Below are 57,671 nucleotides of genomic sequence, written 5' to 3'. Positions count from 1 at the left end.
CTCGCGAGTCCCTGTGTGGCCGGGCGGAAGGCGAGGATCTCGGAAACGGTCATGGGCGCCGACCCTGCTACCAGCTCGTTCACATTGCGTATCAGCTCAGCGAAGTCGATCTCGCTCTCACGGGCAATGGCCGCCAGCTTTTCGAAGTCGATGATGCCGGGTTCGTCGTCGGCGAGCCTCGCCCCGGTGTCGAATTCGGAGGGGTCGTCGGCGATCATTTCGCCCACGCTGAAGAGGCGCATGGCCGAGAGCTCAACCTCGATGCCGGTGTCGGCGTACGGGCGGATCCTCTTGCTCGCGGCGACCGCAGCGGCCAGCGCCTCCTGCAGCACCCCGCGGAGCGCGCGATCGCGCTGGAACTCCTGTGAGTGAACGTAGCGCCGCAGCCCGCGCGCGAACTCGGTGAGCACCCCGTGCACCTCGCGACTGCCGGCCTTCAGCTCGCGGACTAGCGTGCGCAATGCCCGCCTTGCCTCCGGGGCGAGCCGATCCGCGAAGTCGCGATCGAGGACAGCCGCAACATCCGTGTCGAACGCTGCAGAACGCTCAGGGTCACGAATGAGGGCGGAGAACGCAGTGAAGGTGCGGCCTTCGTTGGACGACTCAATCAGGTCAACACCTCGGAAGACATCGTCAAGCACGGTGCTCTGCGTGTCGTCGGTATTGACGATGCTGACCCTCAACTCATGGTTGAGCTGCTCGAATCGGGCGCGCACCCGGGCGAAATCGGCAGGAAGATCCTGCGCTTGCAGCAGGATATCGGTGACGCGTTCGAGCGCGCGCCGCTCATCGAGGACGGCGAACTCTCCGTCGCGGATGCGTGCAATTTCGGCGTCTATGCGCTCGCGCTCCTGGTGGAGCGCCTCGAGCCGCCGTGTGGCATCGGGGTCGGTGTCGACGGCGAGTTGTCGTAAGCCAGCCGCCAAGCTGACCAGCCGTGACTCTGTGACCGTTGATCGGGGAGTTTCGAGTTGGTCCAGGACGCGAATCGCGCTCAAGGCATCTGAGGAGAGCTCGTACGTCTCTCCGCGCGCTTCGGTCGCGGGACGCCGGATGAGAAAAGACGCATTCCGCCAGTCGTCACAGTACGCCTTGGCGGTCTTGGGCAGCTCGAAATGCGGGCGAAGCTCCTCGAGATCGGCATCGATCACCTCATACAGGTCCTCGGAAGTCAGACGGATGCCTGGGGACCCGAGATGCGCCGATAGGAGGGCAGCCGAGACCGCCACATGATCGGCGCGAAGCATTCTGAGCGTCGCGTTGTCATCGAGGAGGCGCTTGTAGGCAAGCGCGGAGGCGAGAGCTGACATACCGGTATTATCTCGGGCGGCACCGACATTCTTGCCGACAAGGCCGCGATGCGGTCCGGAAAACTCGGCAGCTACCATCCAAGTGGCGAGGTCTGTGCGATGAACACCGCGCACATGTTTGACGGAAAATCGGCCACCGCCCGCATGCTTTCTCACATACATAGTTAGATTCCCAGAAGGATGTAGCCGAAGGCCCCGATGACCACGGTGATGCCGAAAGCGAGCACCGCACGCGTTGTGCCGCGTAACGTCAAACCCGCGAACTCGCCGACGGCGGCCACGATCACGCCGACGAAGATCGCCCTGAAGGAGCCGAAAGTCGATCCGTAGAGGCCCGAGATGGCACCCAAGACGACGGCGACACCCAAACCGAAACGGCCAACACCGAGCTACTTTCGACGGTCATGACCGATCGAGCCCATCGCCCCACCATACGCGCCGACGGCCGGAGCTTCGCGACCAAGACTCCTCAAGGCCCTCCCGGCCTCCGCCCAAAGGCCGACAGGAGCTACACCCTCAAATCCGATGAGCCGCATTGATTCCCGGCGATCGTCGGACATGTGAGAATGCGTTTAGCACTAATGGCCTCGGCCCGGACAGCAGACGATAGATGGCTGACCGCCGAACAACGAGGAGGGCGATTGTTCAGTCAACCATCACCAGAAAATCCAGGCCAGCGGTCTCTGCATGATCTACGGCCAGATATTGACGAGCCGAGCGACTTCGAGTGGGACCAGCGCACCCGAGGAGCCTCCTCGTCTGGTCCGCGCGTGAATTCCCACTTCGGAGACGTGAAAGAACCTCTTGTCGATTTCATCCGCGGCTCCGAAGCCGTGGTCGGATGTGTTGCATGGCTAACCGATCTGGAGGTCCTGGACGAGCTCGCCAAGATCGACGGGGCCCTGGTCGTCCAGAAGGAAGACTTTCTCCGGCCCGACCTGGGCACCAAGGGTGACGACTGGAAAGACCGGTTGCACCAGCGGTATGACAACATTGACAACCCGTGGATGCGCTGGTGGTTCCCGGAACCCCTCAGGAGCATGTCGACGTTGAGGCTGAGCGGGATCGATGGCGTTCGTTGCGTCGGCAACCACAACTCGGAGCGGAAGGCGGCCAGCCCGCGCATGCACCACAAATTCTTGGTCCGTCTCCGCCCGACGGTAGTTCCGGGCGACGTCGTGCAGGGCTTGGAGATGGCTGACTCCATCGCTCTCGAGGCCGAGAGCGTCTGGACGGGTTCCTTCAACTTCACCAGGAACGCCGGCTTCTCGTTCGAGAATGCCGTGGTGATCCACGACGCAGCCATCGCCCATTCGTACTTCGAGGAGTTCAGCCGCGTCGCTTCTTTGAGCGAGCCCCTTGACTGGACTTCAAGGTGGGTCGAACCTGAGTGGCGTCTGGGCACGTAGCAGGTAACCCACGATATCCTGCAGAGCCTTGCACGGCGGGACCTCCTAAGCCATGGTTCAGGCGCTGGCTCCTTCGATCGACACCACACGCACCGAAACACTTCGCTCCTCGAGCGACGCCGCCTGCCTGACCAAGTTAACCTTTATGAAAGTGAAAAGGGTTTCCGCAGTCACCGGTTTCCCCTCACCCCGATGCATGGCTAGCACGACCCTCAAGGGCTTCGACGCCAGCCCATCAGCGTTACCGCCAAGCGCCTTGATTCTGCTTCGCAGCTTCTCCCTCGCCTGAGCATCGTTGCACAGAGCGTCCGCGGACACGAGCGCCTGCGCCAGGAGATGACTCGCGGCAGCAGACTTCTCGGTCTTCTTCACATGGATCAGCGTCGCGTCCGGAAGATATACGTCGCACGCTTCGATCCCTCGGCGGTGGAGGTCAGTGGTGATCAGCTTCCGATCGAGGCAGACCCCTCCCAGCGCGGCGGCCAGAGCCTTGTTGTACGCTTCCTCGTCATCGGCAACGTGCCATTCCGGGAAATCCAGATCGTCTACCGGGCGATCGAAGAGCTCTTTGGTCATCCGGTTGATGTTCTCGACGTAGTCGTGGTGGATCTGATACCAGGAGCCGTCGTAGAGCGCGTAGGTCCGGCCGTCGAGGTCGCCCTCGAACGCGACCCACCGCCTGAGAGGGATTGCCTGGCTGATCGGCTGTTCCCCTTCCGCGTCACGGCACAGCTGTATGGACGCGGAGTCCAGACGGGCCAGGCGCCTCCCGGCAGGAAGCTCATCCAGCGCTGCTCGTATCTCCGACCACTCTGGGTGCCCCGGACGAACACCGTTCCGCCCGCGTGGCCACAGTCCGGTAGGGACCCACGAGTCCGGAGTGCCGTTCTCGTCCACCCTTTCGTGAGGCCACGCCAGTCCGACGTTGCCGCCGACGCCGTCCAAGGCGCTCGAAAGGAGCTCGTCTAGCCGCTCTCTCGTTTCAGGGTTCTTCACCGCCGCCAGCTGCTCGAGGATCTTGAGGGACGGGAGGGGGTCAGCCGCGAGCAGGTCCTCCAGCACATCCAGATCCGCGAGCACCTCCTCAGCGGTGAGGCCCAGCGGGACGTTGAGTGCGTCCGATCCCCGGATCTGTAGGGGTTCGCCAGCAGATCGGGGGAGGTTCGGCAAATCCGCGATCGCAACGATCCGGCTGACGGCCTCCCCGACATCACCGACGCCGAAGCCCAACAGGCCATCGCCCTGCGGGATGGTCGCGCGCGACGTCCGCGAGCGCTCGTCCATCGTGGTGACTGTGAGGGAGCGCAGCTTACCCGGATCCGCTGCCCGGATCGCGATGCGCTGCCCAAACAGGTTGTCTATTCTGCTGGGCTCGAGCAGCTGGAAGCCCATCCCGTAGCTCAGTGCATAGGCGATGCCGCCTTCTGCCACTTGGTCCCCGCTCGGCCTCACCAACAGCACGCCCGCTGGCGTGACGCCGCTAATCTCGACGGTGTCTCCGGTGAGAGCCGTCACCGTCGAGCACCAATCCGCCGTGTCCTTGGACATGGCACCTGCCACCAAGTAGGCAGGTCGCTTCCCCACCTCGACGCTCCGGTGATCGAAGCCCTCCCGATCGAGGTACTTGCGGCGGATCGCATCCTCGAAGTCCGAGATCCCTGTCAAGCGGTAAATCGTAGTGCGTCTTCCCGACTGCTTTTTCTCGACCATCTTCACTCCCCTGTTGAATATGACGCCTTAGACGATACGTAGAACCGGGCGCTGATCTGCCATTCCGAGCAGATCCCGCACCTGCGAGGTGCTGAGCTTCAAGACGTCAGCAAGCGCGGGTATTCCGGCCCCGTTGTCGCCGGCCAACTCGGCGGCCTTCCTCAGTAGTGTTGGAACCTCTCCTGCGTAGGAGCTGGTCGGGTCGGCATCGGGATCGTCGAGCACGGCCAGGCGCTGGTAGGCCCGGCGTGCTGAAGACTCTGTCGTGCGGCCACGTTCGACCATCCGGCGGATCAGCGAGTGCGGCGAGACACCCCAAGTCCTGCCGAGCCGGTCCAGGGCTGCCAGGTCGAGACGCTGCGGGAGCGCTGCATCCATCGAGGACGAGGGGGTCAGGAATGCTGCAGCAAACTCGTCGGCCTCTTTCTCGATCGCCGCGCTGTGCTCACCGCAATCGGTGTGCAGCAGCAGGTGCCCGATCTCGTGCGCGATCGAAAAGCGGTGCCGGAAGACGTTTTCGCTCCTGCGAGGCGTCGTGATGATGAGGGGGCGATCCAGAATCACTACCGAGAACGCATCCACCGCATCGATCTCACCGAGTGGTCGAACGGTCACCAGGATGCCATGGGACTCAGCCGTGGCCACGAGGTGCTTGACGGGTCCGCCGGGCAGTTCCCAATGCCTGCGCAACAAGGCGGCAGCATCTGCAGGCGATGTCCCTGCTGCCACCGCAGGAAGATCAGCCTCGGGAAGTTTCACATAGCGCTCAAGGGCAAACATCAGTTCCCACACCATCGCCGCCGTGACCAGCGCCCTTTGCCGATCGCCTACGCGAGCGGACCTCAAGCTCCGAAAGTGGGCGTTCACAGTATCGATACGTGCCAGAGGACGACCGATGCCAAAGAAACCGGGACGAACGTTCAGGGCCCGGGCCAACCGGTCGAGTACATCTGCGCGGGGTGAGTTGACCCCAGCCTCGTATTGTCCGATCGCCGCGGCCGATACCCCAACCTCAGCGGCAATATCTGCCTTAGTTACACCTGCACGAACCCGGGCCTGGGTCAGGCGTGCCGGCTCAAACCGTCCATGCGTCTGCCCAAAGCCGGGCAAGTCGAACAGGCTCGTGGTGTCCTCACGCATCCGGCTGCGTCGCCTCCTGCTTCTGCAGCTCCACGGCAGGCGCGACCGGAATGCCACTGTCGAACGACTCGACGAAGGACGCCGCGTCCGCGGTGGCAAGTTCCGGCTCCCAGATGGTTTCATGCCCGCGAAGCTCGACCTCGCCGGTTGTATGGTTGAGTTCGGCGATCGCCCACTCGATCGACTGCAGCTGATGCGGCGACGACTGGATCATGACAAGCACCAGCGGCATCGTGTCGCCGACCTCCCGCACGACACGTTCGAGCTCAGTCTCCTCGCCTGCAGCTTCGACCGGCACAGGACCAGCCAACAAGGCCGGGTCGAACAACATCGGATCCAGGGGCTGAGCGCTGAACCCGCTCCTCTTCGTCGGACTCGACGCGAACGAGGCAACTGCGTCAACGGTTTCCGGAACCCTCCACAGATACACGAGGCAGTCGTTGACCACGGGGAGCTTGTAGCCGGCCGGATCCAGCTTGTACGACCGGAAACCTCGCCCGGTCAGTGCTTCATGTGCGTCATCGAGCAGGTCCCGCCATTGGCTGCCAAACCCCATCCCGTACCGGGACCCCGAAATCTGGTGCGCCTCCGCGAAACGGCCATGCCGGGATCGCACGGCCTCAATGAGCAGGCCACGAACGGTGGGGGCATGGAGTCCGAGTGCATCGGCGGTAGAGTTTGGAACCACGGCGGGGCCTCCTGAACAGACATCGGGTGCCGCGGGCGCGGCCAGTTCGAAACTTCAGTATGACACGCGATTCGCGCATGAGTGCTTCAGGGAAAACGCGCGGCGTGTCGGAGCCTGTCTCCGTGGGATACGGGGCAGTTGGTCGGGCAGTACCTCACTGCAGTCCAGTGGCAGACGAGTTACGCCGACTCGACCAAAGTCGCGCATCTGAAGATACGGAGCCTTCTTGGCGGCGAGTCCTGCCTGCTTCATCTACGAGTGACACCGCTGTTCTTGTCGGACCTCCTGGTTAGCGTTAAGCCCGACGACACAATTAGGGGGACACATGTTTGACCGAGACACCGACTACCCAACGGCCGTAGCGAGCTACGACGACGAGGGCGTCAGCGCGGCGATCGACTGGTGCGTCGAACACATGCAGACGGATGACACGCTCTCTGTCTGGACGGCACTACAGTCGAACCTCAGCAACTGCGACGCCTTGGAGCGCCTCGTGCAGCGACACAGCAATGTGTCGCATATCACCGGTCGTGGTGGCGGGACGCCACAAGGTACCGGTCCGGTGCTGATGGCTTGGCCGGACATGGACGACATCGGGAAGCTGGTGCGCTACGGCCACGGGATCCGCGCCATCTGCGTCATCACCTGGAACGCCGACCGAATCCGCTCGTGGGTCACGGCGATGAAACCGGACATTCTTGGCGACGGCTCGGACTGGAAGACTCCCTCCGCCGAACTCGACCCGATCGTCATGGAGGCTCTGAGAAGCCTGACGCTTACGGTGAAGCACAACAACACGATATCGGCCGGCTTTGAGAAGGATCAGGTCGTCGGCGTACTCCTGGCGCTGCGCGACGCCAGAATCCCGATGGACGCCGACGCCATGCAGGGCTGGGCCCTTGCTCACGGGTGGGCCGGCAAGAATCCGGAGCGGCTGGCGCAGTACGTCCGGGACATCAACGGCGGGAAGCGCCCGCGAGCCCGGCACGTGCTCCGTACGGACTATATCGACCACCTGCGGCAGAAGCTGGCATCGGGTGACGATCCTGACGCTGAGGATTAGGAATCGCAGTCGGGTAGTTTCACTACCCCATCTTGTGGCTCCTCTGCGAGTGCGAAGAGCACGGCGATGTCGCTGAGTCGTCATCCCAGCTTTGAGGTCGCACGTCGTGCATGACGAGCCCCGGGCAGGAGCTCGGAAAGCGCTCTGTCTACCCGAAGAGCACTGCTCCGCATGGTGAGAAATGCCCGTCATTACAGGGAACACATCACATGATTACTTAGGGGCATACTCTCGGGGGTGCGCGCATGTTGGGAAGACAATGCGCGCGAATCGTGCCGGTGCCGTGTAAATGCAGGACCCCAGTACTCAGTCGCCGCCCCGCCACTCGCCAACGGTCCGGCCGCGAAGAACCCCGCCGAGCAGGCCACCCGCTCACATCACGGGCACTCCCCCGGAAAGCGTCCAAATGCGGTCTGCGAAGTGCCGACACGAACGCCCAGCAGTCATGGCCCGAGCCGAAAGACCGAAAGCCATTTCTCGACGACGGGCTCTCACGCCCGTCTGGCGACCGCTAACTCTCGCTGCCACCCCAGCGTCGCGAATTCCAGGACATTGGCGGGAAGACCTCGCGGAGGCTCACTCCATGGGCTACGAGCGCCTTGACGGACCCGAAGCCCTTGAGATCCGCGCGCCCCGGGATGAGGACTACAGAACCTGCTCCGTCTGCGGTAGCGACTGCGAGCCCGAGCCGGGCGCGATGGACGACATCGGGGGGCGGATCATGTTCGCCTGCCCGAAGCACGGTGCGCAGAACGTGCTGGACCCCTTCAGCGACCTGCGCTGACACCCATCGAGAAAGACTGTCGCCCCGGGAGTCCGCGCCATGAGGCTCGAATGGTCGCCGGGGCGTTCTAATGAAAGTTTATACGTGCGGAAACCCGGCTTCCTCGCTGCGGCACACATGAACCTCTAGAACGAGGACCATGTCCGCACCGCGGCCGAAAATCGGAAGGGCCAGCGGCCGCGGTCCCCCATACCGATGTCATCGGTCGAGTGCATTCGGACGGCGTCCGGGGCGGGCACTGGCGACGATCATGCGGGTTGGACACTTCAAGTTTTCCGCGAAGTATTTTCTTCGACGCGCCGTTACAACATTGATGTTCCAGTGGTGTCTAAGAGAGTCGAGTCGGCTAACTGTCGATCCAGTCAGATCCGGCCTATGGGCACCCCTATCGATATCAACGAGAACGCTGGCATTTTGGGCAAAAATGAGAAGACCTGTTCATGAAGGCCATGCGTCTGATCGGGGTTCCGCAGCGGCGACACGGCATACCCTCACGCCCATAAACTTCAAGGTCTCTGGCGAAGTATCCGGAATCCCCGTTGACGTTGACGTAGAGCGAATCGAAGCTCGTCCCGCCAGCCGCCAGGGCATCTCTCATGACTTCCCTCGCAGCATCCACAATCCGCACGGCGTCGGCCCGCCGAAGGGTGTCCGTCGGCTTGGCATAGTGGAGTTTGGCGCGCCAGAGGGCTTCGTCGGCATAGATGTTGCCTATCCCGGAAATGACGCCCTGATCCAAAAGCGCACGTTTGAGCCCGGTTTTGCGGGCTTTGACCTTGCGGTAGAAGTCATCAAAGGAGAAATGCGGATCCAGCGGATCGCGGGCAATGTGTGAAGCCTCTTCGGCAATTTCCGGAAGGGGCGTTTCGCCCTGGCCGCCGGGACCGCCGTCGGGCGTTGGTACAAGGGAGGTGACAAACAGTCCGCCGAAGATCCGCTGGTCCACGAACCGCAATTGCTCGGGCATGGCGTCGGACTTGCTCAGGCTGATCCGGACTTTGAGGTGCTTCTCGTCCGGAACGTCGGGATCCTGCATGAGCAACTGGCCGCTCATCCCGAGGTGCGCCATCAGCGCGACGCCGGGCGTGGCGTCGCCGGTGCCGCCCGCGCTGTGGGTTTCGTTGGCTCGCAGCGGCATCCAAAGGAACTTGCCCCGGCGGACGACGTCCATAACGGTGGCGTGCTCCAGGTTGCCAATGAAGTCTTCCGTGCCCAAGGCGTGGCGGCGTATGGAGCGCGGGTCCAAGACGTCCACGGCCGTGATGGTCCGGCCCCGTACCCAACGTGCCAAACCGCGGCGGACCACTTCGACTTCGGGGAGTTCCGGCATGGGACTCAGGCGCCGTGCGCGGAGTCAGCCGGGGTTTCGGCGCTGCCGTTCGTGACGCCCCTACCGCTCAGGTTCGCCCTGCTGTTCAGGGCGCGCCATGCGTCGGCGGCGGCCTCCTGCTCAGCTTCCTTCTTGGAGTGGCCCGAGCCCTTGCCGTAGGCGGTGCCGCCGATCTGCAGCTCTGCCGAAAAAGTGCGCGCGTGATCCGGGCCGGAGCCCTCCACGGCATAGTAGATGGATCCAAGCTGGCGGCTGGCGGCGAGCTCCTGCATGCTGGTCTTCCAGTCGGTACCGGCCCCGAGGGCCGCGGCATCCTTCAGCAACGGGCCAACGAGCCGCATGACCAGCCGGCGGGCGGTCTCGATGTCATTGGACAGATAGGTCGCGCCAATCAGGGCCTCCATGGTGTCGGCCAGAATCGAGGACTTGTTCTTACCGTCGGTGAGTCTTTCGCCCTGCCCGAGGTAGATGAATTCGCCGATGCCGAGATCCCGGCCGATTCCTGCCAGAGCGCGGGTGCTGACGACGGCGGAGCGGCGCTTGGCGAGTTCGCCTTCCGGCAGTGCCGGGTTGTCCCTGTACAGGGAATCGGTCACGGAAAAGCCCAGAATGGAGTCGCCAAGGAATTCGAGGCGCTCGTTGGTGGGAATCCCGCCGTTTTCATACGCGTATGAACGATGTGTGAGAGCAAGACGAAGCGTCTCGGCGTCAATAGAGACACCGAGACGCTTCAGAAGCTCTTCAGTTGAAGACATCCTTTGTCAGCCTATGTGGCGGATTTAGGCGTCTGCGACCTTGCGGCCCTTGTATTCAAGGAACAGCGCAGTGCCGGCAGAGTCGGTAACGACCTTTGCCTGGTGCGGCAGGCTGTAAACAACCTGGCCGTTTTCGATGGTCTTGACCAGGTTGGGGGCAGTTGCCTTCCACTGGGCACGGCGGGCGCGTGTATTTGCGCGAGACATTTTCCGCTTGGGAACAGCCACGGCTATCTCATTTCTCTCTTAGTCAACACTTACTAATCAGTTTGCCGGTCAGACTTAGCCAGTTCAGCTAGGGCAGCCCAGCGAGGATCCAGGACCTCGTGGTGGTGCCCCGGCTCGTCTTCCAGACGCACTCCGCATTCGGAGCAGAGGCCCTGGCAGTCTTCCCGGCACACCGGCTGGAACGGCAGCATAGTTACAACTGCGTCCCGCAACACCGGCTCAAGATCGATTAGATCGTGCTCGACTCGACGTTGCTCTTCATCGTCTTCTTCGTCCGAAAGCTCGACGCCTTCATAGAAGAAAAGTTCTTGCACATTGACCTCAAGGTCATACGCAAGGGGATCCAGGCATCGTCCGCATTCGCCCTTGACTTCAGCGAATACGGTTCCAGATACCAGAATTCCTTCGTGTACGGCCTCAAGCCTCAGATCGAGCTCGATATCCGAGCCTTCCTGAACGCCAATGAGTGCCACACCAAGGTCACTTGGCGCGGGTACATGTTCAGTGAGCGTCCGCATGCTTCCTGGACTACGTCCGAGGTCCTTGACGTCCAGCGTCAAAGGCGAACTTACATCTCGCTTAATGAGAACTCCTGTAGAACATATGACCGACGCACCATCTTAGCCTGAACGCATGAACGGACTCAAACCGGGCCAATTGCAGCGCGTTCTGCCCCGAGGTACCGATCCAGCTTACCCGCTGCGGGGCTACTCTGCCGCCGACTCGCCAGCCAGGAGCCTCTTGAGCACGGACTTGGGCACGAAGTCGGAGACATCGCCGCCCAGGACGGCTATCTCTTTGATCAGCGTGGAGGACAAATGCAGGTAGTGGGCCTCCGCCGGAAGGAAAACAGTCTCGACGCCGGATAGCTGGCGGTTCATGGTGGCCATAGGGAGTTCGTAGTCAAAGTCCGAGGACGAGCGCAAGCCCTTCACGATGGCCGAAATCCCCCGATGCCTGCAGTACTCGGCCAGTAGTCCCTCCCCCATGGGCTCCACGATGATGCCCCGTAGGGATGCCAAGGTCTGCCGGGCCATCTCCATGCGTTCTTCGAGGCTGAAGCGGTACTTCTTCGCGTAGTTGGTGGACACTGCCACCACCACTTCATCGAACAAGCCCGCGGCCCTTGCGATGACTTCCAGGTGTCCGTTGTGGATAGGGTCAAAGGAGCCAGGGCACACTGCGCGTCTCATGGTTCGAACCTACCGTATCCGGGGCAGTCGGCACTATGGCGATAGCATGGCTGACAAGCTGGCCCGGACGAGCCGGAAGCCGCCATCCAGGAAGGCAACGTACAGTGACGAGCCAGGTCCCCCTCAGCGTGAACACCTCCGGCGCCCCGTGGCAGCCTGCCGCCGGCGCTGCCCCATGGCAACGGGCCGCAAGCGGGGCCAATCTGCTTTCCGCTGACGGTAGCCTCGGCGTGACCATCTTCGAAGAGATGACAACATTGGCAATATCCACCGGGGCCATCAATCTGGGCCAAGGTTTCCCGGACGAGGACGGTCCCGCGGAAATCAAGGCAGCGGCACAGGCGGCCATCTCGGCTGGGGCCAACCAGTACGCGCCGGGCAAAGGCATCCTTGAACTTCGTGAGGCCATCGCCGCACACCAGGCGCGCTTCTACGGACTGACTCCGGACCCGCAGACAGAGGTCATCGTGACCACGGGGGCCACCGAGGCCATCGCCGCGTCATTGCTCGCGTTCATCGAGCCCGGCGACGAGGTCCTGACCTTCGAGCCGTTCTATGACTCCTACGGTGCCATTATCGGCCTCGCCGGCGCCAAGCATGTGACCGCTCCCCTGCTCGCGCCGGATTTCCTTCCGGACGTGGATGCCATGGAATCGGCATTCAGTGAGCGCACCAAGGTTGTGCTCCTCAACAACCCGCACAATCCCACCGGCGCGGTGTTCCCGCGCAATGTACTGGAACGCGTCGTCGAACTCGCCCGGAAGTATGACGCTGTGATCCTCAGCGACGAAGTCTACGAGCACCTGACCTTCGGCGTGCAGCACCTTCCGGTTGCAAGCATCCCCGGGGCCGCCGAACGAAGCGTCACGATTTCCTCGGCCGGCAAGACGTTTTCCTTCACTGGCTGGAAGGTCGGCTGGCTCAGCGGACCTGAACATCTTGTGGCGGCGATCCGCACAGTCAAACAATTCCTCAGCTACAGTTCGGGCACTCCGTTCCAAAGTGCCATCGCCGTAGGCCTGGCCTTGCCGGACGAGTTCTACTCCGGCACCGCCTCCACTCTCCAGCACAAGCGGGACATCCTGGCCGAGGGACTGCGGGCCGCTGGCTTCGGCGTCTTCACGCCGCAGGGAACATACTTCATCAACGTGGACACCGCGCCGCTGGGTATCGAGGACTCCGTGGATTTGGCTCGGCGGCTGCCGGGACTCGTAGGGGTGGCCGCCATCCCCGTTCCGGTGTTCTGCCACCCCGAAGGCGCGGAAAGGACCCGCAGTCTTCTGAGGTTCGCCTTCTGCAAGAAGACCTCTGTGCTGGAAGAAGCAGCCGCCAGGCTGGCCACCCTACGGGACAAGCTCTGACTGTGTCGGTCCGCGAAAGCCATGAGGGACGCCGATTCCTGCGGACCACCGGGCAGCACGCGGCGATCGAAGCCGACGCGCTGATCGACGGCGCCTACATCTTGCGGATCGGCGGCGCCGAGCAATCCCATGTCAATCTCGCGGAGCCCGCGGAGATCTTCTACGAGTATTTGCGCAGGATCGGCCATGTGGTGGATCTTGCCGCGCCCAGCGGGCAGCCAATCACGGCCCTTCACCTCGGTGCCGGGGCACTGACCCTGGCCCGCTACATCGAGGCGACGAGGCCCGGTTCGGAACAGCACGCCGTCGAACTCGAACGCGAATTGCTCGACTTCGTGATGCAGAAGTTGCCCCTTCCGGACGGTACCCGCTTGGAAACGCATATCGGCGACGCACGCGAAACCCTCGCCGAGCTGCCCCCGGAGCTCACGTTCGACGTCGTGATCCTGGACATCTTCTCCGGACCTGAGGCTCCGGCCCATATTGCCTGCGCAGAGTTCTACGAGGAAGCTGCCGCGCGGCTCCGGCCGGACGGCGTGCTCATTGTCAACGTCGGGGATGAAGCAGCCTTGACCCTAGTGCGGAGCCAGGTGGCGGCCATGCGTGAGGCGATGCCCGATGTTGCGGCCTTCGCCGAGAGGGGCATGTTCGCCGGGCGATATCCGGGCAACATCATCCTGGTGGGGACTCGCCGGCCATGGCCGGCCGCATGGACAGCGGAACTCCTGGCCCGGGGGCCGCACCCCGCGGCTGTGTTGAGCGGAGTGGAACTGGACCGGCTATCGGGCTAGCGCCGCCTATCGGGCTAGCCCCGCATCTCCGGCCAGGGACGCGCTAGACGGGTTCGGCGAACCAGAGCTTCGTTTCGCCGTACTTCTTATCGGCAAACCGTTCGAGGGTGTCCGGCCAGTCCGGTTCCGGAGAGCGTGAGGAACGTTCGACGACGACGACGGCGCCCTCGTCCAGGTGGAAGGCAAGCTTGGCGAGGACGGCCTTGAGGGAAGGCTCGTCCAAAGGGTACGGCGGATCCAGGAAGACCAAGTCCCAGAGGGCGTCGTCGGCAGCCCGTTCCAGGAATGACTCCACCTTGGAACGGTGGACGGAGACGGTCCTGCGCCCCAGCACCTGGTTGGCCATGTCCGCATTTCGCTGGCAGACCTCGGAAGCGCGGGCATCAAACTCGACGAGTTCGGCCGTGCGGGCACCTCGGCTGGCGCTTTCGATCCCGAGCGAACCCGAGCCGGCATAGAGGTCAAGGACGCGGGCATCGTCGATGGCGTCGAGTGCCTCAAGGCGTGAAAACAAGGCCTCCTTGACGCGGTCCGTCGTGGGCCTGGTGGCGTTTCCCGGGACGCTTACCAAGGGGTTGCCGCCCGCCACGCCAGCAATGATCCGGCTCACGGTCGTCCTTCTGAGTCATGGCGCGCAGGGGTAGTGCCCGGCGTGGATTCCTTAGCCGCGTTCAAGGAACGCCTCCTTTTCGGGGTTGAGGTACTCGTCAATTGCCGCGGCGAGGGCTTGTTGGCCTTGCAACCCTGGATCGTCGGCCACGAGCCGATGGGCATCGGCGCGGGCACGGGCGATCACTTCCTCATGCTCCAGGACCCGCAGCAGTTTGAGGGTGGAACGCCCGCCCGATTGCGAGGCACCCAGGATGTCACCTTCGCGACGCAGCTTGAGGTCTTCCTGGGAAAGCTCGAAACCGTCGGTAGTGGAAGCAACGGCGTCAAGGCGCCTGCGGCTTGGATGGCCGGGCTCAAGCGTGGTGACCAGCAGGCACGTTCCGGGCAGACCGCCTCGGCCCACCCGCCCGCGCAACTGGTGGAGTTGCGATATGCCGAAGCGGTCAGCATCAAGGATCACCATGAGGGTGGCGTTATGGACGTCCACGCCAACCTCGATGACCGTGGTGGACACCAGCAACTGGGTCTGGTTGGCGGTGAACGAGGCCATGGTTTCGGACTTGAGCGCGGGATCCTGCCGCCCGTGAAGAGGCTCAACGCGGACTCCGCGCAAGGCGGGCTCCTGGCTGAGTGTTTCGACGACTGCGGTCACTGAGGCGAGCTCGCGCGCGGGGCCTTCGTCCGAAAGTTCGGCGTCGCTCGGTTCCGCTTCGCCGGGACTGAAGTCGCCGTCGTCGTCGTCTCCGATCTTGGGACACACGACGTACACCTGGTGGCCGGCGTCGATCTCTTCCCGCGAGCGTTTCCAGATCCTGGCTGCCCAACCCGGGTTTTCCGCGAGCCCTACGACGTGGGTGGAGATGGGTGCCCGGCCTGCGGGGAGTTCGTCCAGCACGGACGTTTCGAGGTCGCCGAAGACGGTCATGGCCACGGTGCGCGGAATCGGAGTGGCGGTCATCACCAGGAGGTGGGGCGGCCGGTGTGCCTTGGCACGCAGGGCGTCCCGCTGCTCCACTCCGAATCGGTGCTGCTCATCCACGACGATCAGCCCCAGGTCCTGGAAGGAGGTCTTGTCACTGAGCAATGCGTGGGTACCGATCACAATGCCGGCATTGCCCGAAGCGGCGTCCAGCATGGCCTGCTTGCGGGCGGCCGTCGGCATGGAACCCGTCAGCAACGTGACCTGGACCGATCCCGGGCCACTCCCCGGGCCGCTGTCCAACAATCCGGCCCCGCCCAGCATCCCGGCACCACCGAACAGACCGTCGCGGGCCAGCGGACCCAGGGTCCTCCGGATGGAATCGAAGTGCTGCGCCGCGAGGACCTCCGTGGGGGCGAGCAGCGCCGCCTGCCCGCCGGCATCCACCACTTGCAGCATGGCCCGCAAAGCCACGATCGTCTTTCCGGAACCAACTTCGCCCTGGAGCAAGCGGTTCATCGGTGAGTCCTGTGCCAGCTCGTGGGAGAGGGTCTTTCCGACGGCGGCCTGGCCGGCAGTCAGCGTGAACGGCAGCTGCCGGTCGAAGGAGGCAAGGAGACCATCGGGGAGGGGCCGTCGCGCGGTCGCCTCTTCGGCCGCCAGCTGGGCCCGCCGCCGTGCCAACGCGGTTTGCAGCACCAAAGCTTCCTGGTAACGGAACCGATCCCGTGCACGTTGCCAGTCCGTTGCCGTTTCCGGAGAATGGATCAGCCGATACGCCTGTCCTACCTCCAGGAAGTTTTCCCGGGACGCGATGTCAGAAGGCAGCGGATCTTCGATGCTGTCCACATCGATGGTGTCCAGAAGCGTGGTGATGACCTTGTGGATGGACCAGCTGGTGAGCTTCGCCGTGGCGGGGTAGACAGGGATGGGCATGGCCGCGAGCTTCTCTGGATCGACCGAACCGGCCAACTCGGGGTCTTCGTCCAACAACATGAAGTCCGGATTGGTCATGCCCAGGGATCCGCCGTAGCGGCTGACCTTTCCGGAGAACATCACGCGGCGCCCCGGCTGGAGTTCGCTGCGGGCCCGGAAGCCGTTGAAAAAACTGATCTTCAGGGTTCCGGGAACCTGCTCGCCGCTGGCCTCGTCGGTGACCACCACGTCAGTCAATGATCCACGCCTTGCCCTCATCTGCCGAGTGGAGTTGGACAACACCCTGGCAATAAGGGTGGCCTCTTCATCCAGCGGCAGTCTACTGATGGGCGTCAGCTCCCCACGGCTCAGGTAGCGGCGGGGAAAGTAGTTCAGCAGCTCACCGACTGTGTCCAGGCCGAGGTGCTTCTCGATGACGGAGGCAGAACGTTTGCCGATCCTTCGTTCGAGCGGAAGCCGGAGCTCAGGATTCATGCCCGTGCTGGCCTGCCGGGAGGCCAGGGTCGCGCGGCATCGACAGCTGGCTGACGGAGATGTCGGTGGGGTCGCCGAGCGAGCGGATGAGGGCCACGGCCGGTTCCGCATCCGGAACGTGGACATGCACGCGCCAGCGGTAGCTGGTTTCTACCGCGTCATCGTCATCATCATCGTCGTCGCTATCACTGGAGCCTTCCCTTCCCGCAGGGCCGCCCGGACGGCCCGCGCTGCCCTCATGGCTGGCGCTGCGCACATGGCTGGCGCTGCCCTCATGGCTGGCGCTGCGCACATGGCTGGCGCTGCGCACATGGCTGGCGCTGCCCTCATGGCTGGCGCTGCCCACCTGACTCATGATGACGGAGTCGCCGAGCTCGTCCAATCGCTGGCGCAGCGTGGCGGCCGCCAGCGGTGAAAGGCTGATGGTACACATGACTTCGACGCCGTCGTCATCGGGCATTCCAGCGTGGATGTGCGGATCCTGCAGGTCATAGCCGTGGAGGCCGTCCAAGAGCTCATCCTGGAGTTCTTCGCCGAGGACGGCTGAACGCAGGCAATCGAGGACCAGCAACATACCCACACCGCCCGCGTCCACCACATGGGCAGCGTGCAGCGGGGCTAGCTGATCCTCGGTGCGCACCACCGCATCCAGCGCGGCATGGACGGCGGCATCGAGGGCCAGGCCCAGAGCCTGGTTGCTGTCATCGCCATGGTGTGCCGTATCGCATTCATCTGCGGCCTTTGCAGCGGCCTCGAGAACGGAGAGCATGGTACCCGGCACAGGCTCGCTCAAGGCCGACCACGCCCGGATCTGGGCACGGTTCAGCGCTGAGGCAAGCAGCGGCGCGCTGAGTCGGGTGTGGCCGACAAGCGGCTCAGCCGCTGCACACAGAAAGACGGCAAAGAGCGTTCCGGAGTTCCCGCGCGCCTGCTCCATGGCTGCCCGGCCTGCACTGGCCAGAACGGCACCGACGTCGTTCGTTGGTTCGTCACGGCCGGAACCATCAAGAAATGCCGCGGCAGCGGCGCGGACAGTGAGGTACAGATTGGTGCCGGTATCACCATCTGCCACCGGAAAAATATTGATGGCGTTGAGGCGGTCGCTGTGGTTCCCTAGCGTAGTCTCCGCCTTGCCCAGCCACCGCTTCATGGCGTGCGCATTGGCGGCAATCTTAGTCTGCAAAGTGATCCCATCCCACGGTGTCAGCGGGCATTCCCGCTATCCGGACGCCGCTGCGCTGCCCTTCGGCAACGGCCTGGATCGAGCCTATCGCAGTGAAGCCGGAAGGTAGCTGAACATTTGCCGGAAAAGTCGCCAACAGGCCATGGTCCTCTCCGCCGCCGAGAATCCAGTCCATGGGATCGCAGCCAAGGGGAGCTGACGCAGCTTCCAAGGGAGTGGCGAGGGCCTTGAGCGCTATGGGGTCGAGATCGAGTGCGACACCGCTCGCTTCGGCGAGGCGGGCGCCGTCGCGCAACAACCCATCGGAGACATCCATCATGGCGGTTGCTCCGGCCTTGGCACCCAGCGGGCCTGCCGCGAGCGGCGGCTGCGGCCGGCACTGGCTTTCCATGAGTGCCTTCTGGGCAGGGTTCAGGTTTCCGACGGGAATAGTGCTTTCCAGAAGAGCCAAACCGGCGGCAGCGCGCCCAACGGTTCCTGCAAGGGCCAGGACATCGCCGGGTCGGGCTCCGGAGCGCAGCACAGCGGGAAGGCCGCGCATTGTCCCGATGACAGCGACGGTCACGGCGATTTCACTGCCACGGCCCAGATCTCCCCCCGCAACCGAACAGTCGGCAGCCCCCAGACCGACGATGCCGGCCGTCAAGCCATCCGCGAAGTCCTCAACCCACTCCACCGGAGTGCCGGGCGGCATGGTCAGGCTCACCACGAGGGACACGGCGGTGCCACCCATCGCATTGATGTCGCTGAGATTTTGTGCCGCCGACTTCCACCCGACGTCATACCCTGTGGTGCGGTATCCGTTGTTCCATTGCAGGCGGAAGTCCTGGTCCTGGGTCTGGGTGTCAATGGAAATGAGGGTCCGGCCATCCGGAGCGGCGACGACGGCGGCGTCGTCCCCCGGTCCGAGCAGCACACTGCTGCTGTGGTGCAGGCGCGGGAAAATCCGCGCGAGGAGCTCCCCTTCGGAGAGCTCAGCGACAGTCTGTTGTTCTATGGACACAGCTCTACGCTATCGCGAACCGCTGACAACGACGGGCTGATCCGTGGCGGCCGGGCTTTGACTGGCCAGGGTTGGCTGAGTGTGGCATCCTCCCCTGCTCCCGGGATCTGCTTCCGCCCGCGAGCTGCTGCTTCCCCGATCCTCGGCTTGCCGCCGCCGCGATAGGCTTGATCAATGCAACAAACGAAAGCCGCTGTGTACGTCCGTGCCCTTTGCTCCCTGACGGCCGCGGCGGTTTCGGTTCTTGCCCTGACAGCCTGCTCTCCCGTCGTCGACGTCAAGCCAGCCGCTGACGCCGCAAACGCGGCTTGCGCACCCATGATGGTGGCACTTCCGGACACAATCGGCGACGCCGCCTTGCGGAAGACCAACAGCCAAGCGACCGCCGCATGGGGCGACCCTTCCGTCCTGATACTGCGTTGCGGCGTCAACGTGCCCGGCCCCACTACGGACCGCTGCGTCACAGTGAACGATATCGACTGGGTCATCAAGGAAGGCGACCCGGTGTGGACACTGACCACCTACGGGCGCGAGCCTGCCACGGAAATCCTCATGGACCCGAACAAAATCAGCTCTGCCACGGTCCTCGCGGATCTGGCACCTGCCGCGGCGAAAATCAAGGCCGTACGCAAATGCGTTGGCCAGCCTGAGTTGCTGCAAAACCTGCCGACAAGCACCCCCGGCAAATAGCAGGCCTAGCGCTGGCGCTTGTCAGCTCAGGCCGGTTTTCAGCGCAGGCCGGTTTTCCGATTGAGTGCCAGGTAGATGAGTTCGTCGATCAACTCGGCGTAGCTCAGACCGGAAGCCGCCCACATCTGCGGATACATGCTCTTGGGCGTGAACCCGGGCATGGTGTTGATCTCGTTAATGATCAGTTCGCCGTCCGGAGTGTAGAAAAAGTCCACGCGGCTGAGGCCTTCAGCACCGACAGCATCGAACGCTGCGGCAGCAAGCTCACGGACCCGGGCGATGGCCTCGTCCGGAATATCAGCCGGGCAGCTCAAGGCAGCGGCGCCGTCTTCAACATACTTGGCGTTAAAGTCATAAAACTCGTGTTCGCCTGGAGCGACGGCGATTTCGCCCGGCATGGAAGTGCGCGGCGCCGAGGTGCCGCGTCCTTCAAGGACGGCGCACTCGATTTCCCGGCCAACAATGCCGGCCTCGATCACCAGTTTGAGGTCGTGCCGACGTGCCTCTTCAATGGCGGCATCCAGCCCGTCCATGGAATCGACTTTGGAAATCCCCATCGAGGAACCGGCGCGAGCGGGCTTCACGAAGACCGGGAAGCCAAGGCGGTCCACGCGCTTACGGACGGCTTCGGCGTCGTTGATCCATTCACGGTCCGTGACGGCGACATACGGCCCCACGGTAAGGCCCGCTGCCTCGAAAACGACCTTCATGAAGTGTTTGTCCATACCTACCGCCGAAGCCAGAACTCCAGCGCCCACATACCGGGTGTCCGAAAGCTCCAAGAGCCCCTGGATGGTGCCGTCTTCGCCCCAAGGACCGTGCAGCAGTGGGAAAACGACATCCACGGAGCCCAGTTCCTCGGGCACCGCATTCGGGGCAGTGACGATCAGCTGGTGGGCCCCGCCCACCTCGGCAAGCGTGACGGTCTTCCCGGACGGTGCCACCTCAGGCAACGCCGAAGCACTCAAGGACCACTTGCTGATATCAGCTGAAGGGAGCACCCATTGGCCGGACTTGGCGATCCCGATGGGAATGACATCGTACTTGCTCTTGTCGATAGCGCCCATGACCCCGGCGGCCGTCACGCAACTGACCGCGTGCTCGCTCGAGCGGCCGCCGAAGAGTACTGCGACGCGCGGCCGACGGCGTTCGGAGGGTTTTGCGTAAGCAGCGGTTCCAGAGGGCTCAGCAGCTCCGGCAGACAAGGATTCTTCGGTCACAGTCAGTAATCGCCTTCGGACTTCAGGGAGCGGGCCAGGAGTCTGGGCCCAAGTTCATCAACGGATAGTTTGCCTTCAAGGACGGCCACCACGGCCGCGGTGATCGGCATGTCGACACCGAGCTTTCCGGCTAGTTCGTAGACAGCGTACCCGGATTTGATGCCCTCCGCCGTCTGCGTCATCTGCTCGGTAACCTGTTCAAGGGTCAGGCCCTCTCCGAGCAAACGGCCCGCCGTGTGGTTCCGGGAAAGGGGCGAGGAGCAGGTCGCCACCAGGTCTCCCAGTCCAGCAAGACCGGCCATGGTATGCGCCTCGCCACCCAAAGCAAGGGCAAGCCGCGACGTCTCCGCAAGGCCGCGCGTGATCACCGAGGCCTTCGTATTGTCGCCCATTTGCTTGCCTTCGCAGATGCCGACGGCGAGGGCGATGACGTTTTTCACAATCCCGCCGATTTCGACGCCGACGACGTCGTTGCTCGTATAGGGGCGGAAGTACGGCGCGGTGCAGTAGAGCGCGAACGATGCAGCAGTGGCTTCGTCGCTGCATGCCACGACTGAAGCCGTCGGTTCCCGTCGTGCAATTTCCATGGCCAAATTAGGCCCGGAAACCACGGCGATCCGCTCTTGCGGAATGTCGAGTTCCTCGGAAATGACCTCACTCATCCGCGAGTCGGTACCGAGCTCGAGGCCCTTCATGAGCGAGACAACAACGGCTCCCGGAGCCACGAGTGGCTTCCATTTGCGAAGTTGAAGCCGAAGTGATTGCGCCGGCACGGCAAGGATCACGATTCCGGCACCGGCAAGGACCTCTGATACGTCCGCTGAGGCGGTGATGCAATCGGGCAGCGCAATGTCCTTCAAGTACTGCGTATTGCGGTGCTCCGTGTTGATCTGGGTAACCACTTCGTCCCGCCGGCCCCAAATGCGGATGCTTCGCTTCGCGCCACTGGCGGTTGCCGCATCCGCCAGGACCTTTGCGAACGTGGTGCCCCAGGATCCTGCGCCAAGCACGGCGACTACCGCGGTGTCGGCCATAAGTACTTCGCCAGCGGTCACTTCTGTCCGTCCGTGCCGTTGTTGCGCGTAGTTTCTTCCGTTGCTTGGAAGCGGCCGTGCTTCGACTGATTGTGAGCAGCAGGATCCCACCGTTCCCCGGGCGGTTCTTCCCCGCGCAACGTAGCAAGGAGCCCAGTGATGGCATCCATGATGATGTCCGTAGCCTCAACCAACGTTGCCCGGTCCAGGGGTCGGCCTTGGAAAGCACTGAGATCCACCGGTTCGCCTACCAGGATGCGGGAGGTCTTCCGCGGGAAGACATGCAGGCGCTTAGCGTACCGGGGGAACACCTCATGGGCACCCCAATGGGCAATGGGCACCACGGGGGCACCGGTCTGGATTGCCAGGCGCGCAGCTCCCGTGTGGCCCTTCATCGGCCACAAGTCCGGGTCGCGCGTCAAGGTGCCCTCTGGGTAGATAATGATGGCGCCGCCGGCATCCACCACTTCCTGGGCGGCTTGCAGCGAGCGGTTCGCTCCCGTCGTCGAGCGTTCCACCGGAATCTGGTTTGTGGCGCGCAACAGGCCACCCAGAACGGGGGCCTTGAAGAGCCCCGCCTTCGCAAGGAAATGCGGCGGACGCTTCATGTTGTAAAGCATGTGCCCCACCACAATGGGGTCGATCTCGGTGCAGTGGTTCGGGGCCGCAATGAAGCCACCTGCGGGGAGCTTTTCGGTCCCCTCCCACTTCTTTGCCATGAGGATGTTGATGAGCGGCCGCGCAATTCCCGCGAGAACAGCGAACATGGCACGGCTCTGGGCCGATTCCTTCAAGGTGTCCCCCGTTACTTGGAGTCGGTGAGGTCGAAATCAGCGCCCAGGCCAGCGAGCTTTTCAGTAAAGCGCTCATAGCCGCGGTTGATGATGTCGATCCCGGTCACCCTCGAGGTACCGGTCGCGGCGAGCGCCGCAATAAGGTGGCTGAATCCGCCGCGCAGATCGGGGATATCGATGTCAGTGCCTCTGAGCGGGGTGGGTCCTGAGACGACGGCGGAATGCAGGAAATTGCGCTGGCCAAATCGGCACGGCACACTGCCGAGGCATTCACGGTGGACTTGGATGGTGGCACCCATGCGGGTCAGCGCGTCGGTAAAGCCGAAGCGGTTTTCGTACACGGTTTCATGCACGATCGACACGCCTTCAGCCTGGGTCAGGGCGACCACCAGGGGCTGCTGCCAGTCAGTCATGAATCCCGGGTGTACATCTGTTTCAAGGACGAGCGGGCTGAGCTTGCCGCCAGGGTGGTAGAAGCGGATCCCGTCCTCGCGGATATCCATACCGCCACCCACCTTGCGGTAGGTGTTCAGGAAAGTCATCATGTCCCGCTGCGAAGCACCCTCAACGAAGATATCTCCACGGGTCACCAATGCAGCGGAAGCCCACGACGCCGATTCGTTGCGGTCCGCCAGGGCACGGTGGTCGTAGCCACCAAGGTCCTTGACGCCTTCGATCCTGATGGTGCGATCCGTCTGGACGCTGATGATAGCGCCCATCTTTTGCAGGACGGCGATGAGGTCGATGATCTCGGGTTCGGTGGCGGCACCACTGAGTTCAGTGATGCCCTCGGCGCCTGTGGCGCTCAGCAGGACCTGTTCCGTGGCTCCCACCGAAGGGTAAGGGAGGGAGATCTTGGCACCGTGGAGTCCCTTGGGGGCGGAAATATGGATGCCGCCCGGGCGCTTTTCGACGACGGCGCCAAACTGACGGAGTACGTTGAGGTGGTAATCGATGGGCCTGTCACCGATCTTGCACCCGCCGAGGTCCGGAATGAACGCTTCGCCAATGGCATGGATCAGCGGGCCGCACAGCAGGATGGGGATGCGGGAGTCTCCCGCGTGGGCGTCGATCGCGGTACTGGACGCTGTCTTGGCGTTCTGGGGATCCAGCGTGAGATCGCCGGTGACGGGGTCTTTCTGAACAGTCACGCCATGGAGCTGCAGGAGGCTGGTGACCACCTCCACGTCCTTGATTTCCGGGACGTTCCGCAGCACCGAGGGTTCGTTGCCGAGGAGCGAAGCCACCATGGCCTTGGGAACAAGGTTCTTGGCACCTCTGACGGTGACGCGACCGGTCAAAGGGACGCCGCCGCGGATTGTCAGGACACTACTCATCTATACCGGTTTCCTCACGAGTTGATGCCCCCATACTTACGAAGACTCCAGCTAAGCATAAAAGCTGACGTTACCGATTCGAAATGGAGCACGCCCAGAGAACTTCCGCAGACGGAAAAGGACCGGCATGGAGCCGGTCCTTTTCCGGTGAACTACTGGTACCGCGCCCTACTGGATTCGCGCCGGCAGCGTTTTCGGCTTGAAAGAGGGCCTGGTAGCCTCGTAGGCCGTGATGTCTTCCTCGTGCCGGAGCGTCAGTCCGATGTCGTCCAGGCCCTCCAGAAGGCGCCAACGGGTGTAGTCGTCGATCTCGAAGGGCGCCACGACGTTGCCGCATTCAACGGTTTTGGACACAAGGTCCACCTTGACTTCGGTACCCGGAGCGTTTTCAAGCACTTTCCAGATGAGCTCGATATCGTCCTGGGCAAGCTCGGCAGCCAGAAGGCCCTGCTTTCCCGAATTCCCGCGGAAGATGTCCGCGAAACGAGAAGACAACACGGCTTTGAACCCGTAGTCCTTGAGCGCCCAGACTGCGTGTTCGCGCGATGAACCGGTTCCGAAATCGGGACCTGCAACCAGCACGGATCCCGCGTTGAAGGGTTCCTGGTTCAGGATGAAGGACGGGTCCTTGCGCCAAGCGGCGAACAAGGCGTCCTCGAAGCCGGTACGGGTGATCCGCTTCAGGTACACCGCGGGAATGATCTGGTCCGTGTCGACATTGCTCTGTCGCAGCGGGACACCGATGCCAGTGTGGGTAGTGAATTTTTCCATGGGGATCCTCCTAGGCGGCGTCGGTGGTGGTGGATGCAGAGACGGAGGCAGGCTCCAGGTCCGACGGCGAGCTCAACGTCCCGCGCACGGCTGTGGCAGCGGCCACTACCGGCGAGACCAAGTGCGTGCGGCCGCCCTTGCCCTGGCGTCCCTCGAAGTTGCGGTTCGAGGTGGATGCGCAGCGCTCCCCTGGTTCGAGCTGGTCCGGGTTCATGCCCAGGCACATGGAGCAGCCGGCGAAGCGCCACTCGGCACCGAATTCCTTGAATACCTTGTCGAGCCCCTCTGCTTCGGCCTCAAGACGGACGCGTGCCGAGCCGGGAACCACCAGCATCCGTACTTTCGGGTCTTTTTCGCGGCCGCGGATAACATCGGCGGCGGCACGCAGGTCCTCGATACGGGAGTTCGTGCAGGAACCAAGAAACACGGTGTCCACCCGGATGTCCTTCATCGGGGTACCGGCTTCAAGGCCCATGTACTGCAGGGCGCGTTCGGCGGCCAGCTTGGCGTTTTCGTCACCGAAGTCCTCGGGGAAGGGCACCGCTTCGTTGAGCGAAATGCCCTGGGCCGGGTTGGTTCCCCAGGTCACGAACGGCTCCAAAGTATCGGCGTCGAGGTCCACCTCGACGTCGAAAGTCGCGTCGTCATCGGTGTGCAGCGTATTCCAGTATTCGACGGCGGCATCCCACTCTTCGCCCTGGGGGGCGTGCGGGCGGCCGTGCATGTAGTCGTACGTCGTCTGGTCCGGAGCCACGAGTCCGGCACGGGCACCGGCCTCAATGGACATGTTGCAGATGGTCATGCGGGCATCCATGGAGAGCGCACGAATGGCCGACCCACGGTACTCCAGGACGTAGCCCTGGCCGCCACCGGTGCCGATCTTGGCGATGACCGCCAAGATGATGTCCTTTGCCGACACGCCCGGGCGCAGGGTGCCCTCAACGTTGATGGCCATGGTCTTGAACGGCTTGAGGGACAGCGTCTGGGTGGCCATGACGTGTTCCACTTCGGACGTGCCGATGCCCATGGCCAGCGCACCGAATGCACCATGCGTGGAGGTGTGGGAATCTCCACAGACAACCGTCATGCCGGGCTGGGTGAGCCCAAGCTGCGGACCGACCACGTGAACAATGCCCTGTTCGGCATCGCCGAGCGAGTGGAGGCGGACCCCGAATTCCTGGCAGTTGTTACGCAAGGTCTGGATCTGCGTGCGGCTGGTGAGGTCGGCAATCGGCTTGTCGATGTCCAGCGTCGGGGTGTTGTGGTCCTCAGTGGCGATGGTGAGGTCTGGCCGGCGCAGACGGCGGCCAGCCAACCTCAGGCCCTCAAAGGCCTGCGGCGATGTCACTTCATGCACGAGGTGCAGGTCGATGAACAGAAGATCGGGCTGGGCGTTGGCTCCTTCGCCTTCGCCCTTGCGCACCACGTGCGCATCCCAAACTTTCTCGGCCAGTGTCTTTCCCACGGCCTGCTCCCTTCACTGCGGTTGGCTTGACTACTTCCACTGAACATCAGCGATTCAAACTGCGCCAGCGAAACAACTTGCATCTCAGATATTGAGACGGCAATATCATTACATGGACAATTCTAGTGGAGTCGGCGTCATCGATAAAGCGGCCCAAGTGCTCGACGCACTTGAGGCGGGGCCAACCACCCTCGCTCAACTGGTGGCCGCAACAGGGCTGGCCCGTCCCACCGTGCACCGGCTGGCGCTGGCCCTGGTCCACCACCGCCTTGTGAGCCGTGACATCCAAGGCCGATTTGTCCTGGGCAGCCGCCTCGTCGAGCTCGCCTCGGCGGCAGGCGAAGACAGGCTCATCGCCTCGGCTGGTCCCGTCCTCATCCAGCTCCGCGACGCCACCGGAGAAAGCGCTCAGATCTTCCGCAGGCAGGGCGATTGGCGCGTGTGCGTCGCCTCGGCCGAACGCCCGATCGGCCTGCGCGACACCATTCCCGTGGGCACCCAGCTGTCCATGAAGGCTGGCTCCGCCGCGCAAATCCTGTTGGCTTGGGAAGACCACGACCGCCTTCTCGACGGACTTCAGAATGCCCGCTTCACGCCCACGGTCCTGGCGGGAGTACGACGCCGGGGCTGGGCTCAGAGCCTGGGCGAACGCGAGCCTGGTGTCGCCTCAGTCTCCGCACCAGTGCGCGGCCCTTCCGGCCGGGTCATTGCTGCAGTGTCCATCTCCGGCCCCATCGAGCGCCTGACCCGCCAACCTGGACGCCTGCATGCCGAAGTTGTCTGCAATGCCGCCCGGGTGCTGACAGAGGCCCTGCGCAAGAACAACGACTGATCACGCTTTCCCTTCGGCCTCGGTTATAGGTCCCGAGATTCCCCAAAACCAGATCGTTGGAGACGGAACGCGCGTCCACCATGCTGCCTCGGTGTAATCGGCGAAGTGAGCTCCGTGCCTTAATCGACCTCATCACTTTGTGCGGGGTGTGACTGGACCCAGGTGCGGAGCGGATTGCCTGCCCATCTACTGTCAGCTGGGACGGCCTCGGAACGCATGACCAGTGAGGCTGCGCCGACTGTCGCCCGAGTGCCGAGGCTGCTTCCGGGGAGCGCAATGCTATTGGGACCCAGTGTCGAGTTGATCCCCATATCGATTTCGTCCATGCGCATGATTCGGTCATGGAAGAGATGCGTCTGGAGAACACATCCTCTGTTGATGGTGACGCCGTCGCCGAGCGTGATGAGGTCAAATTCCGGCAGCCAGCGCGTCTCGCACCATACGCGCCGTCCGATCTTCGTTCCCATGCAGCGCAGCCAGAGATTAATAATGGGCGTGCCGACACTCATGCCGATCAGTTCCGTGCCAGCCAGCGATTCGGTGAATACGTCGGCCAGTTCATTGCGCCAAACGAACGAGCTCCATAAGGGATGCTCGGAGGGTCGGAACCGTCCAACCAGCCCCCATTTGGCCGTTAGGGCAACTAGACAGGAGGCGACTGCGGTGCCAAGAACCGTGGGGCCAGACACCAGAATTGTGGTCATAAGACCTGAGTGCACGTACGTTGAGGCGAGCACGTAAAGAGCAACGAGACCGAGCCACGCTTTGATGATCGAGGGCACGATTCGGCAGGCTTCCACCGCCGCCCGCGCGGCGAGCAGGCGGGGCGGTGGGCTGTACGTCCGGGAGCGATCGCTATGGTCCACCAGCCGGGTCAGCTCGACGGGCGGCAGGCCGAACCAGGAAGTTCCTTCTGGCATATGGCTAGGAGCCGAGGATAAGGCCGCGATCAGCGATTTATCCGGTATATGGCGCCCCGGGCCAACAACCGCGGAGTTACCGAGGAATGACTCTTCTCCGACGCTTGCATGTCCGAGCTGCAGCCATCCCGCCCGGACGCGCTTGAAGGTAACCAAGGAGCGGTCCGCTAGGAAGGAACGGTCAAGAAAAATCGTTAAGTGGGGCATGGTTTCCACGGTGGATATTTCAACGCGCTTGCCGACTTGAGCGCCGAGCAGGCGCATCCATCCGGGAGTGAAGAGGCTTGCGTAAATGGCATATGCCGAGATGAGTGCCTTTGTAAGCAGCAGATCGGTTAGCCACGCCGCCCAGGCCGCAGGGCCTGTTGAAAGATGAAGCCCGGGAGCGATCAAGTGGCTGAGCAGCCGGACGAGCCCAGCCGTGATCAATAGGTGGGTCATCGAGGTGAAAATAACGGCCAGAGGTGTCCACAAAGCCACGGTTTGGAGCGTGTTCTCGACGTCTCCGCTGCTTCGGCTTGCCATGAAAATCAGCAGTTCCGCGGGCAGCGCGGATAGGGCCATCATTGGGCCCAAACCGACCAGCGAAAGCGGGTAAAGGAACCTCACTGCGGCCCTCCGATGCTCAGGGGCCTGCGTGACCGGCCATCCTTTACCGGCCGCACCGACGTGCCGCATCGGTGACCCTGTCCAGAGTTGTCCGTCCGGAACGAATCCGTTGACACACGTTCCCGGGGCAACTTCAGCTCCGATTCCAATATGCGTTCCAGGCAGGAGGGTTGAGCGGGCGCCCACTGTTGCATTACTACCTATGTCGATGGAGCCGATACTCAACACGTTGCCGTCGATCCAGTAGCCGGCCATGTCCACCCCGCGTTCAATGGACGCATTCGACCCGATCGCTGCCATCCCTGTCACCGGCGGCATCGCATCGAGATGCACCCCTTTGCCGATGTCGCACCCTAGGGCCCGCGCGTACCACGCCGCAAAGGGTGTTCCCATCAGGGAGTCGAGCGCGCAGTAGGCGACAATACGCTCTGTGGCCCACAACCGTAGGTGAACCAGCCCGCCCCGGGGGAAGATGCCCGGGCGAATTCCATGCATCAAAAGGCGGGCGCAACCCGCTGCGATGATCAAACGGGATGGGAAGCTGAAGAGCACCAAGCACGCCACCAAAGTTGGCAGCAGCGGAGGGTTGGGCGCCCATGGAGCACCGGCCATCCGGACCAGCAGGCTGGCGACCGCTAGGCCGGTGAGGTATTTCAGGCCATTGACATAGTAAAGGCCCAGGATAAGCGGCAGCTGGAGCAGGCCTGTCCAAGGTGGTATTGACATGGTTTCGCGCTCGTCCCCGAACGGAGCGCCGAGGCTGTCGAGGTGGTCCGCCATCGGACCGAGACTTGGGATGGCGTAAAGATCCGCGATGGATGCCTCGGGGTGCCTGGTTCGGACTAGGGAGATGAGCTGTGCCGCGGCGACGCTTCCTCCGCCCAAGGCGAAAAAGTTGCTATCCCTCGTGAGTGGCGTCGGGCCGAGAACGCTGTTCCACTGCTCTGCGAGCCAGGCCGACGTCCCGGTAAGCTCGTGTGCCGAGTCTGCGGGCAGACCACCGGGCAGGGGCCAGGGGAGTGCCTTCCGATCGACCTTGCCCGAGGCTTTGATTGGCAGCGATTGGACCACGCCCAGAGCGGGGACGAGTTGCGCGGGCAGTACCTCAGTAAGCCGGGTGCGGGCCGCCGCCAGGTCTATGCGTGTTCCGGTTGCCTGCACAAGATATCCCGCAAGAACCCTATTTCCGCTTGAGGTAGTCCGGACAGCGCTGGCGGCGGCCGCGACGTTTGGGAGGCTCGTTAGTGCTGCATCGATTTCACCCAATTCCACACGGCGTCCGGCAAGCTTCACTTGATCATCCGCTCGGCCTCGAAAGACCAGGCCACGGGGATCAGCGAGCACCAAGTCACCACTGCGGTACGCGCGCGACCAGCCTAAAACGGCCATCGGAGCATATTTCGCAGCGTCCTCGGTCGGGTCGAGGTAGCGGCCGAGGCCCACGCCGCCGATGACCAGCTCGCCTTCTTCGCCCCAGCGGACCGGAATCCCGTCCGTGTCCACCACTGCCAGATCCCAGCCTGGAAGCGGGAGTCCGATCCGATTCGGCTCGGTGCCATCATGCATCGCGCCGCAGGAGATCACGGTGGCCTCTGTGGGCCCATAAGTATTCCAGACTTCCCGCCGCGAACCGGCCAGCCGGTCCATCAGGGGGCCCGGGCAGGCTTCACCACCAACGATAAGGAGCCGGATACCGTCAAGGGCATCTACGGGCCAGAGTGCTGCAAGCGTGGGCACCGTGGATATCGCGGTAATGTGGCGCTGGACGAGCCAAGATCCAAGATCCGCGCCGGAGCGGACTACGGTCCTCGGTGCAGGGACCAAGCACGCGCCGTTTCTCCAGGCAAGCCACATTTCCTCACAGGATGCGTCGAAGGCCACGGACAACCCGGCAAGGACTCTATCACCAGGGCCCAACGGATTGTCTTGGCAATACATTTCAGCCTCCGCATCGGCCCAGGCCGCAGCGGACCGGTGCGTGACGACAACCCCCTTCGGCTTGCCGGTTGATCCGGACGTAAAAATGATCCACGCGTCATCCTCTGGATGAGGTTCGCGATGGCGGCCCTGCGCCCTGCGTCCTGGGACCAGAGTGACTGCAAGGTGACCGCCGACCACTGCGCAGACACCCGCTTCGGACCATGCAGTCTCCATGCGTTCTTCCGGCTCTTCGATGTCGACCGGAACGTAGGCCGCACCGCAGGCCATGACGCCAAGAATGGCGATGTATAGATCCGAAGAGCCGGATTGCATCCGGACACCCACCCGGTCTCCGGCCCCGATGTCCAGGGCCCAAAGGCGCCGCGCGAGAGCATTCACCCGCGAACCAAGCGCTCTGTACGTCAGCTGGACGGTCCCATCGTCAATGGCTGGCGCTTCAGGGTATTTTGCGATGGTTTCGCACATGACGTCCATCAGGGTCCGGGCCGGGTGAGCCTGTCTTCTCGGGAATACTGCGGCATCCGATGGACATCGGGTAGGCTCAACGTCTTCGGAGAAGCCCATCACGCTGACCTAACCGCGGATCTACGCGGCTTCGTCCGTAGACCTTTTCGTAGGCCATTTTGTTGAGTGCGCATGTTTTGTTCCGCCCCCTCTCCCTCGAAAACCGTGCGAGACACCGGCTGAGCACCGCCGCGCGGAGGTCCGGCCTGCTTGCAAAGAACTTGGCCTGCAAGGTCACCCATCCTGTCAAAATGCGCAATCGGCGAGTCCAATCTCGATGTGGACGCGCCCCCGAGGAAGAAGGTCGCACAGACGGAGGCTTTGCCATGACGGCAGCACCTGAGGAGATTGGAGACTACCCATGAGATCACGACCTTCGAGATGTTCGCTTTCGGAGTATGACCCGGCCGGACTCACTGGGGAATTCCTTTGACTTGACTCGAAAATGGGGGCCCGGCCGCACTAGTGTATTGGCCGCCCCAGACGGAAACACGAGTGGCGTCTACTTGAGCTGTCCCGGCCGCACACTCGATTCAGCACGCGTGCAGAGCCGTCAAGTCAATCTGCCCGCCATTCTTCTACTCGGTACATGCAACCGCTCGTCGTCCGCGAGGTCACCCAGGACTACAAAGAGCCGTTATAGGGTGGGCGCATGAATAGCTTTGCCGTGTTCCTGCGTGGGATCAACGTGGGCGGGATCAACATCAAGATGGCCGATCTCAAAGTTGCCCTCCAGGCATACCCCTTCACCGGCGTCAAGACCCTGCTGGCCAGCGGCAATGTGGTGCTTCAGAGCGAGCTGGAAGCCGCGGAAGTCAAAGAACAGTGTGAGAAATGCCTGAGGGAGGCATTCGGTTATGACGCCTGGGTGGTGGTCCTGACCGCGGAACGAGTTGCCGAACTGGTGGAAGCCTGCCCCTATCCCGCCAGCGACAAAACCACGCACAGCTACATCACCCTCGCCTCGGACCCGGCCATGCTGGATGAACTGTTCGACGCCGGCACAGCCCTCGGCATCCCGGGACAGGGCGGCGTCGAGCAAGTCCGTCTGGGTCCTGAGGCCTCGGCCTGGCTCGCCCCGGCGGGAGGCACCTTGGACAGCCCCTTCAGCAAACTCTCTTCGAAGGCCCGCTACAAGGCGAGCACCACCACCCGGAACCTGCGCACGCTCATCAAGGTCAGGGACGCCGCAGAAGCCCTCCAGAAAGAGGGCGCTTAGCGGCTATTCGGCAGCATTCCTGCAGCATTCTTGCCTGAGTGTCGCAGTCGAGGCTTGCCATAGTTGCCAGTGTTCCTGCCGCACTGGTCCCATGAGTCGGCACCCATGAATTGACGCAGTGACTTGCCGGCGTGAATTGGCCTCGGTTTATGCGCCCGCGCCGGACACCTTTCCGCTAGTTCGAGTCCGAAGCGTTAATAAGCCCTGGTGAAATCGGGCGTCAAAGCACGAAAAAGAATCCCCGGAACCTCTTGGTTCCGGGGATTCATGTTGTGACCCCAGCGGGATTCGAACCCGCGTTACCGCCGTGAGAGGGCGGCGTACTAGGCCGCTATACGATGGGGCCTTGCACTTTCAGAATGCCGCTTCCGGCATTCAAGCTGAATGAGTATTTCATACATTCAACATTGTTTCAAATCGGCGGACCGTTTCAAACTTCCAAATTACCCGCGAAAACGTGGATCATTCAGAGCTGGGATACCAGGACTCGAACCTAGAATGACGGTACCAGAAACCGTAGTGTTGCCAATTACACCATATCCCATTGGTGCTTTTAGGCCGGATTCGATGGCCTAAACCTTCGCTCCGCGCCCCTCAGCACGAGTAATTACTCTACCCGAGACTTTCGATGCGCACAAATCGGGCGGGCAGCCGCACGCCTGCATGGTCCCCACGCCCAGCGATCCGCGGATGAGAGGAAAAAACCCTTGCACTCCTCCGGATCTTAAGTTTACTCTCGGTAAGTTACCAATCGGTAACCAGCGCCAAACACTTGTTTCGTGGCACAGCCGCAGGTCAAGCCGCCTGTTAGCTGCGTCACATGGGGGGATCCCGGCAGCAGCGCCGCCGTCGGGAAGTCATCGAGAGGAATTTTGCCCATGACACGGAACCCTGCCATTGCCACCAGAACACGAAGCCGGGCCCAGACGATCGCGATCGGTGTGCTCGCTCTCCTCCTGATCGCGCTCCTCGGGTTCTACACGTTGGTCATTGGGAAGATCGCCGCGGGATCCGAGCAGCTCAATGACGGCGCAGGGCAGGCATCAGCCGGCGCCAACCAGCTCAAGGACGGCGCGGCAAGGCTAGCGGGAGGAGCCGCGGAAGCCGGCACTGGCGCCGCCAAACTGGCTGATGGCGCCTCAAAGGTCCAAACCGGAATCCAGGGCAAACTGGCCCCGGGAGCCCAGCAGTTGAAAGATGGAGCCGACAAACTGGCGACCGGGGCGGTGAAGATCCAGAACGACGTCAACGCCAAGCTTGCGCCGGGAGTCTACAAAGTGGACGACGGCGCGCAGAAGCTCGCGGCCGGAGCTGTGCAGCTCTCCGCGGCATTGACCCCGACGCCGGCTGGCAACGCCGAAAACAATCTCGCCGACGGCGCCACCCAACTCAACAATGGCGCGATCCAGCTCAATGACGGCGCCACCCAGCTCGACGCCGGCGCCGCCCAACTCGCTGCAGGTACCGCCAAGCTGGCGGCGGGCACTGATCAGCTCAAGGGCTACCCTGGAGCCGGAAACGATCCAACCAAGGGAACGGGAACCGCCGCTTTGGCCCAAGGACTGCAGCAGTTGGCTGACGCCGCCAACGGAGTTCAGGGCGTGGTGCCTCTCGCAGTTCTGAAGGCCCAGATCAATGCGCTGAACGATGGCGCACATCGCCTCGACGCTGGAGCTGGGCAATTGCAGGCGGGGGCTGGCCAGCTCCAAGCCGGGGCGGTGCAGCTCCACGACGGCACCGGAAGGCTCGCCGACGGCACAGACAAGTTGGCCGCGGGAACCGGAAAGCTGACGGCCGGCTTCGCGACCCTGGCCCAGAAGCTCAACAGCCAGGACCCAGCGTCTCCAGGCGTGGTTCTGGGAACCCAGATGCTTGCTGATGGAACGGCAAAGATCCGCGTGGGCATGGACGGAGTTCCAGGCGACCCCGAGCATCCGGGGCTCCTCAAGGCCACGGCCAGCATGACGGACGGAACGTCACGGTTGGCCTCGGGCACGGACTCACTGATGACGGGTATCAAGGGCAGCCCCGCTGATCCGTCCTCCCCCGGCCTTCTGGACGGCTCCACGGCACTGGCCGCAGGTGCCTCGAAGTTGTCTGAAGGAAACGCCAAACTGGCCGCGGGCTCGGCCCAACTGTCCACCGGTGCCGACAAACTTGCAGACGGGAACGCTCGAATCGCCGCGGGCACGGCAGAACTCCATCACGGAGCCGCAGCGGTATCGCCGTCGAGCATGGCAGAAAAGTCGGATACCGGCACGGCGCTCGGGCTGGTGGGCGTCCTAAGTGCCGGCTCCGTGGGCGCATTCGTTTTCCTGAGGAAGTTTCGCCTGGGCGCGTAACCGGGAAGCCGCGCTATCGCTCAGGCGAGCAGTCGCGACAAGGAATCTATTTCCCGGCCAGTAAAGCCGGAGGCCACCTCGCCGGTGCGGTTCAGCCAGACTCCTCGCAAGCCGGCTGCGGTGGCGCCATCGGCGTCGAGCAGGCGGTTGTCTCCGACGAAGAGCGTCTCAGCCGGGGTGGTGCCCAGGCGCCGGACCCCTTCCAGGTAAATGGCGGGGTCCGGCTTGGGCACACCTACGGTGTCCGTTCCGACGAGGACCGAGACGCGGCCAAGTCCCGCGCTATCGAGCTTGACCCTCTGATAGTCATGGACATTATTGCTCACTGCGCCATAGGGAACGCCCGCGGCGTCCAAGGCGGCAAGCACGGGAGCGACGTCGCTGAAGGCCCTGACATAGCTGGGCTGCAGCCGGGAGTAGTCGCTGAGCCATGTGTGGGAGTCCTCGCCCCCAAGCTCGACGCCGAAATGCCCCAGGGCAGCGCGGCCCCGCAGGAGGCGTTGCTCGTTGAACGTCAACTCGCCAGCGAGGTATCGGTCATAGAAATGGGTGGTTTCGTGCGTGAAGATCCGTCCGAACTTCTCCCACCCGGCCTGGTCCAGGCCAGGGAGGAGATGTTCGCTCACATCACGCAGCGCCGTGGTCATGGCGTACTCGAGGTCCACCAGGGTGTCGTCAATATCGAACAGGACACCCCGGACCGTGCCAAATGACTCATGAAGTGCGCTGATCACAGTGTGCCTGGACTAGCCGCGGAACGCGCGCAAGCGGGTGAGCGAGGAATCCTTGCCCAGAATGACCATCGATTCGAAGAGCGGCGGCGAGATGCGGCGGCCGGAGATTGCCGTGCGCACGGGGCCGAACGCGAGGCGCGGCTTGATGCCGAGATCCTCCACCAAAGCTTGCTTGAGTGCCGTCTGGATGCTCTCCGCGGTCCAGTCCTCGACGGGTTCCAGGGCAACCAACGCGGCGTCCAACACCTCGGTCAGGTTCTCGGGAAGTCCCTTGCGGGCGTCGTCCGCGACGTCGATCTTGTCGTCGTTCTTGAACAGGAAGGCAAGCATCTCGGGAGCCTCGCCCAGCAGGGTGATGCGTTCTTGGACCAGCGGCGCGGCCTCGGCGAGGATCTCTTCCTGGCGCGGGGTCAGGATCTCTCCCACGAAGCCGGCGGCACGCAGGTACGGCACGAGCCGCTCGCGGAAGTCTTCGGGAGCAAGCATGCGCACGTGCGTGCCATTGATGGCTTCCGCTTTCTTGATGTCAAAGCGCGCCGGGTTGCCCAGGACGTCGTGGATGTCGAAGTTGGCCACGAGCTGCTCCACGGTGAAGATGTCCTCATCGGCGCTCAGCGACCAGCCCAAAAGCGAAAGGTAGTTGAGCAATCCTTCACGAATGAAGCCACGTTCGCGGTGAAGGAACAGGCTGGATTCCGGATCGCGCTTGGAGAGTTTCTTGTTGCCCTGGCCCATGACATAAGGAAGGTGGCCGAATTCCGGCATGTATTCAGCCACGCCGATGGCGTAGAGCGCACGGTAGAGGGCGATCTGACGCGGAGTGGAGCTGAGCAGGTCCTCGCCGCGGAGGACATGCGTGATACCCATGAGTGCGTCGTCAACGGGGTTCACGAGTGTGTACAGCGGCGCACCGTTGGCACGCACCACGGCGAAGTCCGGCACTGAGCCCGCCTTGAATGTGATCTCCCCGCGCACGAGGTCATTGAAGGTCAGGTCCTCGTCCGGCATGCGCAGGCGCAGCACGGACTGGCGACCCTCGGCCTTGTACTGGGCGAGCTGCTCCTCCGTGACATGGCGGTCGAAGCCGTCATAGCCGAGCTTGGGATCCCGCCCGGCAGCACGGTGCCGAGCTTCGATTTCGTCAGGCGTGGAGTACGACTCGTAGATGTGGCCGCCGGCTTTGAGCTTGGCGATGACGTCCTGGTACATGTCGCTGCGCTGGGACTGGCGGTACGGTTCATGCGGCCCGCCAACCTCCACGCCCTCGTCCCAGTCGATGCCGAGCCACTTCAGCGCGTCAAGAAGTTGGTGGTAGCTTTCCTCGCTGTCGCGCGCTGAGTCGGTGTCCTCGATCCGGAAAATCAGCTTGCCGCCGGTGTGCCGCGCATAGGCCCAGTTGAAGAGGGCGGTACGGATCAACCCAACGTGCGGAGTTCCCGTGGGTGAGGGGCAGAACCGGACGCGGACCGGGGTTTCGGCGGTCACGGCAGGAATGGCGGCAGAGTTCGACGCAGCAACAGTAGTCATAGTGGTTCCAACTTTACCGCGTGGCGCTTGGCGGAATGGCCAGTGCCGCCTGGTGTCGACCGGTCTCGAACACCAGGCGAACCGTCAAGACTTCAGCGGCGGACTACCGGGTTGGACAAGCGGCCGATGCCTTCGATCTCGATCTCGTAGCGATCGCCTTCCTGCACGAGTCCGACGCCGGCCGGAGTGCCCGTCATGATGACGTCGCCCGGCAGCAAGGTAAACGCCTGAGAAACTATCGACACGAGTTCCCGCACGCTGCGGATCATCTGATTGGTGCTGCCGTCCTGGCGGAGTTCGCCGTTGAGCCAGCCCTTGATGGCCAGGTCCTCAGGGTCCAGATCGGTCTCGATCCACGGGCCCAGGGGCGCGGAGGTGTCGAAGCCCTTGGCACGTGCCCATTGCAGATCCGTTTTCTGGATGTCGCGCGCCGTGAGGTCGTTGCCGCAGGTATAACCAAAAATGACATCGTCAACGCGGTCTTCCGGCACGTCCTTGCAAATGCGGCCGATGACGACGCAAAGTTCAGCTTCGAAGGAAACTTCCTCGGAGAACTCAGGCAACACAATGGGGTCATTGGGGCCGACGACCGCGGTGTTCGGCTTCAGGAAGAGCAGCGGATGCTGCGGAATTTCATTACCCAGTTCCCGGGCGTGCTCCGCAAAGTTCCGTCCCACGCCGATCACCTTGCTGCGCGGAATGATCGGGGCCAACAGGCGGACGTCCTCCAGCTTATGGCGGACCGAAGTCCGCTCAACACCATTGAAGAAGGGATCGCCATGGATGACAGTGACGACTTCACTGCCGGGCTCACCTTCGACGACGCCGTAGACGGGATCAGAATCAACAACAAACCGGGCGATACGCATGGCTCCTAGCGTACCGTCCGCACGCGGCCGGTACGCGCGGGAGGACAGGAGCGGCCGTTACGCAAGGGTGTCCGCTAGCTGCGCAGATAGTCCAATTGCGCGGCAACCGAGGTTTCCGCCGCCCAGCGCACGGAAGGATCGACGTCGGGATACACCGCGTCGGTGACGGCCTGCACCCCAGCCTCCGCCCCGAGCCGGGCGAGGGCCTCGCGGATCTGGTCCAGCCGCATCTCCCTGTGGGCCCGGTACTCGCGGCACACCGCGTCCACGGCGGGTAGGACCGGCCCGTGCGCGGGCAGCAGTGTTGCCGGACCGAGTCCTTCAAGTGTGTCGAGGCTCGCGAGGTAGTCCCCTAGCCTGCCGTCGGGATAGTCCAGCACCGTGGTTCCGCGTCCCAGAATGGTGTCGCCGGTGAGCACGGAGCCGTCAGGCCCGTCAGCGGGAAGATGGAAGCACAAAGAATCCGAGGTGTGGCCGGGGGTGGCAAGGACGTGGATCTCCACCCCTGCCGCCTTGATGACCTCGTCGGCGCGGAGCGGCTTTCCGCCGTGGCAATGTGCCGGGTCGGCAGCACGGACAGGCGCCCCGGTGAGTTCGTGGAAGCGCGCGGACGCCTCGGTATGGTCCTTGTGGCGGTGGGTGATGAGCACGAGGTCAACCGGTCCGCAGGCGGCCAGGGCCGCGAGATGGGATTCTTCGAGCGGCCCGGGATCGACGACGACCACTCCGGCAGCGCCCGGGGCGGCAATGACGTAGGAATTGGTCCCATCGAGGCTCATCGGCCCGGGATTGGGTGCCAGCCGTGAGCGGGTGAGGAAACTGCTTGGCTGGAAAGACGCGTCATAGACCGGATTCACGGTTCCATCTTGGCACACGCCACATCGCCAGGTCCGGGCGTCAGGGCAGATGCACAGCAGGTAAAGAGAGCTCGCGGCATAGCATGGTGTCAAGGCGCCAGGACAGCTCAGGCGATCAACTCATCGCTTTCAAGGCTGATTTGCTGCTTGGCTTGCCCTGAATGGATGCAGAGGAGTGATCGAATTGTTGCGGACTCAAACCCCTCGAAGAGGACTTCTCTGGACCACGACGGCGATCGCAACCGTTTGCCTTTCCGTCCTCGCGATCCTCAGTGCATGTTCGTCCGACGCCGCACCGCGTGCCGCCGCGGCAGAACCCACAGTGGTGATTATCGGAGATTCCCTCAGCACCGGACACGGGACTTCGCCTTCCGACGCGTGGCCAAACCTCGTGGAGAACGATCCCGCCTTTCAACAGTTCCAAGCAACCATCGTCAATGCCGCGCAGGATGGAAGCGGTTATGTCAGCGTTGGCGAGGACGGATCCACCTTCGGTTCCCAAGTGGACGCGGCGGTAACGGACTCCACCCGTTTGGTGGTGTTCTTTGGTTCCGAAAATGACATGGGTGCCGCCCCGGGGGAAACCGAGGTTGCAGCGGCACGGGCCTTTGCCTCGGTCAAGACCCGCGCTCCCCACGCCGACATCCTGGTGATAGGTCCGCCGTCGTATTCGAGCACGCCGGAACCGGAAAGACTCGACATCCGAGACCAGGACAAAGCGGCTGCACAGCAAGCGGGCGCCGACTTCGTGGATCCGATAGTCCTAGGCTGGATCATGGATGATGCCGCGAACCTCATTGGGCCCGACGGAGACCACCCCTCCGCTGCCGGTCAGCAGTATCTGCAAGCCAAGATGGAAGCGCTCATAGAACCGCTGATCCACGGGCCCCAGCCCCAGTAGCCCTGTCTTCCGGACAGCCGACTGCTCTCTGCTGAAACGCCGACGGCGGCCCGCCCACCCAAGTGGGAGGCCGCCGTCGGGCACTCCAGAGGCCGCCAAGCCCTAGGCGAGGCGGGTCAGCCAGCCGTGCTTGTCCTCGACCGTTCCGGTCTGGATGCCAAGTAGCTGCTGGCGGATCGCCATGGTGGTTTCGCCTGCCTTGGCGTCCTCGGAACCGATGAACTCCGTCTTGTCCTTCAGTACGCCGATGGGCGTGATGACCGCCGCGGTTCCGCATGCGAAGACCTCGGCGATGTCGCCGGAAGCCACACCATCCCGCCACTCGGCGAGGGTGATCTTCCGCTCGGAAACCTCGCGGCCCATGTCCTTGGCCACCTCGATCACGGAGGAACGAGTCACGCCTTCAAGGATTGTTCCAGTGAGCGCGGGGGTAGCGAGTGAGCCGTCCTTCATGACGAAGAAGACGTTCATACCGCCGAGTTCCTCGACCGCATCGTCGTTGAAGTGGTCCAGGAAGAGGACCTGCTTGCAGCCGTTCTCCTCGGCCTCCATCTGGGCAATCAGGGAAGCAGCGTAGTTTCCACCGCACTTGGCTGCACCGGTCCCGCCGCGGCCGGCGCGGGCGTATTCACGGGAGATCCAGATGGACACCGGCTTGAGCTCGCCGCCGAAGTAGTTTCCTGCCGGGGATGCAATCACCCGGAATGAGACCTCGCGGGCTGCGCGGACACCTAGGAAGGCCTCCGTGGCAATCATGAAGGGGCGCAAGTACAGCGCTTCGCCATCGCCGGACGGGACCCATTCCTTGTCCGCCTGCACGAGTTCGCGGATCGCACCGAGGAAGTATTCCTCGGGAAGTTCCGGAAGAGCCAAGCGGCGGGCCGACTTGTTCAGGCGGGCGGCGTTGGCCTCCGGACGGAAGGTCCAGATGGAGCCGTCGGCGTGGCGGTATGCCTTGAGGCCTTCGAAGATCTCCTGGCCGTAGTGGAGGACGGCTGCCGAAGGATCCAAGGAAATAGGTCCGTAGGCCTCGACCCGGGCGCTGTGCCAGCCACCCTTGCCCTCTGCGTCAACGCTGTAGTCGACGATGACGGTGTTGTCGGTGAAGTAGTCGCCAAATCCTGGGTTTGCCAGGATGGCTGCACGCTCCTCAACAGACTTCGGGTTCTCCGAGAGCTGCTGGCTGAATTCGACGCCGTGGGCAGTCTGAGTCATGTTTCCTCCAGTCGGCTACCTGGCACAGCGAACCTTCTCTTGGAGGATATGGTTCAGCGACGGACCACGGCAGCAGGTAAATAATTCAAGTAAAGCTTACGCCTGAGGACAGGCCCTAAAGTGCGGCCGCGATAGCGTCGCCGATGGCCACCGTGCTGCGGGTCTCGCCGCTGCGGCTTTCGATGTCAGCCACGACCGCGGCTTCGATCCTGCGGGCGGCGGTGGTGTAGCCGAGGTGGTCCAGCAACAATGCCGCGGACAGGATGGCGGCAGTAGGATCCGCTTTCTGCTGGCCCGCGATGTCCGGTGCGGAACCGTGGACGGGTTCGAACATGGAGGGCGCAGTACGGTCCATGTTGATGTTGCCCGAAGCTGCCAGTCCGATGCCGCCGGTGATGGCCGCGGCGAGGTCCGTGATGATGTCGCCGAAGAGGTTGTCGGTAACGATCACGTCGAAGCGGGAGGGATCGGTGACCATGAAGATCGTGGCGGCATCGATGTGCAGGTAGTCGTGGGTGACCTCGGGGAATTCCTTGGCCACGGCCTCAACGGTGCGCTTCCACAAGTGGCCGGCGAAGACCAGGACGTTGTGCTTGTGGACGAGGGTGACGTGCTTGCGGGGACGCTCGCTGGCGCGGCGGAAGGCGTCCCGCACAACGCGCTCGACGCCGTGTGCCGTGTTGAGCGATACCTCGGTGGCGACCTCGTGGGGGGTCCCTCCGCGCAGCGTACCGCCGTTGCCGACGTACGGGCCCTCGGTGCCTTCGCGGACCACGATGAAATCGATGTTGCCGGGGTTGGCCAAGGGGCTGCCGACCGTACCGTAGAGGCGTGACGGGCGCAGGTTCACATAGTGATCCAGGCTGAACCGGAGCTTGAGCAACATCTCGCGTTCAATGATGCCGGAAGGAATACGGGTGTCCCCCGGGGCTGCTCCGACGGCGCCGAACAAGATGGCATCGCGGGTCCGGAGATCCGCCAGGACGTCGTCTGGGAGAGTCTCGCCGGTTTCGAGCCAATGCTGGGCTCCAAGCTTGTATTCGGTCTGCTCCAGGGTGACGCCTTCTTCGGCAACAACCTTTTCCAGGACCTTGAGGGCTTCGGCAATGACTTCGGGGCCAATGCCATCACCGGGAATGACGGCCAGATTGATCGTTGCGGCGGGGTGCGATGCGCTCATGTTTTCAGACTGCCAAGGCATCCACATGCTGGTCAAAATCGTCTCAGCATTTGAACTCCGGAGTGCGACGGTCGAGGATGCGAGCGGCAGGCCGCCGCCTCCAACGCTCGCTCACTTATGCGGCACTTTCCGCCGCCGATCCTCGCTCACATATTTGCGCAAAAAAGCGAACGCTCCTTCAGATCCGCAGGGCTTGCCGGACAGATCTGAAGGAGCGTTTGCCTCACGCACCGCATACGTGAGCGAGCGTTTGCCTCACGCACCGCATACGTGAGCGAGCGTTTAGGACTCGGCGGGCTCCTCGTAACGCGGGAAGACCGGGGCCGGGGCCGGGAGCTGCGTGCCCGGGACGATCGGAGTGGCAATGGCCGCGAATTGGCGGGCCTCGCCTTCGGGCTGTCCCAGCACCTCAAGCAGCTTGGCCGCCGACGTCGGCATGACAGGTTGGGTGAGGATCGCCACGATGCGGACAACCTCCAAGGTGACGTACAGGACCGTGTTCATGCGCTCGACGTCGGTCTTGCGCAGCACCCACGGGGCCTGCTCGGCAAAGTAGGCGTTGGTGTCACCGAGCACGGCCCAGATTGCTTCGAGGGCACGGCTGAATTCCTGCTTCTCGAAAGCGGCGCGGGCAACGTCCAGCAAGCCGCCGGCCTGGGCGAGCAGCGCGGAGTCCTCTGCCGAGAAATCGCCCGGGACCGGCACCGTGCCTTCGCAGTTCTTGGCCACCATGGACAGCGAACGCTGCGCAAGGTTACCGAAGTTGTTGGCGAGGTCGGCGTTCATGCGGCCCACGATTGCCTCGTGGTTGTAGCTGCCGTCTGCGCCGAAGGGCACTTCGCGGAGGAAGAAGAAGCGCACCTGGTCCAGGCCGTACTGCTCCACGAAATCCTTGGGGGCCACCACGTTGCCGAGGGACTTGGACATCTTGACGCCATTGTTGGTGAGGAAGCCATGGATCATGACCCTCTTGGGTAGTTCCAGGCCGGCGCTCATCAGGAAGGCGGGCCAGAAGATCGCATGGAACCGGGAGATGTCCTTGCCAATGACGTGGACGTCCGCGGGCCAGAACTTCCGGAACGCCTCAGACTCGGCATCCGGGTAGCCGACCCCAGTGAGGTAATTGGTCAGGGCATCAACCCACACGTACATCACGTGCTTGTCATTCCCTGGAACCGGGACACCCCAGTCGAAAGTCGTCCGGCTGATGGACAAGTCCTGCAGACCCTGCTTGACGAAGCTGATGACCTCGTTGAAGCGGTACTGCGGGGCGCCGAATTCCGGCTGCTCCTCGTACAAGGCCAGCAGTTTGTCCTGGTACGCGGACAGGCGGAAGAAATAGCTCTCCTCCGCGGTCCACGTCACCTCGGTGTCGGTACCGCTCGAGTAACGGACGCCGTCGTCCTTCAGTACGGTCTCGTCCTCGGTGTAGTAGGCCTCGTCGCGGACCGAATACCAGCCCTCGTACTTGGACAGGTAGATGTCGCCCTTGGCTTCCATCTTCTTCCAGATGGCCTGCGAGGCAGCGTAGTGATCTTCATCGGTGGTGCGGATGAAGCGATCATACGAGATGCCCAAAGCAGCGTGGGCGGCCTTGTAGATTTCGGCATTCCGGTCCACGAGTTCCTTGGGGGTGATGCCTTCCTTCTCCGCCGCCTGGGCAATCTTCATGCCGTGCTCGTCCGTACCGGTCAGGAACATCACGTCGTAGCCGTCGAGGCGCTTGAACCGGGCCATCGCGTCAGTGGCAATGTACTCGTAGGCATGGCCGATATGCGGCACGCCGTTCGGGTAGGTGATGGCGGTGGTGATGTAGAACGGGGGTTTTTCTGAAGACGTCACTCTACGAAGTTACCTTCTCTTGGAGATGGAAAGACCGGACCGGCCGCATGTGACGGCCGGTCCGGAAGCATCGGTTACTAGATCAATTCAGTCAGCGTATCGCTGAGCCTAACCAGCTCGTGGTCGTGCGAGGCCACCAGCACGGCAATGCCATCGCTGGTGGTGTCCTTCAGGATGCTGATGATGCGGTTGGCCGAGGTACGGTCCAAGCTGGCCGTGGGCTCGTCCACTACCAGGACACGGGTACCCAGGATCAGCGCGCGGGCGATCGCGACGCGCTGGCGCTCACCTCCGGACAGCTGCGCCGGACGGTGGCGCATGCGCCGGCCCAGACCCACCAGGTCCAACAGGTCCTTGGCCATTTCGGTGCGCTGCTCCACTTCGCCGTCGGGAACGGCCGGCAACAGGACATTCTCCAACGCACTCATGCCATCGATCAACGCACCACCCTGGTCCACGTACCCGATCAGCGCGCGGCGGCGGTCTGCGATTTCGTCGTCCCCCATCTTCTCCAGGGAGTCGCCTTCCCAGAGGACCCGGCCCGACGTCGGAAGCGTGAGTCCCGCGCCAACCGTCAGGATGCTGGTCTTGCCTGAGCCGCTTCGCCCGGCGATGCAGTGCATCTCGCCGGCGTGGAGGGTGAGGCTGAAGTCCTCGACGACCGTGACCGGCTCGGCACCACCCTTGTCCCCGCCATAGCGGATGGTGATGTTGCTCAACTGCAGGGGCGTCGCGTGGTCCTCGGCCTTCACGATGGTATTTGCGCGGGTCAACAGCGACTCGTCGGTGGATTCCGTGGCCGGGGTCAGATCGGGTTGGAGATTGTCAGTCATTTGACCACTTTCGTTGCAATGGGAATCCAGCAAAGTACAGCCAGCAATCCGGCCAAGGCGGCCCAGAGTGCGGCATAGGGAGCGAGCAGCAGGCCAAGGCCCAGCGCGCCCAGGACGCCCAGGACCAAGGCCGCAGTCCCGACCAAGGCATTTTCGAAGAATCGAACCTGCCCCAGCATGTCCGGGTTCCAGCCCATGGCCTTGAGCGTGCCAAGTTGTTCGCGCTTGGCCCGGAGTTCGAACCGTCCTGTGACCAAGGTCAGGACGAGGCCGACGAGCACCCCGCAGACCGCCAGGGTGACGCTCGGCAACGCGATGGTGGCCGACGCCAGTCCGCTGAGTGCACTGGCTCCTGCTGCCCGTGGAATGTCAATGAGCAAGGCGATCAGGGCACCAACGGCGGCCCCGAACACGCCGACTGCCACTGCCAGCGCGACTGAGTTGAAACGGTTGGTGACCAGCTGACGGTACGCAAACGTCAGCGGCGAATCCACTGCGATGAGGCGTTCATCGTGCTGCGGTTCCTGGTCTACGACGTCACGGTGCCGCAACTGCTGGGCAGCGAAGTACGCGGCAGCGAAGTAGATGAGCAACACGGACGCGGAAACAATGACCGTGGCTAGATTCCAGCTCAGTAGGCTCAGCGCGATGCCTGCCACGGCAAGGATTGCTGCACCAATGCCGAATTCCTCAAGGACCCAGCGCCGGACCCTCTTTTGGGTCCAGCCCATGGCCCGGAGGATCCCGGCCTCACTGCGTCTCTGGCGGATGTAGCTGACTGTGGAAGCGCCGGTCAGGAGCGTGGCACCGCACAGCGTCAGGAAGAGGAGGGTGATGTTGGTGCTTGTCAGGGACCCGGAGACAGCATCGGCGGCATCCTGACGGACCCACGATTGCACGACGGTGCCCAGGTCCGACTCCTTGCCGGCGTCGTCCTTGGAATACCCCGGGACGAAGATGTTGGCGTCTTCACGCGCGGAACCGGCCACCACGGTGGCTTCGAGTCCCATGTCGCGGATCTGGGCAGCGAGCTTGTCGACGTCCGGCTGGGCTTGTTTCCAGTTGCCGGGGGCGCTGGCGCGGACCCGTACGGCATCGATCACGTTGGCGTTGGAATCGTAACCGCGGGCTGCGGCAAGGCCGTAGTAGTCGGTAATGGCACCGGCGGATTGGCTCACCAGGCCCGTGGCGCTCAGCGACGGCTTGAGGCCTTTGGCTGCGGTGTCATTGCCTGCGGCGTCCTTCTGGAGCGTCATAGGAGCCGGGTCGTAGCCCCCCAAGGGGAGCTTGTTGACGTCGCCTGCTGCTTTTTGGATCTGGGCTGGATCAAACGTCCCATAGACCATCGGCAGCGGCGTAGCCCGCTTCGATCCCGTGGAAAGATTCTCACGGTACGAGCGCTCGTCAACAGGCTTGCGCTGGGCCTGGTCCACCATCGCCCCGAAGGCCGACTTCTCGGGCAGCTTGTTGACTGTCACCCAGTCCCCCGGCATTGCGGACTTGCCGACGGCACCGTTCGCGGAGGCTTCGCCGTCCTTGTACTTGGGTGCGGCCGCGAAGTCCGTGCTCCACTGGGCAGGCTGGTACAGGCCTTGACCGAAATTGCCCGTGTTACCGAGCAGCTGGCTGTGGTCGGTGGATCCGGGCCATTCGAGGGCAAACGGCGACTTTGAAACGAAGGGCAGGTAGTCCTTGTCCAACGAACGCGAGACAGTGCCGACGTCATTGACGACCTTGCCGGAATCGTCGATTTCCTGGATCTTGACCGAGTACTTCAGGTCAAGAGATGTTCCCTGCCGGACGATCAGGGGAATGGCCTGCGAGGCATCCGTGATCTGGCCGGACAGCTTTGCCTGCTGATACTGGGTCATGAGGGGCGCCCAATATTTGAGCTTGACACCGAGGAAGTCGGGGCCCTGTTCGAGCTCTTGCTGCGTGGGGCTCTTGGCGAACAGCTGTTCAAAGTAGCGGCCGATGGCGCCCGCGTTGCGCGTATCGACAGGTGGTGCTTTTTCCAGCGGTGCCAGGAAGTCACCGGCAGATCCAAGGAGCGCACGTTCAGCTGCGGGGTCGACTGCGACGACGGATTCGGTGACCTGCGGGGCCATGGGAAGGGCGACCGAAAGGTTGAAGAGGTTGTGCTCGGAGCCACCGGCAGGCGCAGGGAACTTGATCCCGGTCTCCCCTGCTGGGCCGGCAATGCGGATGCTCTTCCCTCCGGCGGTCTGCTGTTCAACAACCTGGCCTTTGCCCAGGGTTCCTTCAGCACTGGCCTGGAAGAGCGTTTGCTGGGATACTCCGTCGGAGCTCACGGCAGTGGCTGTCAGGCGGTACTTCTTTGGCTGCGCAGGAAGGACGGATTCCGGCGCGGGCCACTTCTTGGAGTCCGTTCCGGTGGGGTCCCCTGCAGTGGCGCCGCCAGCAAGGCCTGCGTTGTAGCCGAGGTAATCCATCGCATCAAGCCGCGGGGCCTCCAGGTTCTGCGTCACCCGGGAGACAAGGCTGATGGGGGCGGCAACGGACGTGCCACCCAGACCACGGATCTTCTCGAGTTGCTGGAAGCTGATGCCGCCCTGGCCGTTAGCGATGTCCGGCTGGATGAGGGCTCCGCCGTCTTTGGTGTTCCCGGCCTTGGCCTGCACGAGGATGTCGTACAGGCCTCGCGAATTCTCATCCACCGTCCGGTTCAGCGCGGCCTGGGACTGGCTTTGGATGAAGACGGACATGCACATGGCGACGATCAAAATGGCCGCGGTCAACAGCAGCACACGGCTTCTGATGAACCTCTGGACGGCGTTCATAGGGCTCCCTGAGTCCTGGATTGCGGGTGCGCACACTGCTCTCCCTGAAACCATGCCGAGGCAAGAGGAATCCACCGGGTGTGTGCAAAGGGTATTGGCCGGCCTGCCGCCGGATCCGAATTTCGGACCAAGCCATTGTAGGCAGACCGGCCAATAATATGTGGCCGATGTGAACTGCGGCACACGATTTTAGCTCAAGCGGTTCGGATGCTAGTCCTCCAGATCGACTTCACGAACCATGTCGGCACCGATCCCGGCCTTGATTGCCTCAAGGACCTGCTGCGGCACGGAAGTGTCGATCGTCAGCAGCGCCAGGACCTGGCCACCTTCGCTCTGGCGGGCCACCTGCATGCCACCGATGTTGATGTTGTTCATGCCGAGGATATGGCCGATCGTGCCAATGACGCCGGGACGGTCCGCGTAGGAAACGACTACCAGATGCTCGCTGATCGGGATTTCGACGTCGTAGCCGTTGACGCCCACCAGCTTCTGGACTTGCTTAGGTCCAGTCAGGGTGCCGGCCACCGAGATCTGGGAGCCGTCGCTGAGTGCGCCGCGGATAGTCAGGACGTTGCGGTAGTCCTCGGCTTCCGACGTCGTGATCAAACGGGTGTTGATGCCTCGCTGCTCGGCGATGACCGGTGCGTTGACATACGAGACCTGCTCAGTGACGACGTCGGCGAACACGCCCTTGAGGGCGGCGAGCTCAAGGACCTTCACGTCCAGGCTCGCAATTTCGCCTGCAACCTCGACGTCGATCTGCGTCAGCGATGCGTGGGTCAAGGCCGTGAAGATACGGCCGAGCTTTTCGATGAGCGGAATTCCGGGGCGAACGTCGGAAGCGATCACGCCGCCCGCAACGTTGACGGCGTCAGGCACGAGTTCGCCGGCAAGGGCCAGGCGCACGGACTTTGCCACGGAGACGCCCGCCTTTTCCTGGGCTTCATCGGTGGAGGCACCCAGGTGGGGCGTCACGATGACGTTGTCCATACCGAAGAACGGGAGGTCGGTGCTCGGCTCCTTGACGAACACATCGATTCCGGCGCCGGCGATCTGACCATCTTCCAAGGCCTCGTGAAGGGCTTCCTCGTCGATCAGGCCACCACGGGCAACGTTGACCACGTAGGCCGTTTCCTTCATCTTCTTGAAGGCATCGGCGCCCAGCATGCCTACGGTTTCAGGGGTCTTGGGCATGTGGATGGTGATGAAGTCCGACTTCTCCAGCAGTTCGTCCAAGGTGACAAGCTTGACGCCGAGCTGCGCTGCCCGGGCGGAGGTGATGTAGGGGTCGTACGCGAGGATCTCGGTCTCGAAGCCCTGCAGCCGGGCAGCCACGAGGGCTCCGATGCGTCCGAGGCCGATGATGCCGATCTTCTTTTCGAAGAGCTCGATGCCCGTGTACTTGGAGCGCTTCCATTCGCCGCCCTTGAGGGCGGAGCTCGCCTGCGGGATGTGGCGGGCAAGGCTGAGGATGTGGCCGACCGTGAGTTCGGCTGCGGACACAATGTTCGACGTCGGGGCGTTGACCACCATGACGCCAGCCTGGGTGGCGGCCTTGATGTCCACGTTGTCCAGGCCGACGCCGGCACGCGCGATGATCTTCAGGTTCTTGGCTGCGGCAATTGCCTCGGCGTCCACATGGGTTGCGGACCGCACGAGGATGGCGTCGACGTCGACGATTGCGGAGAGCAGCTGGGAGCGGTCCGCACCGTCGGTTTGGCGGATCTCGAAGTCCGGACCAAGGGCCTCGATCGTGGCGGGCGAAAGTTCCTCAGCGAGGAGTACTACTGGCTTGGTGCTAGTCACCGGTGACCTCTTTAGCTCTCTTTTTTCAGGTGGGGTTTTGGTGAAACGATTCTTTGACGACGAAGGCCGGACCCGGTATACCGGGTCCGGCCTCCATGCCGGGCGGCTTCATTTCGAGCCTATCCCGAACGGCGTTCTGTGTTGAATTGCTACGGCCACGCCGCGGCTTCAACAGGTGCCTTTAATTAGCGGGCTGCAGAGCCTTCGACGTAATCCTCGTCCTGCTGCTGCCAGGAGAACAGGGAACGCAATTCGCGGCCGACGCCTTCGATGGGGTGCTGCTCTGCCTTGGCACGCAGCTCCTTGAACTCGACAGCACCGTTGTCCTGGTCGTCAATGAAGCGCTTGGCGAACGCGCCGGACTGGATGTCGGCGAGGACGCCGGCCATGTTTTCCTTGACGCGGGGGTCGATAACGCGCGGACCGGAGACGTAGTCGCCGTACTCTGCGGTGTCGGAAACGCTCCAGCGCTGCTTGGCAATGCCGCCTTCCCACATGAGGTCAACGATGAGCTTGAGCTCGTGAAGCACCTCGAAGTAGGCGATCTGCGGCTGGTAGCCGGCCTCGGTCAGGGTCTCGAAGCCGTACTGGATCAGCTGGGAGACGCCGCCGCACAGGACTGCCTGTTCGCCGAAGAGGTCGGTTTCGGTCTCTTCAGTGAAGGTGGTCTTGATGACGCCGGCGCGGGTGCCGCCGATGGCCTTGGCGTAGGACTTGGCCAGTTCCCAAGCGGAACCGGTAGCGTCCTGCTCGACGGCGATGATGTCCGGAATACCGCGGCCGGCTTCGAACTCGCGGCGCACGGTGTGGCCCGGAGCCTTCGGGGCGATCAGGATGACGTCAACACCCTCCGGTGCCTCGATGTAACCGAAGCGGATGTTGAAGCCGTGCGCGAAGGCCAGTGCCTTGCCGGCGGTCAGCTTGTCCTTGATGGAGTCGTTGTAGATCGAGCGCTGGTGCTGGTCCGGCGCCAGGATCATGATGACGTCTGCCCATTCGGCGGCGTCGGCAACGTTCTTGACCGTGAAGCCTGCGTCCTCGGCCTTGGCGATCGACTTCGAGCCTTCCTTGAGCGCGATGACAACCTCGACGCCGGAGTCGCGCAGGTTCAGCGCGTGGGCGTGTCCCTGGGAACCATAGCCGACAATGGCAACCTTGCGGCCCTGGATGATCGACAGGTCTGCATCGTCGTCGTAGAACATTTCAGTCACTTGCGTAACTCCTTTGAGTGGATTTCTTTGTAGATATTGTCTGTGGTGCGTTGTTGGGCGGCTACGCAGTGCCTAAGACGGTGTCTTACTCAGTGTCTTAAGCGCTGCGTAGAGCCCTGTCACTCATGGAGCGGGATCCCCGTCCAACGGCCAAGGTGCCGGACTGCACGATTTCGCGGATGCCGAATGGCTCGAGCACAGAAAGCAGCGCTGCGAGCTTTTCCGGAGTACCGGTTGCCTCGATAACCACCGAGTCTGTGGAAACGTCAACCACTGAGGCACGGAACAAGTCTGCAGCTTGGGTGACCTGCAGGCGTGTCGCGGCATCCGCACGTACCTTGACCAGGATGTGGTCACGTTGCACGGAAGATTCTGGGGTCAGCTCGACAATCTTGATCACGTTGATCAATTTGTTGAGCTGTTTGGTGACCTGTTCGATGAGTTCACCATCGGCGTCGACGACGACAGTCATGCGGGAAATCCCGGCAACCTCGGTGGGGCCGACGGCCAGGGAGTTGATGTTGAAGGCGCGCCGGGCGAAGAGGCTGGCCACGCGGGTCAGCACGCCGGGCTTGTCTTCGACCAGAACGGACAGTGTGTGGCGGCTCATGGCTAGTCCTCCTCTTCCCATTCCGGGGTCATGTTGCGGGCAACCTGGATCTGGTCGTTGGAGACTCCTGAGGGGACCATCGGCCACACCATGGAGTTCGGGCTGACCACGAAGTCGATGACCACAGGGCGGTCATTGATTTCCAGTGCCTTCTGGATGGTGGCGTCGATGTCCTCGTCCCGCTCGCAGCGGAACGCAGCACAACCGTACGCGTCCGCCAGCTTGACGAAGTCCGGGATACGGACGGTGTCGTGGCCGGTGTTCAAATCGGTGTTGGAGTAGCGGCCTTCATAGAAGAGGGTCTGCCACTGGCGCACCATGCCCAGCGAAGAGTTGTTGATGATGGCAACCTTGATGGGAATTTTGTTGATGGCACAGGTGGCCAGCTCCTGGTTGGTCATCTGGAAGCAACCGTCGCCGTCGATCGCCCAGACCACGCGGTCGGGTTCTCCGACCTTGGCGCCCATGGCTGCAGGCACGGCATAACCCATGGTTCCGGCGCCGCCGGAGTTCAGCCAGGCATGGGGACGCTCGTATTTGATGAATTGAGCGGCCCACATCTGGTGCTGGCCTACGCCCGCAACGTAGATGCCTTCCGGCCCCGTGAGCGCACCGATGCGTTCGATGACTCGTTGGGGGGCACTGAGTCCGTCTTCGGGCTCGGTCCAACCCAGGGGGTAGGTGTCGCGAAGGTTGTTGAGGAATGCCCACCAGCTGTCCAGGTCCGGGGTGCCGGATTGTTCGAACGCGGCCCGGACGGCCTCGCTCAACTCCGGAATGATCTCCTTGACCGATCCCACGATCGGAACGTCAGCCGTGCGGTTCTTGGAAATCTCCGCGGGGTCGATGTCCGCGTGGATGATCTTGGCGTGCGGAGCGAAGGTGCTGAGGACGCCAGTCACCCGGTCATCGAAGCGTGCACCTAGGGTGATCAGCAGATCGGACTGCTGCAGTGCGGTGACCGCGGAAACCGTGCCGTGCATGCCCGGCATGCCGACGTGCTGAGGGTGGGAATCCGGGAACGCGCCGCGGGCCATGAGGGTGGTCACCACGGGTGCGCCGGTCAGCTCTGCGAGTTCGCGCAGTTCGGCCGAAGCGTGCGCCTTGACCACACCGCCACCGACGTACAGGACAGGCTTGCTTGCCGCAGCGATCAGACGGGCAGCCTCGCGCACCTGCTTGTTGTGGCCACGGACCACCGGCCGATAGCCCGGCAAATCGATCTTGGGCGGCCAGGAGAAGGTCATGGTCCCCTGCTGGGCGTTCTTGGCAATGTCCACCAGTACCGGACCGGGACGCCCGGTGCTGGCAAGGTAGAAAGCTTCGGCCATGACGTGCGGAATATCGTTGGGGTCCGTCACCAGGAAGGAGTGCTTTGTGATCGGCATGGTAATGCCAACAATGTCCGCTTCCTGGAACGCATCCGTGCCAATGACGGAAGCGGATACTTGGCCGGTGATGGCCACGAGCGGCACGGAGTCCATGTGGGCGTCCATGATGGCGGTAACGAGGTTGGTGGCACCGGGGCCGGAGGTGGCGATACAGACGCCAACCCGCCCGGTAACCATGGCGTAGCCTTGGGCTGCGTGGCCGGCTCCCTGTTCGTGACGGACCAGGACGTGATTCATCTTGGAGGCCATCAAAGGGTCATAGGTGGGGAGGATCGCGCCACCGGGCAAACCAAAAATATCGTCGACGCCGAGTTCTTCGAGCGAACGGACAATAGCTTCCGAGCCGGTCATCACCGTTGGGGGTACAACGTTGTTCGGCCCGAGTACAGGAGAGAGAGTTGCAGCATTGTCGACGACGGCGTCAGCCGGACGGTCGACCTTTTCCGGAGCTTTGGGGGCTCCAGCGGACTTTGCAGCCATCAGCGAGGGGCTGATCGGCGATCCTTTGCTCATCGGGCTCTTCCTTTGGGGATCTTCAATTAGTGAAAGGTACTGCTTGGGTACTGCGTTCATACGGGTTCTTGCTTCGCGCTGTCCCCTGCGGGAAATAAAAAAACCCCTCAGCCTTGCGGCTCTTCGAGGGGTTGCGCGTGACGGTTCGTTACCAGTCGGGCTAGGAGGCCACGCGCTTGGTAAGTACGACAGTGCCCACGGTGGCGCCGACAGTAACGAATGCGATCATGCGTTCAGTGTTCCCTCTTTGTGAGATAAGTGTCAAACGACGAAGAACTCATCTCACTATGTGGACCCCATTGTCCACGGGTTGGTCCTACCTCGGACGCTCACCCAAGTGACTCGCAGTTGTTGTCGTTATGAGGCGTCAAAACGACAACAACTGCGAGTCAGTTGGGCCGGAACCCAGAACTACCCGCAGTAAGCGCCCGTGGAGGCGCTGTGCACCAGCTTGGCGTACTTGGCAAGGACACCCTTGGTGAACTTCGCCGGGAGGGGCTCCCAGCCGACCTTGCGGGACTCGAGCTCGGCTTCGTCCACCAGGAGGTCAAACGAACGGGCAGCGATGTCCACGCGAATCTTGTCGCCGTCCTTGACGAAGGCGATGGGACCGCCGTCGACGGCTTCAGGCGCAACGTGGCCGATGCAGAGGCCGGTGGTGCCGCCGGAGAAGCGGCCATCGGTCAGAAGGAGCACGTCCTTGCCGAGGCCCGCGCCCTTGATGGCGCCGGTGATGGCGAGCATCTCACGCATGCCCGGGCCGCCCTTCGGTCCTTCGTAACGGATCACGACGACGTCCCCGGCCTTGATCTCGCCCTTGTCCAAAGCGTCGAGGGCGCCCTGTTCGCGTTCGAACACGCGGGCGGTTCCTTCGAAGACATCGGCGTCGAAGCCGGCGCTCTTCACGACGGCACCTTCCGGCGCCATGGAACCGTGCAGGATGGTGATGCCGCCGGTCTTGTGGATCGGGTTGTCCAGGGCGCGCAGGATCTTGCCGTCCAGGTCCGGCGGGTTGATGGAGGCCAGGTTCTCGGCGAGGGTCTTGCCCGTGACCGTCAGGCAGTCGCCGTGCAGCAGTCCGGCGTCGAGCAGCGCCTTCATGATGACCGGCACGCCGCCGATCTTGTCGACATCGGTCATGACATAGCGACCGAAGGGCTTCAGGTCACCCAGGTGCGGGATCTTGTCGCCGATGCGGTTGAAGTCGTCGAGCGTCAGTTCGACCTCGGCTTCGCGGGCGATCGCGAGCAAGTGCAGGACGGCGTTAGTGGAACCGCCGAACGCCATGGTGACGGCAATGGCGTTCTCGAACGCCTTCTTGGTCATGATGTCCCGGGCGGTGATGCCGAGGCGGAGCAGGTTGACCACTGCTTCACCGGACTTGCGGGCAAAGTCATCACGACGGCGGTCTGCCGAGGGCGGGGCGGCCGAGCCCGGCAGGGACATGCCGAGGGCTTCGCCGATGCACGCCATGGTGTTGGCCGTGTACATACCGCCGCAGGCGCCTTCGCCGGGACAGATCGCGCGTTCGATGCGGTCCAGGTCACCCATGCTCATCTTGCCGGCAGCGCATGCGCCCACGGCCTCGAAAGCGTCGATGAGGGTGACTTCCTTCTCCGAGCCGTCCTCGAGCTTGACCCAGCCCGGCATGATGGAACCGGCGTAAAGGAAGACGCTGGCGAGATCCAGGCGGGCAGCCGCCATCAGCATGCCCGGGAGGGACTTGTCGCAGCCGGCCAGCAAAACAGAGCCGTCAATGCGCTCGGCCTGCATGACGGTTTCAACGGAGTCGGCAATGACTTCGCGCGAGACAAGGGAGAAGTGCATGCCCTCGTGGCCCATGGAAATTCCGTCCGAAACGGAAATGGTTCCGAACTGCATGGGGAAACCACCGCCGGCGTGAACGCCTTCCTTGGCGCCCTGGGCGAGTCGGTTCAGCGAGAGGTTGCAGGGCGTAATTTCGTTCCACGAGCTCGCGACGCCGATTTGGGGCTTGGCGAAGTCGTCATCGCCCATGCCTACGGCCCGGAACATGCCTCGCGCGGGGGCGGCATGGATGCCGTCCGTTACGACCCGGCTGCGTGGCTTGATGTCCGGCTGGTTGTCTGTCGCAATTGGGGTGTGGTCACTCATGGGCACGAGTCTATGACTCTTGGGCTGTGGCCAACGAACACGACGGACTGGTTGAGGCAAATTTAGCGCTATTTGATTCAATATTTCATTCAGATAGTGGACGCTCGTCTCAATATACGAGACAGCACGAGCCTGCACTCACCCTCCGAGTGTCACTCGTCACTGAGCCGAAGCTCCTGCGCAATGACCGCGGCCTCTTCCTGAAGCAAGTTGAGGGTCTGCCTGATGGTAGTACGGGCGGCCACCTCCGGACGGGCGAGGGCCACAATGCTACGACTGGCGCGAACTCCTACGAGCGGGCGGAGGACCAGCCGCTTTCCCTGGTTGGCGTGGGCCGTGTATCGGGGAAGCAGGCAGATTCCGTGCCCTGAACCAACCAGGGCTTCAAGGACCCGGAGGTCGGGGTACCGCTGGCCGCGCACCGCCGTCGTGCCCGCTTGGAGCTCAATCTGGCGGAGCACGGTGTCAAAGGGAAAGCCGACAGGAACGCCGAGCCACGGGTAACCCACCACGTCATGGGCCGTCAGCCGTGCCTTGGCCGCTAGCTTATGGCCGGCCGGCATGGCGACGTCCAGGGCTTCCTCCAGCAGTGGGAGGACCTCAAGGCCATGCCGGGCGAACACTTCCGGGCCATCCACGCTGTGGGCGAGGACGATGTCATAATCCGCTGCCAATCCGGCGAAACCGTCAGTTCCGGGATCCTCGAAATGGGCTTCGAAATGCAGCCCTTCAATCGCCTTGACTCGGTGCAGCAGTCCAGGCAGCAGCATCTCGGCGGCGCTCGGGAAGAACGCCGCCCGAATGTGGGCCTGCCAACCCCTGCGATAGGTGTCAACCGTCGATTCCGCCCGGGCCATCGCCGTGGCTACATCGGCAGCCGCTCCCGCCATGGCGAGGCCCGCCTCGGTCAGCCGGACTCCCCTGCCATCCTTCTCCACGAGAACGACGCCGAGCTCCTCCTGGAGCGTTTTGAGCTGCTGTGACACCGCAGAGGCTGTGACGTTCATGGCATCCGCCGTTGCCCCGACCGTCTGCCTGTCCGCCAGTTCGCGGAGGATACGCAGCCTCTTGAAGTCCATGAAGACACCCTAGGGGATGCGACTCTCAACTCAGTTCGCTCGGGCAGCGGCATTGGAAGCATGCAACATAGCGCGTGCCTCGAATCGATTGACAAACCTAGACAGTCCCGTGACACGGACGTAACGTCAAATCACGACAACTGTGCCACTCGAACAGAAGGGCTCCTCCCATGGATTGGTTGATCTGGGTCATCGTCATTGTGCTGATCGTCGCGATTGTCTGGTGGCTCATGAGCCGCAACAGCGCGAAGTCTTCCTCGGGCGGCATGGCCCCGTCCTCTCCGTCACAAACTGCCTCGTCTCCGCAGATGGACGTCACAGCTGCGGCCTTGACGGGTTCGGCCCCTTTGGTGGCAGCGGCCGCGACCGCCGAACAAGACTTGGCTGAGCAACGCGCCGACGCGCCCGAGACCGCCCCGGAGCCCGAGCTGGAACCAGCACCAGAGCAGGGCGGCGTCGACGTCGACGACTGGGAGCGCCCTGGCCCGCCCCTCGAATCCGGGATGGCCGCCCCGGCAGAGTCCCCAGCTACTGAAACCACAGTGGAGGAGCCCCTGTTCGAGGAGCCCACGCTCCCGGAACCTCTGCTGTCCGAAGAGCTGGCGGAGGAGAGCACGAGCTCCGAGGCCGCAGTCTCGGAGAAGGCCGAGCCGGGAGTTCCAGAGCCGATCGTTCCCGCACCGGTCCTTTCCGAGCCGGAACTCGAAGAGGGCGTGACGGCCGACGACGTCACCGCAGCCGACGACGGACCTTCCGTTCCCCACGCAGCCGACAGTTCGGTGGCCGCAGGAACGCAACCCGCCACTCCCGCGCCACCCAGTCCCGAGCAGCTGGCCGACAGCGCCGAATGGGAAGCCACGTGGAGCGAAGTCGGCGCACCGGCTGCGCCGGTTCCGGTCCACCACCGCGAGTACACGGACGCCCATTCACCGACGCTTCCCGGTGCCGAATCCGCCGCGGCGGAGATCGACGACACGGCTCCGGACGGGCAGCAAGAGAAGCAGCAAGAGGCGGCTGACGCCGTCGCGGGGCCGCTGGGCGGTCATCTCGCCGCCGACCAGCCGTACGGCGAAGGTTCGGCTGCCGCGAACGCTGATGGGAGCGGCCCTGACGGCTACACAGTCAAAGGCAATGCCGACACCATGATCTATCACGATGAAGACAGTGCGTCCTACGACGAGGTCAAAGCCGGGGTCTGGTTTATTTCGAGTGCCCACGCGGAGGCCGCCGGTTTCCGTCCGCCGCGTAGGAATCGCCGCTGAGCACCAGCGAAACTGACGGTCCCAGGACGACAACCAAGACACACCATGGACCAGGCGCAGGCGGGTTCCGGAAGCTTGCTCCGGCCCCGCCTTTTGCCTGCCCGGGCGCTCATGGCCATAGTCTGCATCTCGGCTTTGCTCCTGGGCGCTTGCACGGGGAGTTCCCCCGGCACTGGCTCGTCGCCGGGAGGACCGCCGGCGACGTCACCGCCCGCGAGCCGGTCACCCGTCGTCCAGGCCCCCGGGCCTCCAGGCAAGGGCCTGGAGCTGATCCGGAAACTGGACCTGAATCTCACCCTCCCGTGGTCCATCGTGTTCCTTGACGACGGCACAGCAATCA

The 57,671-nt window shown here is 63.1% G+C and carries 48 protein-coding genes and 2 tRNA genes (2 of these 50 only partly in view); 12 read left to right on the top strand and 38 right to left on the bottom strand.

Features of this window, described 5'->3' with window-relative positions; all coding sequences use genetic code 11:
- Both HNP00_RS07150 and HNP00_RS07145 read right to left on the bottom strand, forming a co-directional pair.
- Window positions 1-1,310 carry the 5' portion of a DUF3375 domain-containing protein gene (locus HNP00_RS07150; protein WP_184737345.1) on the bottom strand. 145 nt of this gene lie to the left of the window's left edge, so the window shows 1,310 of its 1,455 coding nt (coding positions 1-1,310); it begins with the start codon at window positions 1,308-1,310; its stop codon lies beyond the left edge, outside the window.
- A 164-nt stretch (window positions 1,311-1,474) separates the two neighbouring features.
- A complete protein-coding gene (locus HNP00_RS07145) occupies window positions 1,475-1,678 on the bottom strand; it encodes a hypothetical protein (RefSeq protein ID WP_184737344.1) in 204 nt (67 codons plus the stop codon).
- A 423-nt stretch (window positions 1,679-2,101) separates the two neighbouring features.
- On the opposite strand from HNP00_RS07145, the gene HNP00_RS07140 reads away from it, so the two are divergent.
- Entirely contained in the window at window positions 2,102-2,719 is a 618-nt protein-coding gene (locus tag HNP00_RS07140; protein WP_184737343.1) for a phospholipase D-like domain-containing protein, read from the top strand.
- Between the two features lie 57 nt (window positions 2,720-2,776).
- Here HNP00_RS07140 and HNP00_RS07135 read toward each other — a convergent pair whose 3' ends face one another.
- Genes HNP00_RS07135 through HNP00_RS07125 form a run of 3 tightly spaced genes read right to left on the bottom strand, consistent with a single transcriptional unit; the run spans window position 2,777 to window position 6,257 of the window.
- Entirely contained in the window at window positions 2,777-4,429 is a 1,653-nt protein-coding gene (locus HNP00_RS07135) for a DUF6119 family protein (RefSeq protein WP_184737342.1), read from the bottom strand.
- A 27-nt stretch (window positions 4,430-4,456) separates the two neighbouring features.
- The gene (locus HNP00_RS07130) at window positions 4,457-5,569 is read right to left on the bottom strand and encodes an XRE family transcriptional regulator (protein ID WP_184737341.1); all 1,113 of its coding nucleotides are present in this window, start codon (window positions 5,567-5,569) and stop codon (window positions 4,457-4,459) included.
- Entirely contained in the window at window positions 5,562-6,257 is a 696-nt protein-coding gene (locus HNP00_RS07125) for a hypothetical protein (RefSeq protein ID WP_184737340.1), read from the bottom strand. Before HNP00_RS07125 ends, HNP00_RS07130 begins: the two co-directional genes overlap by 8 nt.
- Window positions 6,258-6,582: 325 nt before the next feature.
- On the opposite strand from HNP00_RS07125, the gene HNP00_RS07120 reads away from it, so the two are divergent.
- Together HNP00_RS07120 and HNP00_RS07115 are read left to right on the top strand one after the other, a co-directional pair.
- Window positions 6,583-7,320 carry a hypothetical protein gene (locus tag HNP00_RS07120; protein WP_184737339.1) on the top strand — a complete coding sequence of 246 codons (738 nt, stop codon included), beginning with the start codon at window positions 6,583-6,585 and terminating at the stop codon, window positions 7,318-7,320.
- A 583-nt stretch (window positions 7,321-7,903) separates the two neighbouring features.
- The gene (locus HNP00_RS07115; protein ID WP_184737338.1) at window positions 7,904-8,104 is read left to right on the top strand and encodes a hypothetical protein; all 201 of its coding nucleotides are present in this window, start codon (window positions 7,904-7,906) and stop codon (window positions 8,102-8,104) included.
- A gap of 394 nt (window positions 8,105-8,498) precedes the next feature.
- On the opposite strand, the gene mutM is transcribed toward HNP00_RS07115, so the two are convergent.
- The 5 genes from mutM to coaD form a co-directional block, all read right to left on the bottom strand.
- Window positions 8,499-9,434, bottom strand: a complete 936-nt coding sequence (gene mutM / locus HNP00_RS07110; RefSeq protein ID WP_184737337.1) for a bifunctional DNA-formamidopyrimidine glycosylase/DNA-(apurinic or apyrimidinic site) lyase — start codon at window positions 9,432-9,434, stop codon at window positions 8,499-8,501.
- 5 nt (window positions 9,435-9,439) lie between these two features.
- Window positions 9,440-10,189: a ribonuclease III gene (gene rnc / locus HNP00_RS07105; RefSeq protein WP_184737336.1), complete on the bottom strand. Its 750-nt coding sequence runs from the start codon at window positions 10,187-10,189 to the stop codon at window positions 9,440-9,442.
- 24 nt (window positions 10,190-10,213) lie between these two features.
- Window positions 10,214-10,417 carry a 50S ribosomal protein L32 gene (rpmF, locus tag HNP00_RS07100; RefSeq protein ID WP_090818901.1) on the bottom strand — a complete coding sequence of 68 codons (204 nt, stop codon included), beginning with the start codon at window positions 10,415-10,417 and terminating at the stop codon, window positions 10,214-10,216.
- 32 nt (window positions 10,418-10,449) lie between these two features.
- Complete coding sequence (locus HNP00_RS07095; RefSeq protein WP_184737335.1) at window positions 10,450-10,977, bottom strand: DUF177 domain-containing protein; 528 nt, start codon at window positions 10,975-10,977, stop codon at window positions 10,450-10,452.
- Window positions 10,978-11,124: 147 nt separating this feature from the next.
- Window positions 11,125-11,610 (bottom strand): pantetheine-phosphate adenylyltransferase, encoded by a 486-nt coding sequence (gene coaD / locus HNP00_RS07090; RefSeq protein WP_184737334.1) that lies wholly within the window; start codon window positions 11,608-11,610, stop codon window positions 11,125-11,127.
- A 104-nt stretch (window positions 11,611-11,714) separates the two neighbouring features.
- Between coaD and HNP00_RS07085 the strand changes: the two genes are divergently transcribed.
- Window positions 11,715-12,971, top strand: coding sequence for an aminotransferase class I/II-fold pyridoxal phosphate-dependent enzyme (locus HNP00_RS07085; protein WP_311770518.1), 1,257 nt, complete (start codon window positions 11,715-11,717; stop codon window positions 12,969-12,971).
- A 2-nt stretch (window positions 12,972-12,973) separates the two neighbouring features.
- Window positions 12,974-13,762: a spermidine synthase gene (locus tag HNP00_RS07080; RefSeq protein WP_184737332.1), complete on the top strand. Its 789-nt coding sequence runs from the start codon at window positions 12,974-12,976 to the stop codon at window positions 13,760-13,762.
- Window positions 13,763-13,805: 43 nt separating this feature from the next.
- Here the strand turns inward: HNP00_RS07080 and rsmD are convergent, their stop codons facing one another.
- Genes rsmD through thiL form a run of 4 tightly spaced genes read right to left on the bottom strand, consistent with a single transcriptional unit; the run spans window position 13,806 to window position 18,889 of the window.
- Window positions 13,806-14,372: a 16S rRNA (guanine(966)-N(2))-methyltransferase RsmD gene (gene rsmD / locus HNP00_RS07075; protein ID WP_184737331.1), complete on the bottom strand. Its 567-nt coding sequence runs from the start codon at window positions 14,370-14,372 to the stop codon at window positions 13,806-13,808.
- A gap of 51 nt (window positions 14,373-14,423) precedes the next feature.
- Window positions 14,424-16,703, bottom strand: a complete 2,280-nt coding sequence (locus tag HNP00_RS07070) for an ATP-dependent DNA helicase RecG (RefSeq protein WP_184737329.1) — start codon at window positions 16,701-16,703, stop codon at window positions 14,424-14,426.
- A complete protein-coding gene (locus HNP00_RS07060) occupies window positions 16,693-17,853 on the bottom strand; it encodes a DAK2 domain-containing protein (protein ID WP_260404830.1) in 1,161 nt (386 codons plus the stop codon). Before HNP00_RS07060 ends, HNP00_RS07070 begins: the two co-directional genes overlap by 11 nt.
- Window positions 17,854-17,875: 22 nt before the next feature.
- Window positions 17,876-18,889: a thiamine-phosphate kinase gene (gene thiL, locus HNP00_RS07055; RefSeq protein ID WP_184737327.1), complete on the bottom strand. Its 1,014-nt coding sequence runs from the start codon at window positions 18,887-18,889 to the stop codon at window positions 17,876-17,878.
- A gap of 174 nt (window positions 18,890-19,063) precedes the next feature.
- On the opposite strand from thiL, the gene HNP00_RS07050 reads away from it, so the two are divergent.
- The gene (locus HNP00_RS07050; protein WP_184737325.1) at window positions 19,064-19,579 is read left to right on the top strand and encodes a DUF3515 family protein; all 516 of its coding nucleotides are present in this window, start codon (window positions 19,064-19,066) and stop codon (window positions 19,577-19,579) included.
- 38 nt (window positions 19,580-19,617) lie between these two features.
- Here the strand turns inward: HNP00_RS07050 and HNP00_RS07045 are convergent, their stop codons facing one another.
- The 6 genes from HNP00_RS07045 to leuC all read right to left on the bottom strand — a co-directional run bounded on the left by HNP00_RS07045 (window position 19,618) and on the right by leuC (window position 26,200).
- Window positions 19,618-20,784 (bottom strand): D-alanine--D-alanine ligase family protein, encoded by a 1,167-nt coding sequence (locus tag HNP00_RS07045; RefSeq protein ID WP_260404829.1) that lies wholly within the window; start codon window positions 20,782-20,784, stop codon window positions 19,618-19,620.
- Window positions 20,785-20,801: 17 nt separating this feature from the next.
- Complete coding sequence (locus tag HNP00_RS07040; RefSeq protein WP_184737496.1) at window positions 20,802-21,833, bottom strand: NAD(P)H-dependent glycerol-3-phosphate dehydrogenase; 1,032 nt, start codon at window positions 21,831-21,833, stop codon at window positions 20,802-20,804.
- Between the two features lie 17 nt (window positions 21,834-21,850).
- A complete protein-coding gene (locus HNP00_RS07035; RefSeq protein WP_184737321.1) occupies window positions 21,851-22,627 on the bottom strand; it encodes a 1-acyl-sn-glycerol-3-phosphate acyltransferase in 777 nt (258 codons plus the stop codon).
- 11 nt (window positions 22,628-22,638) lie between these two features.
- Window positions 22,639-23,964, bottom strand: coding sequence for a UDP-N-acetylglucosamine 1-carboxyvinyltransferase (murA, locus tag HNP00_RS07030; RefSeq protein WP_184737319.1), 1,326 nt, complete (start codon window positions 23,962-23,964; stop codon window positions 22,639-22,641).
- 168 nt (window positions 23,965-24,132) lie between these two features.
- On the bottom strand, window positions 24,133-24,735 hold the full coding sequence (gene leuD, locus HNP00_RS07025) for a 3-isopropylmalate dehydratase small subunit (RefSeq protein ID WP_184737317.1): 603 nt from the start codon (window positions 24,733-24,735) through the stop codon (window positions 24,133-24,135).
- Window positions 24,736-24,745: 10 nt separating this feature from the next.
- Window positions 24,746-26,200 (bottom strand): 3-isopropylmalate dehydratase large subunit, encoded by a 1,455-nt coding sequence (gene leuC, locus HNP00_RS07020; protein ID WP_184737314.1) that lies wholly within the window; start codon window positions 26,198-26,200, stop codon window positions 24,746-24,748.
- A 112-nt stretch (window positions 26,201-26,312) separates the two neighbouring features.
- On the opposite strand from leuC, the gene HNP00_RS07015 reads away from it, so the two are divergent.
- The gene (locus HNP00_RS07015) at window positions 26,313-27,032 is read left to right on the top strand and encodes an IclR family transcriptional regulator (RefSeq protein WP_028264661.1); all 720 of its coding nucleotides are present in this window, start codon (window positions 26,313-26,315) and stop codon (window positions 27,030-27,032) included.
- Window positions 27,033-27,151: 119 nt separating this feature from the next.
- On the opposite strand, the gene HNP00_RS07010 is transcribed toward HNP00_RS07015, so the two are convergent.
- Window positions 27,152-30,967, bottom strand: coding sequence for a Pls/PosA family non-ribosomal peptide synthetase (locus HNP00_RS07010; protein ID WP_260404808.1), 3,816 nt, complete (start codon window positions 30,965-30,967; stop codon window positions 27,152-27,154).
- 691 nt (window positions 30,968-31,658) lie between these two features.
- Here HNP00_RS07010 and HNP00_RS07005 point away from each other — a divergent pair.
- Window positions 31,659-32,225 (top strand): DUF1697 domain-containing protein, encoded by a 567-nt coding sequence (locus HNP00_RS07005; protein WP_184737310.1) that lies wholly within the window; start codon window positions 31,659-31,661, stop codon window positions 32,223-32,225.
- A 273-nt stretch (window positions 32,226-32,498) separates the two neighbouring features.
- Here the strand turns inward: HNP00_RS07005 and HNP00_RS07000 are convergent.
- Window positions 32,499-32,571: transfer RNA gene (locus HNP00_RS07000), tRNA-Glu, on the bottom strand.
- Between the two features lie 126 nt (window positions 32,572-32,697).
- Window positions 32,698-32,769: transfer RNA gene (locus HNP00_RS06995), tRNA-Gln, on the bottom strand.
- 334 nt (window positions 32,770-33,103) lie between these two features.
- Between HNP00_RS06995 and HNP00_RS06990 the strand changes: the two genes are divergently transcribed.
- Window positions 33,104-34,567: a hypothetical protein gene (locus tag HNP00_RS06990; RefSeq protein WP_184737308.1), complete on the top strand. Its 1,464-nt coding sequence runs from the start codon at window positions 33,104-33,106 to the stop codon at window positions 34,565-34,567.
- Window positions 34,568-34,587: 20 nt separating this feature from the next.
- Here the strand turns inward: HNP00_RS06990 and HNP00_RS06985 are convergent, their stop codons facing one another.
- The 4 genes from HNP00_RS06985 to HNP00_RS06970 all read right to left on the bottom strand — a co-directional run bounded on the left by HNP00_RS06985 (window position 34,588) and on the right by HNP00_RS06970 (window position 38,554).
- Window positions 34,588-35,301, bottom strand: coding sequence for an HAD family hydrolase (locus tag HNP00_RS06985; RefSeq protein ID WP_311770517.1), 714 nt, complete (start codon window positions 35,299-35,301; stop codon window positions 34,588-34,590).
- A 12-nt stretch (window positions 35,302-35,313) separates the two neighbouring features.
- The gene (gene gltX, locus HNP00_RS06980; RefSeq protein ID WP_184737306.1) at window positions 35,314-36,828 is read right to left on the bottom strand and encodes a glutamate--tRNA ligase; all 1,515 of its coding nucleotides are present in this window, start codon (window positions 36,826-36,828) and stop codon (window positions 35,314-35,316) included.
- Between the two features lie 92 nt (window positions 36,829-36,920).
- On the bottom strand, window positions 36,921-37,697 hold the full coding sequence (locus tag HNP00_RS06975; protein ID WP_184737304.1) for a fumarylacetoacetate hydrolase family protein: 777 nt from the start codon (window positions 37,695-37,697) through the stop codon (window positions 36,921-36,923).
- Between the two features lie 74 nt (window positions 37,698-37,771).
- On the bottom strand, window positions 37,772-38,554 hold the full coding sequence (locus tag HNP00_RS06970; protein WP_311770516.1) for an MBL fold metallo-hydrolase: 783 nt from the start codon (window positions 38,552-38,554) through the stop codon (window positions 37,772-37,774).
- 175 nt (window positions 38,555-38,729) lie between these two features.
- Here HNP00_RS06970 and HNP00_RS06965 point away from each other — a divergent pair, with 175 nt between their 5' ends.
- Window positions 38,730-39,455, top strand: coding sequence for an SGNH/GDSL hydrolase family protein (locus HNP00_RS06965; RefSeq protein ID WP_184737302.1), 726 nt, complete (start codon window positions 38,730-38,732; stop codon window positions 39,453-39,455).
- Window positions 39,456-39,557: 102 nt separating this feature from the next.
- Here the strand turns inward: HNP00_RS06965 and HNP00_RS06960 are convergent, their stop codons facing one another.
- The 11 genes from HNP00_RS06960 to HNP00_RS06910 form a co-directional block, all read right to left on the bottom strand.
- The gene (locus HNP00_RS06960) at window positions 39,558-40,670 is read right to left on the bottom strand and encodes a branched-chain amino acid aminotransferase (RefSeq protein ID WP_184737300.1); all 1,113 of its coding nucleotides are present in this window, start codon (window positions 40,668-40,670) and stop codon (window positions 39,558-39,560) included.
- A 115-nt stretch (window positions 40,671-40,785) separates the two neighbouring features.
- Window positions 40,786-41,850 carry a 3-isopropylmalate dehydrogenase gene (locus HNP00_RS06955; protein ID WP_184737298.1) on the bottom strand — a complete coding sequence of 355 codons (1,065 nt, stop codon included), beginning with the start codon at window positions 41,848-41,850 and terminating at the stop codon, window positions 40,786-40,788.
- A gap of 282 nt (window positions 41,851-42,132) precedes the next feature.
- Window positions 42,133-43,692 carry a methionine--tRNA ligase gene (gene metG / locus HNP00_RS06950; protein ID WP_184737296.1) on the bottom strand — a complete coding sequence of 520 codons (1,560 nt, stop codon included), beginning with the start codon at window positions 43,690-43,692 and terminating at the stop codon, window positions 42,133-42,135.
- Window positions 43,693-43,769: 77 nt separating this feature from the next.
- Window positions 43,770-44,525 (bottom strand): ABC transporter ATP-binding protein, encoded by a 756-nt coding sequence (locus tag HNP00_RS06945; RefSeq protein WP_184737294.1) that lies wholly within the window; start codon window positions 44,523-44,525, stop codon window positions 43,770-43,772.
- A complete protein-coding gene (locus HNP00_RS06940; protein WP_184737291.1) occupies window positions 44,522-47,326 on the bottom strand; it encodes an ABC transporter permease in 2,805 nt (934 codons plus the stop codon). Before HNP00_RS06940 ends, HNP00_RS06945 begins: the two co-directional genes overlap by 4 nt.
- Before the next feature lie 210 nt (window positions 47,327-47,536).
- Window positions 47,537-49,132 (bottom strand): phosphoglycerate dehydrogenase, encoded by a 1,596-nt coding sequence (serA, locus tag HNP00_RS06935; protein WP_184737290.1) that lies wholly within the window; start codon window positions 49,130-49,132, stop codon window positions 47,537-47,539.
- 185 nt (window positions 49,133-49,317) lie between these two features.
- On the bottom strand, window positions 49,318-50,343 hold the full coding sequence (gene ilvC, locus HNP00_RS06930; RefSeq protein WP_184737283.1) for a ketol-acid reductoisomerase: 1,026 nt from the start codon (window positions 50,341-50,343) through the stop codon (window positions 49,318-49,320).
- Window positions 50,344-50,440: 97 nt separating this feature from the next.
- Window positions 50,441-50,953: an acetolactate synthase small subunit gene (gene ilvN / locus HNP00_RS06925; protein WP_184737276.1), complete on the bottom strand. Its 513-nt coding sequence runs from the start codon at window positions 50,951-50,953 to the stop codon at window positions 50,441-50,443.
- 2 nt (window positions 50,954-50,955) lie between these two features.
- The gene (locus tag HNP00_RS06920; protein WP_184737274.1) at window positions 50,956-52,857 is read right to left on the bottom strand and encodes an acetolactate synthase large subunit; all 1,902 of its coding nucleotides are present in this window, start codon (window positions 52,855-52,857) and stop codon (window positions 50,956-50,958) included.
- A 411-nt stretch (window positions 52,858-53,268) separates the two neighbouring features.
- A complete protein-coding gene (ilvD, locus tag HNP00_RS06915) occupies window positions 53,269-54,990 on the bottom strand; it encodes a dihydroxy-acid dehydratase (RefSeq protein WP_184737272.1) in 1,722 nt (573 codons plus the stop codon).
- Window positions 54,991-55,142: 152 nt separating this feature from the next.
- Window positions 55,143-56,069, bottom strand: coding sequence for a LysR family transcriptional regulator (locus HNP00_RS06910; protein WP_184737270.1), 927 nt, complete (start codon window positions 56,067-56,069; stop codon window positions 55,143-55,145).
- Window positions 56,070-56,239: 170 nt separating this feature from the next.
- On the opposite strand from HNP00_RS06910, the gene HNP00_RS06905 reads away from it, so the two are divergent.
- Window positions 56,240-57,331: a hypothetical protein gene (locus tag HNP00_RS06905; RefSeq protein WP_184737268.1), complete on the top strand. Its 1,092-nt coding sequence runs from the start codon at window positions 56,240-56,242 to the stop codon at window positions 57,329-57,331.
- Between the two features lie 45 nt (window positions 57,332-57,376).
- A protein-coding gene (locus HNP00_RS06900) for a PQQ-dependent sugar dehydrogenase (protein WP_395893793.1) crosses the window boundary here: on the top strand, window positions 57,377-57,671 show its 5' end (the start). Its footprint extends 878 nt past the window's final position; 295 of the gene's 1,173 nt are visible here — the first part of the coding sequence; its start codon is at window positions 57,377-57,379; the stop codon falls past the right edge of the window.

The organism is Arthrobacter sp. AZCC_0090, assembly GCF_014207375.1.
GTDB lineage: Bacteria > Actinomycetota > Actinomycetes > Actinomycetales > Micrococcaceae > Arthrobacter.
Note: the sequence above shows the minus strand (reverse complement) of the source record. Positions and strands in the feature narration are given on the sequence as shown.

What these genes read in the sequence shown, in the direction of transcription:
- HNP00_RS07135 (WP_184737342.1), bottom strand. Translation starts at nt 4,429, where the DNA reads ATGGTCGAGAAAAAGCAGTCGGGAAGACGCACTACGATTTACCGCTTG.
- HNP00_RS06990 (WP_184737308.1), top strand. Translation starts at nt 33,104, where the DNA reads ATGACACGGAACCCTGCCATTGCCACCAGAACACGAAGCCGGGCCCAG.
- HNP00_RS06975 (WP_184737304.1), bottom strand. Translation starts at nt 37,697, where the DNA reads ATGCGTATCGCCCGGTTTGTTGTTGATTCTGATCCCGTCTACGGCGTC.
- HNP00_RS06955 (WP_184737298.1), bottom strand. Translation starts at nt 41,850, where the DNA reads ATGAGCGCATCGCACCCCGCCGCAACGATCAATCTGGCCGTCATTCCC.
- mutM (WP_184737337.1), bottom strand. Translation starts at nt 9,434, where the DNA reads ATGCCGGAACTCCCCGAAGTCGAAGTGGTCCGCCGCGGTTTGGCACGT.
- HNP00_RS07010 (WP_260404808.1), bottom strand. Translation starts at nt 30,967, where the DNA reads ATGTGCGAAACCATCGCAAAATACCCTGAAGCGCCAGCCATTGACGAT.
- HNP00_RS07050 (WP_184737325.1), top strand. Translation starts at nt 19,064, where the DNA reads ATGCAACAAACGAAAGCCGCTGTGTACGTCCGTGCCCTTTGCTCCCTG.
- ilvN (WP_184737276.1), bottom strand. Translation starts at nt 50,953, where the DNA reads ATGAGCCGCCACACACTGTCCGTTCTGGTCGAAGACAAGCCCGGCGTG.
- HNP00_RS06960 (WP_184737300.1), bottom strand. Translation starts at nt 40,670, where the DNA reads ATGACTCAGACTGCCCACGGCGTCGAATTCAGCCAGCAGCTCTCGGAG.
- HNP00_RS07120 (WP_184737339.1), top strand. Translation starts at nt 6,583, where the DNA reads ATGTTTGACCGAGACACCGACTACCCAACGGCCGTAGCGAGCTACGAC.
- HNP00_RS07115 (WP_184737338.1), top strand. Translation starts at nt 7,904, where the DNA reads ATGGGCTACGAGCGCCTTGACGGACCCGAAGCCCTTGAGATCCGCGCG.
- HNP00_RS07130 (WP_184737341.1), bottom strand. Translation starts at nt 5,569, where the DNA reads ATGCGTGAGGACACCACGAGCCTGTTCGACTTGCCCGGCTTTGGGCAG.
- HNP00_RS06910 (WP_184737270.1), bottom strand. Translation starts at nt 56,069, where the DNA reads ATGGACTTCAAGAGGCTGCGTATCCTCCGCGAACTGGCGGACAGGCAG.
- HNP00_RS06945 (WP_184737294.1), bottom strand. Translation starts at nt 44,525, where the DNA reads ATGACTGACAATCTCCAACCCGATCTGACCCCGGCCACGGAATCCACC.
- gltX (WP_184737306.1), bottom strand. Translation starts at nt 36,828, where the DNA reads ATGACTACTGTTGCTGCGTCGAACTCTGCCGCCATTCCTGCCGTGACC.
- HNP00_RS07015 (WP_028264661.1), top strand. Translation starts at nt 26,313, where the DNA reads ATGGACAATTCTAGTGGAGTCGGCGTCATCGATAAAGCGGCCCAAGTG.
- HNP00_RS07005 (WP_184737310.1), top strand. Translation starts at nt 31,659, where the DNA reads ATGAATAGCTTTGCCGTGTTCCTGCGTGGGATCAACGTGGGCGGGATC.
- murA (WP_184737319.1), bottom strand. Translation starts at nt 23,964, where the DNA reads ATGAGTAGTGTCCTGACAATCCGCGGCGGCGTCCCTTTGACCGGTCGC.
- HNP00_RS07060 (WP_260404830.1), bottom strand. Translation starts at nt 17,853, where the DNA reads ATGAAGCGGTGGCTGGGCAAGGCGGAGACTACGCTAGGGAACCACAGC.
- rnc (WP_184737336.1), bottom strand. Translation starts at nt 10,189, where the DNA reads ATGTCTTCAACTGAAGAGCTTCTGAAGCGTCTCGGTGTCTCTATTGAC.
- leuD (WP_184737317.1), bottom strand. Translation starts at nt 24,735, where the DNA reads ATGGAAAAATTCACTACCCACACTGGCATCGGTGTCCCGCTGCGACAG.
- HNP00_RS06905 (WP_184737268.1), top strand. Translation starts at nt 56,240, where the DNA reads ATGGATTGGTTGATCTGGGTCATCGTCATTGTGCTGATCGTCGCGATT.
- HNP00_RS06940 (WP_184737291.1), bottom strand. Translation starts at nt 47,326, where the DNA reads ATGAACGCCGTCCAGAGGTTCATCAGAAGCCGTGTGCTGCTGTTGACC.
- HNP00_RS07070 (WP_184737329.1), bottom strand. Translation starts at nt 16,703, where the DNA reads ATGAATCCTGAGCTCCGGCTTCCGCTCGAACGAAGGATCGGCAAACGT.
- coaD (WP_184737334.1), bottom strand. Translation starts at nt 11,610, where the DNA reads ATGAGACGCGCAGTGTGCCCTGGCTCCTTTGACCCTATCCACAACGGA.
- HNP00_RS06920 (WP_184737274.1), bottom strand. Translation starts at nt 52,857, where the DNA reads ATGAGCAAAGGATCGCCGATCAGCCCCTCGCTGATGGCTGCAAAGTCC.
- HNP00_RS07040 (WP_184737496.1), bottom strand. Translation starts at nt 21,833, where the DNA reads ATGGCCGACACCGCGGTAGTCGCCGTGCTTGGCGCAGGATCCTGGGGC.
- ilvD (WP_184737272.1), bottom strand. Translation starts at nt 54,990, where the DNA reads ATGAGTGACCACACCCCAATTGCGACAGACAACCAGCCGGACATCAAG.